This is a genomic window from Hydrotalea sp., assembly GCF_049968455.1.
Classification (GTDB): Bacteria; Bacteroidota; Bacteroidia; order Chitinophagales; family Chitinophagaceae; genus Hydrotalea.
On record NZ_JBMFQT010000003.1, the window covers coordinates 75,482 to 133,152 of the forward strand.

A 57,671-nucleotide genomic window follows, 5' to 3' on the forward strand; every position below is an offset into this window, starting at 1 on the left:
CAAATATTATTAACTTCGTTGAAATTGTAATGCATGAAAATAATATTTTCAGTTCTACTCATAATCGTAATTGAAATGAGCTTTATAGCAGCACCAACTTCTCATATACCGAAGTCTCCCCCAAATAAACCTTCTAATAATATAATCGTTTATACTACCGCAAAAGCAACACCTTATCGAATAACGGCTACAGATAGTTTAACTTTTCATCCAATGGGTCAACCTGTTGAAACACAAGTTTGCGTATTTGTAGATCCCAATAAGAAATTTCAAACAGTTATTGGATTTGGTGGAGCTATCACCGATGCTGCTGCTGAAACATTTTACCAATTACCGGTAGTTACTCAGAAAGAATTATTAAATGCCTATTATAATCCCATAACAGGTATTGGCTATACGATGGCTCGAACCAATATTAATAGCTGTGATTTCAGCAGTAGCAGTTATACTTATGTTGCAGATAATGATAGTAACTTAACTACGTTTTCTATTGCCCACGATCAACAATACAAGATGCCACTGATAAAGGCCGCAGCTAAAACAACCGCTCAACAATTCCATTTATTCGTTTCGCCATGGTCACCTCCTGCCTGGATGAAAGACAATAATAGTATGTTGGAAGGTGGACACCTAAAAAACAATTTTAGAAGTGCATGGGCTAACTATTATGTAAAGTTTATAAAAGCATATGAAGCCAATGGTATTCCTGTTTGGGGATTAACTGTACAAAATGAGCCAATGGCAAAACAAACCTGGGAATCTTGTATTTATACGGCAGAAGCAGAAAGAGATTTTGTAAAGAACTTTTTAGGACCTACTTTACAACGGAATGGCCTTGCTGACAAAAAATTAATTATATGGGATCATAATCGAGACCTGCTTTATCAAAGAGCCAGTACGGTTTTAGAAGATGAAGCTGCAGCCAAATATGTTTGGGGTATAGGCTACCATTGGTATGAAACATGGACCGGCAGCGGCATGGAATTTTTAAATGAACAAAGAGTACATGAAGCATTTCCAAACAAAAATTTAATTTTTACGGAAGGATGTAATGAAAAATTTGATTTTGAAAAGTTGAATGATTGGAGTTTGGGTGAACGATATGGTCACTCTATGATTAATGATTTTAATAATGGCACCGTTGCATGGACAGACTGGAATATTTTACTAAATGAAAAAGGCGGACCTAACCATGTTGGTAATTTTTGTTTTGCCCCAATACATGCAGATACACGCACAGGTAAATTAATTTATACTAACAGTTTTTACTACATAGGTCAATTTTCAAGATTTGTTCATCCAGGTGCTAAAAGAATTATCAGTTCAGCAAATAGAGACCAACTAGAAACAACTGCATTTGAAAATACAGATGGCACTATAGCAGTAATAGTTATGAACCAATCAGATAAACCACTTGGTTATCATTTATGGATACACGGCAATGCTGCATACATAAATAGTTTACCTCATTCTATTGCAAGCATTGTAATTCCCAAAAACAAACTAATCAACTAAAAATATGCACACCATTATTAACAACATTATTCTTACCAGAAAATTCATTCTTTCCATTTGTGAGCCATTAACTGAAGAGCAACTGAATACAACACCTAACGGATTCAACAACAATATAATTTGGAATTTAGGCCATTTAATTGCTGCACAACAAGGTATTTGTTATATCCGATCAGGATTGAATCCAGTTGTGGATGAAAGCATTACAGAATATTTTAAAAGTGGAAGTAAACCCAATAAAATTTTTACTAACGATGAAATTGAAAGCATAAAAAAAACTTTTACATCTTCATTAGAACAATTGAAAAAAGATATTGAAAAAAAACTATTTGTTAATTATGAGCCTTTGCAAACACGTTATGGAGTTAACATTAGCAATATAACTCAAGCCATACAATTTCTACCCTTTCATGAAGGTTTACATGCAGGTACCATTAATGCAATGAAAAGATTAGTGACACTTCACTAATCAGGTTTAACCGATTTGCATTAGTAAAACTTGTATGGATTATTATGCTTTACCCGATATTTAAATAAAAGCAGCGATTCTTTTTGCTTAATTATCTATTAAAAGATAATACTATGGCATGAAACTAACACTGCGTATATGGGTAATAACCATTTTAATGTTAATAACAATTTCGTGCAGAAAACAACTATTGGTATGCACAGGAAATTGTGCTGAAGTAATTATTGCCGGATATGTGCTTGATAAAGGCAAAAATATCGTAATTGCCAATCAGTCAATTACGATACAATTATACCAGAACCAATACTGTATTTTCTGCAGCAAATACAATTTAGGAAGTACCACAACCAACCAACAAGGTTATTTTAAATTACCAATAATTTTAGATACATCATTACTTAAAACCCATCATCTTATTATTTCAACCCCACAACCCAATAATACCGTTCAATATTGCGAACCTAACGGACCAGGCATTGTTCCTCAAACCAATCAATATGCTTCTTATTCATTTTATACATTAGATACAAACCAACTAAATAACTTACAGTTTAATTTTTATTCTAAAACATTACTTACCGTAGAGTTGCATAGAAGGGGTAACTATGCTAATAATACGCCTTACATTGGAATTGAAACGACAATGGACGGCAAAACCGTCTGTGTGGGGGCTTGATTTTAGAGCATCAAATATAGATACTGCCTTAATCTACCATACCGCGATTAATCAGTTTACCAAATTAGTGGTATCTTTTAAAAAAGACACATCAAGTCCCTTTCAATCAATTACAGATTCAGTTTATTGTACAGCAAATGGAGTTAATCGTTTAACAATTACTTATTAATGAGCATAAACTATTACTAAACAACTACATTAATCATTTTACCTTTCACGAAAATGAATTTCTTAATTGGCTTATCTTCTATCCACTTTTGAATTATTTCATTTTGCAATGTAATTTGTTCAACTTCGGCTTGCGAAGCTTCCAAAGAAATAGCAATGGTAGTGCGCAATTTTCCATTTACACTTACCGGGTAAGCTTTTTCACTTTCTACCAAATATTGAGCATTCCATTGGGGGAAATGAGCTTCTACTACTGAAGTAGTATTTCCCAAAACGTGCCACAATTCTTCAGCAACATGTGGTGCATAGGGTGCAAGCATAACTACCAAAGGCTCCAAAATACCTTTATTATGCGTATTTAAATCGCTAAGTTCATTAACACAAACCATGAATGCTGCTACAGCAGTATTAAAAGAAAAGCGCTCTGTATCTTCTTCAATTTTTTTAATGGTTTTGTGTAAAATTTTTAATTGCTGAGGACTAGCCTCATTATCATTCACTAGCAAAGTGCCTTTTGTTTCATCAAAGAACAGGCGCCATAATTTTTTAATGAAACGGTGTACGCCCTCAATACCTTTTGTATCCCAAGGTTTGCTTTGTTCAACCGGGCCTAAAAACATTTCATACATGCGGAAAGTATCGGCACCATATTTAGCTACTAAATCATCGGGGTTAACCGTATTGAATTTAGATTTAGACATTTTTTCTACTTCAACTCCACAGATATATTTACCATCTTCTAAAATAAATTCTGCATTGGCATATTCACCATTGCGCCATTGTTTAAAAGCATTCAAATCAAGCACTACTCCATCAACCATATTTACATCTACGTGTAGGGCGTTAACCTGATATTGCTGCTTTAGCCCTGCAGAAACAAAAGTATTAGTACCTTGAATTCTATATACAAACCTACTACTACCTTGAATCATTCCTTGATTGACCAATTTTTTAAAGGGCTCATCAAACCCAATATAGCCTAAGTCATACAAGGCTTTTGTCCACATACGACTATACAGCAAATGCCCTACGGCATGTTCTGTACCTCCTACATAAACATCTACTTGTCCCCAATAATCACTAATAGCTCTGTCGCAAAATGCGGCATCATTATGCGGATCCATATAACGTAAAAAATACCAACTGCTGCCTGCATAACCGGGCATGGTATTGGTTTCCAAGTTTTGTTCAACCCATTCCGGAATATTCGCCAATGGTCCTTCACCTTCCGGACCAGGGCTATACGTTTTTACATTGGGTAATAAAAGAGGTAATTCAGTTTTAGATAGCGGAACAGCATTTCCGTTAATCCATTTTATTGGGAATGGTTCTCCCCAATAGCGTTGTCTGCTAAATGCTGCATCGCGCATTTTAAAATTCACCTTCCTTTTACCTATACCTAATTTCTCAAGTTCATTTATAACTACCTCTATAGCTATACGCATTGGCATACCGTTTAAAAATCCACTGTTTTCTAAAACAGCATCTTTGGTTGGATTTGCCTCTTGCCCATTAAACGCTGAACCTAATATATTAGTTATAGGAATATTAAAATGTTGAGCAAATTTAAAATCGCGATCATCACCACAAGGAACAGCCATTATTGCACCTGTTCCATAGCCGGCCAATACATATTCAGCTACCCAAATGGGTATACGTTTGTTATTGAATGGATTAATTGCATAAGCACCAGTAAAACAGCCCGATATTTTTTTCTCTGCTTGGCGTTCTCTATCACTTCTACTTTTAACATATGCTAAGTAAGCTTCTATAGCTTGTTTTTGTTCTTTGGTAGTAATAGTATGTACCAATGGTAATTCAGGTGCTATTACCATAAAATCTACCCCAAAAATGGTGTCGGGGCGTGTTGTATACACCCTTAATTTTTCCGTGGAGCCTTCAATAGCAAAATCAATTTCAGCCCCACTACTTTTACCAATCCAATTGGTTTGCATTTCCTTCATAGCCTCACTAAATTCAACAGTCTCTAGTCCTTGTAATAATCTATCGGCATATTCAGTTATACGCAAATACCATTGTCGCAGTTTCTTTTTTTCAACGGGATGCCCCCCTCTTTCACTTACACCATTCACCACTTCATCATTTGCCAAAACTGTTCCCAATGCAGGGCACCAGTTAACTTCACCATAACCACAATAAGCTAAGCGATATTGCATTAGCACGTTTTGCTTTTCACTTTCTGAAAAATTATTCCACTCATTAGCAGTAAAATGTAAGTTATTATTGCCAGGGCATTCATGATGTTGATTACCTTGTTTTGCGAAGGCTGCAATTAGTTCGTTTATCGGAACAGCTTTCTGAAGATTTCTATCAAAAAAACTGTTAAATAATTCAAGAAAAATCCATTGAGTCCATTTATAATAATTGGGATCACATGTCTTAACCTCCCTATTCCAATCGAAAGAAAAACCGATTTTATTTAATTGACTTCGAAAATTTTGAATATTATTTTCTGTAGAAATAGCGGGATGAATACCATGTTCAATAGCATATTGTTCTGCTGGTAAACCAAATGCATCGTAGCCCATAGGATGCAGTACGTTAAAACCTTTTAATCGCTTATATCGAGCAAATATATCACTGGCAATATACCCCAAAGGATGCCCAACATGCAATCCGGCACCACTAGGGTAAGGAAACATATCTAACACATAAAACTTTGGCTTGGATGAATCGTTGGGTACCGCATACACACAGTTTTCATTCCAATATTGCTGCCATTTTTGTTCTAATTCCTTAAAATTGTACTCCATCATACTAACTTGGTATAAAAATCGTTATCGTTGTAAACTGGTATTAAAACTTAAAATTACTGAACAGTTTTTCACAAAGCTTTTTCAAAAAAAAAATTGCGCTATTTTGCAACAAAACTTAATGTAATAGCACAAATGTAAGGCATTGCCGTTCATTTACATTATATTAATATTTAAACTTATAATATGCAGCCAACAAAAAGTTCATCATTAAAAAAAAGTAAACCCAATTATATAAACAGCGTTGTAGGCGTTGCATTAGTATTACTGTTAATGGGTATTATGGGCTGGGTATTTTTAAATTTTGAAAGAGCCGGAAATGCCCTAAAAGAGGATATTAAAGTTCAAATATTTTTACGCACCGCTAACAAAGATTCTATTAGTCAAATGCAGCAGTATATTGTAAGTCAGCCATTTGCTAAAAATGTAGAATATATTGATAAAGAAAAAGCCAAACAAATTTGGAATAAGGACAATAATGAGGATTGGGCAAAAATTTTAGATGCTAACCCCTTGCCGGAAAGTATTGATTTTTATGCCCGTGCTGCCTATGTAAATAAAGATAGCCTTAATAATATTTCTAACCATATTATGACACTATACGGTAATCAAATTACAGAAATTAAATATCCCGGCGAATTGGTAAACAACATTAACGAAAAAGCTACCCGCTTTGGTCTTGCCTTCTTGGTAATTTCATGCATCTTGTGCATCATAGTAATATTTAGTATTGACAACACCATTAAACTGGCAATGTTTAGTAACCGATTTTTAATAAAAACCATGCAAATGGTGGGGGCTACACGTGGTTTCATTGCGCGTCCAATGGATATAAAAGCCATTATTAATGGTTTTATTAGTGCCATTATTGCCATTATTCTTTTGTATGGAATCATTAGCTGGATTGAAAATCAAGTGCCTCAACTAAAGGTTATTCACGATAATACCTTAAACTTTATTTTATTCGGGGGAATGATTTTGGTTGGAGTTGCCATTTCATTATTCAGTACACACAGAAGTGTAATAAAGTATCTTAAAATGAAATTAGACGATTTATACTAGCCCAGAATCCTAAAAAATTAATATTTTAACACGCATTAATGCTTGGGTTTCTTATATTGCGTGCCTAACTGAATGAATATTACTACCATGACAGATAAAAAAAATGCTCCGGTAAAAGAAATGCCACCACTTTTTGGCAAAAAAAACTATCAATTAATGATTATTGGTGCCATTATCATTATTATTGGCATGTTTTTAATGAGTGGCGGAAAAAATGAAGACCCCAATAAATTTGATTATAATTTGGTATATAGCACCACACGTGTAACCATTGCACCAATTACAATTATTTTGGGATTGGTTATTGAAATTTTTGCCATCTTAAAAAGACCCTCGGTATAAAAAAATTCATTATACAGTAAAAGCGATGTTTCGGCATCGCTTTTTTATTATTCATTTTTTTAATTAGTTAACCAGCATTTTAAAAATTATGAACCTAATACAAGCCATTATTGAAGGAGTAATAGAAGGAGTAACGGAATTTTTACCCGTTTCATCAACCGGGCATATGATTATTGCCAGTTCTGCCATGCATATTGAAAAAGATGCTTTTACCAAAATGTTTGAAATTGCCATTCAGTTGGGGGCCATTTTATCAGTAGTAGTTATATATTGGCGAAAATTTTTCGATTTTAGTCGTTGGCAGTTTTACGTTAAGTTAATTGTTGCAGTTATTCCCGCTTTAGTATTAGGTAAATTATTTTCCGACAAGATTGATGTTTTATTGGAAAGCCCGCTTACTGTAGGCATTACCCTTTTAGCAGGTGGAATTATTTTATTGTTCATTGACAAATTTTTCAGCAATAACAATATTAGTAGCGATGAGAAAATAAGTTATCCCAAAGCATTCATTATTGGCATTTGGCAATGTTTAGCCATGATTCCGGGAGTAAGCAGAAGTGCTGCCAGCATTATTGGAGGAATGCAACAAAAATTAAACCGAAAACTGGCAGCCGAATTTTCTTTTTATTTAGCTGTACCCACAATGGCAGCTGCTACAGGTTATAAAATGTTGAAAACATGGAAAGAAAATCCTGAAGTAGTAACCAACTCTCAAAATTTAAAACTTTTAGCTATAGGTAATGTAGTGGCATTTGTGGTAGCCATGTTAGCCATTAAATTTTTTATTACTTACTTACAAAAGCATGGATTTAAGTTATTTGGCTGGTACAGAATAATTGTGGGCGTTATTGTTTTAGCATTAATTTACTCTGGCAACTTATAATTTTGGCTAATTATAATTTTATACCTTGTAGCTTAATCATTTTTTAAAATAAAGCAAAAGGTACATGCAAACAGCACCTAAAAAAGTAATCAATGGTTGGGCCATGTACGATTGGGCAAACAGTGCCTACAATTTGGTAATTACCTCCACCATATTTCCTGCATACTATGATGCTATTACAACCCTTACTGATAAGGCAGGTAATATTATTAGCCATAAAGTTCGTTTTGCAGGTATTAAAATTGAAAGTGCCTCATTATACAATTATGCTTTAGCATTTGCCTATTTTGTCATTGCAATTATTTCACCCATTTTATCATCTATAGCCGACTATAAGGGTAACAAGAAAGCTTTTATGCAATTTTTTTGCTACTTAGGTTCTGTTGCCTGCTGTACTTTATTTTGGTTTACTAAAAACACATTAAGCTTAGGCATCATTGCATGCATATTAGCTGCTATTGGCTATTGCGGAAGCCTGGTTTTTTACAATGCCTACTTACCAGAAATTGCTGCTGAAAATGACAGAGACGATGTAAGTGCCAAAGGTTTTGCCTATGGCTATGTAGGCAGTGTTATTTTGCAAATATTTTGTTTTGTATTTGTATTAAAACCTGAATGGTTTGGCATAACAGATGCCGGATTTGCTCCACGATTATCTTTTTTATTGGTAGGACTTTGGTGGATGGGTTTTGCCCAAATAACTTTCGCAAGTTTACCTAAAAGCGCTGCGAATAAAACACTGCAACAAAAACAAATCATATATCATGGATTTAGCGAATTAAAAAAAGTTTGGCAACAGGCAAAACAAATGCCTGTACTTAAAACTTTTTTATTGGCTTTTTTCTTTTACAGCATGGGCGTTCAAACAGTAATGTTGGCAGCTACCTTATTTGGTAGTCAGGTGTTACAAATGGCTACCAGTAATTTAATTGCTTGTATACTTATCATTCAAATTGTAGCCATTGGTGGCGCTTATATTATGGCTAAACTTTCCGACAAATTTGGCAACTTTAAAATATTATTATTCGTAGTAATTATTTGGATAGCCGTTTGCGTTGCCGCATATTTTATAACAACTGAATTACAATTTTATGTTGTTGCCGGCGTAGTTGGCTTAGTAATGGGTGGAATTCAATCATTGAGTCGTTCTACCTATTCCAAAATAATGCCCGAAACAAAAGATACTGCTTCATTTTTTAGTTTTTATGATGTAACAGAAAAGATTGCCATTGTTATTGGCATGTTTAGTTTTGGCTTTATTCAACAAATAACAGGCAACATGCGTAATTCAATTATTGCGTTAATGGTATTTTTTATCATTGGCATGTTACTATTACTCAATATTATTACAAAAAAAACAACCCCAAATGAAATTAAAGAAGTACCAATGGCAATATAATTACTGCTGTACTTTTGTTGTAGTTTAAAATATTTTTTATGAAATTACATACCATAGAAACCGGAAATTTTAAGTTAGATGGTGGTGCGATGTTTGGCGTAGTACCAAAAACTATTTGGCAAAAATTAAATCCTTCCGATGAAAATAATCTTTGCAACTGGGCTATGCGTTGTTTATTAATTGAAGATGGAAATAAGTTAATTTTGGTTGACAATGGCATTGGTAATAAACAAGATGCAAAATTTTTCTCACATTATTATTTGAATGGAGATGCTAGTTTGGATAAATCGTTACATCAATTAGGATTTCACAAAAATGATATAACAGATGTATTTTTAACACATTTACATTTTGATCATTGTGGAGGAAGTATATCGTTAGAAAACGGCCAATTGGTTCCAACATTTAAAAATGCAACTTATTGGAGCAATGAAGCTCATTGGGAGTGGGCAACAAAACCGAATGCCAGAGAAAAGGCCTCTTTTTTAAAAGATAATATCCTACCCATTCAACAAAGTGGGCAACTACAATTTATTTCAACAGGCAGAATAGATGAACCGGTTACAGCACCATTCTATAACAATATTTCAATTTTATTTGCCGACGGACATACCAATAAAATGATGCTACCGCAAATAAAATATAAAGGCCATACCGTTGTATTCATGGCCGACTTATTACCATCTATTGCCCACATCCCTTTGCCTTATGTAATGGCCTATGATATGTTTCCATTAACTACCCTAAATGAAAAAGAATATTTTTTGAATAAAGCTCTGAAAGAAAATTATATATTATTTTTTGAACATGACATTCAAAACGAATGTTGCAATTTAATCAATACCGAAAAAGGTATCCGGCATAATGAAACATTCCGACTTCGAGATCTGTAATTGTTTCCCTTAATGAAATGCAATCATTGATGACAAAGGGTGGCGTAAATTGCGATATTGCATCATATCAACTTTTACGCTACCCACTACAATGGGGCTTTCAATACGCAATGGTATATGGTTGGCATCGTCTGATACCCAAACATTCATTTTCTCACCACCTGTAAAAATGGTGCCCTTTACTAATAGTGGTCTAAATTTTATAGCTCTAAATTTACCATATTTCGTTTTAATAACCTCTTTGCCTAAATAACGAATATAAAGTGGGTAAACTTGGTTATCTAAAAACATATCGAAAGGAATTTTATCATCCACCTTATAACTATTAAAATCTAAATTTCGAGCATAATAAATAGAACTTAAAACATCTTGTATGCAACTGGGCACTTTATATACTCCCTTTGCAGTTATGGCAGTATTGGTTTGTTGATTAAAAGTTACATTTTCATAAGTTTTATACCCGCCTTCATCTACATTCCTTATAAACTTATAGGGTTGTAAACTAGCCGTATCAATATAAGACTCATAACGATCACGTACTTTAAAAATCCAGTCATAACTTGGGTTTGAGCTTCCCGTACCTACTACATGATAAACATCTTTATTATTTAATTTTTCAAGATAGGTAGTAAAATTGGCCGTTCCTGCATTGACATAAATACCAATTACGGAATAAAAAATGGTGTATGAAATGCTTTCGCCATGTTCAAAAGCAAAGTTTCTAACACCACACAACTCCTCACCGGCCCTAAGTGGGAAAGAGGCAGCAAGGGTAAATAAAATTATTACAAATTTCTTCATGCAGATTCCTCCTCGAAAATATTAAAATATAATTATTAATACTTATACAATTTTTTCAGTAAATAGTTGATACATTATTGTCTTATTTTTTCATTAGGCTGTTTTTTAAATAGCCGAATATTCAAAACGAATAATGCACCCACTATTGCCGGAATAACCCTATTCATTAACCAAATTGCAGTTGTCGCTAACAATATACCAATCATATTATTACTAACCATACCAAATAACTGCAAACTAATTACTCCACGAATGCCAACCTCGGCAATAGCAATTGTTGGAATAATGGCCAATACCAAAAAAAACAAAGCCGTTATAGCTACCAATTGAAATATTTGTGCATGCACTCCACATAATTGCAACATTAACACATACTGCACTAGGAAAATTACAAAACGAAAGCCAGAATATGTTAAAACTGTTGTTAATTTATACCAATGCAAATGCGTGATGTTTTCAAAGTAATATCTATATTTTTTAAAATAAGGTAATTGAACAAAATATTGGGTAAGGTGCGATAAACGATAATAAATTAGTAACAGAATTAGCGTAGAGGCGAATATAATTATATTGAAATAAGTTAACGAAATAGGCAAAATTACAGTAATGATATGAAAAGCATGAGGCAATTGTTTCCACAAATATGCCACTGCAATAACGCCTGCAAAAAAGGTAATGCATAGTTGACTTAAACTGGCAATAATATTTAAAATTAGCGAACGCCCCCTATTCCCTTCTTGTGCATACATCATTCTACCTGCAAACTCACCAATGTTGTTTGGAGAAGCAATTGCTAATGCCTGACCCGTTAGTATGGCTTTATAGGCATGCCAAAAATTAGTTTTTTCAATTGTTTGCAATAAAATTTGCCATTTTTTTGCTTCAATTGCCCAATTAAAAAAAGTTAATAATATAATTACCGGTAAATTCCAATTATTTGTTCCGTTTATTGAATTAACCCATAAATGAAAAACCTCATTCAAATTGTTTTGCGACTGTATTTGATGATAAATAACAATGGCTAACCAAATGAACAATATTGGTCCGAGGAAATAATTAATAAGTATTTTAAATTGCCTGCTCAGAACTATTTAATTTAGCACAAAGTAATAAAGTAATAAGTAAAAAATCATATTCAGTTGCTAATAGGCAAAGTACAAACTTATTTTACGTTTTAGCATTTGAAGGTAATACTCAATTCATTGATTAAAACAATCATGCAAACAAAAACTACTATTTTAGGCGTTGACCCCGGCTCGCAACTAATGGGCTATGCCCTATTAGAAATACAAAATAATAAGCCGGCCCTTATTACTATGGATGTAATAAGCCTTACAAAGTATGATGACATATATGAACGTTTAGAAAAAATTCATACTAAAATCAGTAGTCTTATTAGCAATTACCAACCTAAAATGTTTGCTATTGAAGCTCCTTTTTTTGGAAAGAATGTTCAAAGTATGCTAAAGCTGGGACGTGCACAGGGTGTTGCTATTGCCGCTGCCATGCAATACAAAATTCCAGTTACTGAATATTCACCTAAAAAAGTAAAACAATCAATTACCGGAAATGGAAATGCTAGTAAGGAACAAGTTTGGAGAATGTTGCAACAAATTTTACAAATACAAGAAGTACCAAAATATTTAGATGCATCGGATGCTTTAAGTGTGGCATTATGCCACTACTATCAGACGCATAGTGTATTGGGACAAACGCAACAAAAATTTAAAAACTGGGAGCATTACATTCAATTACAAGAAAAAAAAATAACAAAAAAATAGTGCACTTGTTGCATATTTATTTAAAGGTATTTTAATATATTTTGTTGCACTGTTTCTAATTCATCTTCACTTAGTTTTAGTTTATGCTCTAATAAATGAATATCATGCATGCCATTCATTGGAATTAAATGTATGTGTGCATGAGGTACCTCAAATCCCAATGTTACTATATTTACCCTATTGCAGGGGTATGCTTTTTGAATTGCGTGAGCAATTGGTTGAGCGAAGGGCAGAATTTCTGCCAAATAATCAGTTGGAAGTTCAAATAATTTATCCGTTTCAATTTTAGGAATAACTAAGGTATGTCCCTTTGTGAATGGAAAAATGTCCAAAAAAGCATAAAACCGGTCGCTTTCTGCAATTTTATAAGAGGGTATTTCGCCGTTGATAATTTTAGAAAACAATGTCATACAGTCGAATTTAAAATATTTGATTGAAGTTACAATACCTTGACAAAACTAAAAAAGCCTCGTTTTCTAAATTGTACACGAGGCTTTTAAAAGCATAAAATTATTAAATGGTAATATTCTCAACTTTAAACTTAATCATACCGGCCGGTGCCTGAATTTCAGCAATTTCACCAACTGATTTACCTAGCAAACCTTTACCTATGGGTGAGCTAGCAGAAATTTTCCCTTCTTTTAAATTAGCTTCTTTCTCTCCTACAATTTGGTAGGTAAAGGTTTTTTTAGTAGCCATATTAACAACAGTTACTTTAGTAAGTACTGCCACCCTACTAGTATCAATTGATTCAGGATCAACAATTTTTGAATTGGCAATTATCCCTTCCAGTTGTTTAATACGGGCCTCTAATAACCCTTGCGCTTCTTTAGCTGAATCGTATTCCGCATTTTCTTTTAAATCGCCTTTCTCGCGTGCCTCAGCAATGGCTCGGGCAGCCGCAGGTCTGTCAACTGATTTCATGCGTTGTAGTTCCTCGCGCATTTTTTCAAAAGTTTCTTTTGTTACATATTCACTCATAGCCAACTTTTTTTAATAGACATAAAAAAAATACAACGCCACATAATAAATATGCAGCGTTGCGCAACTACAAAAATAAGCAATTTCATGAAAAAAAACTTTATCTAAAGAAATTTTGCTGTTAATGTGATACAAACTTCAATAGTTGGTCAAATTCTTTAACATTCATTTTTTTAAGCTAAAGCCCAACTAAGTAATAGATTTGTTGTTATTGAACATTATGGAATCAATTATTGAGGTTCAAAGACTTACAAAACAATTTGGACATATTACCGCGGTCGATAATCTTTCATTTGAAGTACCTAAGGGGTCAATATTTGGATTTTTAGGACAAAATGGTGCGGGTAAAAGCACTACTATTCGCATGCTAATGTCATTAATCAGCCCTACTTCTGGGCAAATTCATTTTTTGGGAATGCCTTTATTGGAAAAACGAAAAGTTATTTTAAAACAAATTGGTGCCATTATTGAAAAACCTGATTTATATGGATATTTAAGCGCATATGATAACTTAAAAATGTTTGCACGACTACATGAGTTACAACTAACTAAATCGCAACTAACTCATCAACTTGAGCTGGTTGGTTTGGCGCATCGGGCTAGTAGTAAAGTGAAAACCTTTTCGCAAGGAATGAAACAAAGGCTAGGTTTAGCCATAGCATTAATGCACAACCCTTCATTAATTGTGTTAGATGAGCCCACCAATGGTTTAGACCCGCAAGGCATAGCAGATATTCGTCAATTAATTATGCAATTGAATACCGAGCGCCAAATCACAGTTTTTCTTTCGTCGCATTTACTTTCAGAGATAGAGCAAATTGCTACACACATATTAATTATTGACAAAGGGAAAAAAGTAATTACAGATAGTGCCAAAGCCTTGTTTAATCCTGCCGATACTATTGTTGAAATAAATACAAATGATAACTTGAATGCATTAGCCCACTTACAAAATTCACAATGGCAACATAACTTACAAATAAACCGTGGACCCAATATTTTTTTAAAAATGCATTATAACCAAATTCCCGAACTAAATAAATTTTTATTCGAACGCGGTGTTCAGTTACTACTACTACAACCTCGCCACAGTCTTGAAGATTATTTTTTACAAGTAACATCTACCATTGAATAAACAATATTTTCAACTATAATTTTTATTTATGCTGACTTTACTGCAAGTTGAACTATATAAAATTTTTAAACGTCCGCGCACCTATATTTCATTTATTGCCATTGCAGCATTAATAGGCATTATACAACTAGGTTTAAAATTAGATGGAGATGCCTATGTAAGTTTTGTTATGAATAATGTTGAACAATCATTTGTATTTCAAGGTAAACTATTAAATGGTTATTTAGTTTGTTATATTATATTACAATTACTACTGGTACATGTTCCGTTACTTATTGCATTAGTTGCTGCCGATATGGTAAGTGGTGAAGCCAATATTGGAACCCTTCGTTTATTATTAACCCAACCTGTTAGTCGTAATGAAATAATACTATCTAAATTTTTTGCTACGGCTATATATACTTTTCTTTTATTGGTTTGGATGGCCATTTTAGCATTGTTTGTAAGTATGTGGTTATTTGGTACCGATGATTTAATTATTCAAAAAACCAGGTATTTGGTACAGCTAAGCCGAGATGATGTTTTTTGGCGCTATTTAGGCGCTTTTGGATTCGCTTTACTGGCCATGTTAACTGTTGCTGCTTTGGGTTTCCTGCTGTCAATTTTTGCCGATAATTCAATTGGACCCATTGTTGCAACCATTAGCATTATCATCTTTCTTACTATATTAAGTACTATGAGCATCCCTATCTTTCAAAAAATTCAGCCTTATTTATTTACTACACATATGGTTGCATGGAAGGAATTTTTTGACTTAAAAGTTAACGCCGATAATACTGCAATCAACGGAACCATACAAAACAAACAACAAATCATTGAATCCGCAGGAATTCTTATACTTCATATAGTAATTTTCATAGGTATAGCAATGTTTACATTTAAAAGAAAAGATATTTTAACTTAATGTATTTAAAATAATCGTTATGAGATATTTGAAAACCTTATTGCTTATATTATTAACTATATCTGTTGCTAAAGCTCAGGATGAAACCCCATTGATTGAAAAATTAAAACAAAAACTAAATCAGGTACATGAATATGTTGCATTTGGAAAAATGAAAACCGATGTAGCATTTATTAAAGCTCCTATAGGTAATGTAAAAATGTATTATCAACAACCCAACCATTTTAAGTTGGTACGTAACGGAGGAATTTCCATTTTGCCAAAAGGAGGCATATCTATTAATATGAATGCCATTATTTCCGTTAATAACTATGTGGCTTTATCAGCAGGGAATACAATGGTAGATGGATTTCCAACTAAAATTGTTAAGCTTTTACCCATGAATGAAAATAATGATATTGTTTTAACAACATTGTACATTGATGAAAAAAACTTACTAATTCGAAAAGCCATTACCACCACTAAAGAAAACGGTACTTATCAAATTGCCATGCAATATGGGCAATACAGTAACTGGGGCCTTCCCAATAAAGTTATTTTTACTTTTAATACACAAGATTATAAAATTCCAAAAGGTGTTACACTTGAAATGGATGAAGCTTTAACAGATGAGGATAGAAAAAGAATGCAACAAAAAAATGGAAGAGTGGAAATTGATTATACCTCATATACTATCAATAAAGGATTACCATCCGGCATATTTAATTAATCTAGTAAACGGACACTTGCCAACTTCTTTCAAAAACACAAGCGGCAGCAAGTCGTTCTATGCCTTCTTTTTCTGATAGTTGCTGTGTCGTATTTTCACTGTCAGCAATTCCACACCAAGGTTCAATGCAAACAAAATCTGCATCTTTGGCCGCCCAAACACCTAAATAAGGAAAGTGGTGATATGTGAAAGTTAAGCCATGTTCATTTTGATTATTTCTTAATTGAATAATACTTGATTGCAAATGTTTAAACACAAGTGCATCGCCGTAAAACAGCGATTTTTTCAAGTCAATTTTATTATTATTATTAAAAAAAGGTACGGGCTGTGTTTGTATTAATCCGTCTGCAGTTAAAGGCCATATACCCGCATTTTCATAATGGTTAAATACAAGCGAATATTGCTCATAGTCCGTATTCTCTGTTAATGGCACTGCAAATGCCGGATGTGCACCTAATGAAAAATACATTTCATTTGCACCTGTATTTTTTACTGTGTAAGTAACGCTTAAAGCATTATTCTTTAATGTGTAATGTACAATTAATAGAAATGGAAAAGGATAAACACTCAATGTGTCAGCATTACTTTTTAGCATAAAACGAATTGAAGTTTCATCCAACTTTTCCACAACAAATAACATATCACGGGCAAACCCATGCCTATTTAATTGATAAGCCTTCTGCTGATAATAATAGGTGTTGTTTTTTAAAGTGCCAACAATGGGAAACAAAATGGGGCTTTTCTTGCCCCAAAAAGCAGCATCGCCCTTCCACAAATATTCCAGTTCGGTTGATGTATTGAATATACTTTGCAGTTCAGCACCTTTATCGGAAATCTGAACTTTCAATACATCGTTGTGAATAGTATATACAGCCATACTTTTCTAACATTTATTCTTCAACTTTTTCATCAACAGCATTGGCTAAAATTCTGGCACTCATTTTCTTCATTGGGTTAGCACGGGCATCTTTATATCCCTGACGCGTACGAATAATGTCTACTGCCTCAAAAATAGCAGCTAAAAATGAAGTAGGATCAGCCTTTCCTTTGCCGGCAATATCAAAGGCGGTGCCATGATCGGGGCTGGTGCGAATAGCAGGTAATCCTGCAGTATAATTAATACCTTCACCAATGGCTAACGATTTAAAAGGAATTAAGCCTTGATCGTGGTACATAGCTAAAACAGCATCAAAACTTTTATACTGTCCTCTGGCAAAGAAAGCGTCTGCACTATATGGTCCAAAAACCAGCAGGTTAGCTGCTTTCAATTCTTTTATGGCAGGCTTAATTACTGTTTCTTCTTCATTACCTATTAACCCTTCATCGCCTGCGTGTGGATTAAGCCCTAAAACTGCAATTCTGGGTTTTTCAATTCCAAAATCGGTTTGAAGGCTTTGATGCATGATTTTTATTTTTCTGGTAATATTTTCAATAGTAATATGTTCAGCAATATTTTTTACCGGAATATGTTCGGTTAAAACAGCCACACGCATATTTTCAGCCACCATCATCATTACTACATCATTCACCTGAAACTGATCTTTTAAATATGGCGTATGACCACTATAATTAAATTTTTCAGATTGAATGTTTTTTTTATGAATAGGTGCTGTTACCAAACCTTGAATCTGTCCATCTTTTAATGCTTTTACAGCCATTTCTAATGAACGATAAGCATATTCTCCACCAATATTATTCAACACACCAGGCTGAATAGCTACTTCATCTTCCCAACAACTAAACAGGTTTACCTGCTTGTGGCTAAGCTTGGTTAAATCTTTGGTAGTATTGTAATTGAAATTGTAATCAGGCAAACTCTTTCTGTAAAAATTAATGCTTTTGTTACCTGAAAAAACCACAGGAATGCAAATATCCAGTATTCTATGGTCGGATAATGATTTAATAATTAATTCAATACCTATGCCATTTAAATCGCCGGAAGTAACACCTATAACAGGTTTTTGCAATTCATTACTCATGTTGAAATACATTAAAGGGTAAAGTTAAGGAGATTAGTGCGTGAAAGTGCTATTATAATTCCCTACATTATATTAAGTTGTGCCTGCACAATTGGTTATTTTTGCAACAATGGAATACCAATTAAAAAAATCGCTGGGGCAACATTTTTTGGTGAATGAGGTCATCTGTAAAAAAATTGTTGCAGCATTACAAAAAAACCGCTTTAGTCAATTGCTGGAAGTGGGCCCCGGTGGTGGTGCATTAACTAAGTATTTACTTGATATTCCTAATATTGACTTTAAAGCAGTTGAATTAGATACAGAGAAAATAGCTTATTTAGAAAAAACCTATCGCCAAATTCAACAAAAAATTATTCATGCCAGCATTTTGGAAATGGATATTCCTTTTGAAAATGATTTTACCGTAATCGGAAATTTTCCATATAACATCTCATCGCAAATTCTATTTAAAATTCTGGAATGGAAACAACAAGTACCCGTTGTAATTGGCATGTTTCAAAAAGAAGTAGCACAAAGAGTAGCAGCAAAACCAAACAGTAAAACTTATGGAATTTTAAGTGTATTAATACAAGCATTTTATGATGTTGAATACCTATTTAGTATTGAACCCACAGCTTTTAAACCGCCGCCGAAAGTAATGAGCGGTGTAATTGAACTACAAAGAAAAGCAGTTGTAGAAGATATGTTAAGCGAAAAACATTTTTTTCTGTTGGTAAAAACTGCTTTTAATCAACGAAGAAAAATGTTACGCAATGCCGTAAAAAACTTATTTGAAGCTGATACTTTACAGGATGAAATTTTTAATAAACGTGCCGAACAATTATCAGTTACCGATTTTGTGCAACTTACTTTTAAAATGAAGTATTCATTATAAATATTTACAGATAGCAAAGCTGAAACCATGCATCCACAAGTAATTATTACCGCTAAATGTCATCCTATTTTAAATGAAACACTTGAAAAAAATGGATGGGAAGTAATATATAAACCTGGCATTCAATATAAAGAACTATTAGCTATAATTGGAAAAGCCAATGGTTTAATTGTTACCACCAAGTTGGCAATTGATAAACCAATGCTTGATGCTGCGGAAAATCTAAAATGGATTGGCAGATTGGGCAGTGGTATGGAAATGATTGATGTACCCTATGCAGAAAGTAAACATATTATTTGTGTAAGTAGCCCTGAAGGTAATAGAAATGCCGTAGCTGAACAAGGATTAGGTATGTTATTGAATTTAATGAACAACATTACCAAAAGCTATATGGAAGTCAAAAATGGAATTTGGCAAAGAGATGCTAACAGAGGCGAAGAATTGTATGGAAGAACAGTTGGCATTATAGGATATGGCAATAACGGTAGTGCATTTTCGGAATTATTAGAACCGTTTAAAGTTACCGTATTAGCCTACGATAAATATAAATCAGCCTTTGCAAAAGGCTATATTCATGAAGCAAATATGGAACAAATTCAACGGTATGCCGATGTAATTAGCTTACATGTGCCTTTAACGGATGAAACTTACCATTTAGCAGACACCCATTTTTTTAACAAACTTCAACGCACTCCTTATTTCTTAAATCTTTGCAGGGGTAAAGTAACCAACACAGCAGCACTCATTGAAGCATTAAAAAATAAAAAAATTAAAGGCGCTGCTTTGGATGTTTTAGAGAATGAACAATTAAATAATTATAATGCTCAGGAAAAAGAACAATTAAATTGGCTTTTACAACAGCCTAATGTGTTAATAACGCCACATATAGCGGGTTACAGCCACGAAGCATTATACAAAATGGCAACCGTAGTTTTAACTAAATTAGGATTCAAATATTAAGCACTTACGATTTTCCGGCATTTAAATATTCTTGTAATGCTTTTACATAGGCTTCAAAAGCCTCAATTCCCTTAGGGGTAATTTTACAAGTAGTTAAAGGATAATTATTGCTAAATTTTTTTTCTACTTCAACATAACCGGCTTCTTTTAGCTTTTGTATTTGAACAGACAGGTTACCCGCAGTAGCATTTGTTTTTTCTTTTATAAAAGAAAAATCGGCTTCTTTTACACTAATTAGTAAACTGATTACCGCAAGCCTTAATTGTGAGTGTAATATTGGATCTAGATCTTTAAACATTGCCCATTTGTTGCTTTACATACCTGTTACGCAAAATTAATCCGGGAATTAGCCAACTTACAATAACTGCAATTGCTTGCAATAAAAAATCGAATGTAGTATTTAAAAACAAGGATGCCACAAAACATAACATACATAATATTCCACCTAATATCATAGGTTTAAACTTCCGAATAAAACCGGTAGCTAATGTTGGAAAAGCATAAATGAGTAAAAACAACGAATTACTGCTTAATACAAATGGTACAATTTCTTTTAATTCACCAGTCTGTGTATTTTTAATCAGTAACAACTGCTGCTCATTCAACATAAGCTGTTTAGAAATGTTTCCAATAAGATTCAAATAAAGAATTAATCCAAATAAAACAAGGGCAAATGTACTCCATACTGCATTCATAGACGCCTCACTATAGGTTTCAATTGTCCTTTTACGGCGATTATTCCATACAATAAATAACTGAGGTATAATCGCAATTAATGACAATATCCAAATATCAAAACCGATGTTAAAATGAAAATACAACTGCAGAAAACTCATTAAGCTGCAAAACCCAATTACACTACCCCATAAAATAGCACCACTTCCACTTTCATGAAAATGCGATTTTACCTTACCAATCATTTCGGTAATAATTTGTAAGCTTTCCGCTTCAGTTAATTGGTGTTCGTTTTGCATAGCTAAGGCTAATTTAGTGCTAATATAATAGCTTATTACCGGTACAACAAATTGATAATAAGCTATTATACATAAACGACATCATACAAAATAAAATCCCAAATAAGCTAACTGCATTTCATAACGTCTATTACTGTTTTCCTAAAAATGTAGAACAAGCTTATCGACATTTGGAAATAATTTGTTCTACCATTTCTTTTCCCCAAACCGGATTAAATGCATTTGCTGGTTTAAATTCAACATATAAAGCCGAGGCTTTTTGAGCCAAAGGCAATGCTGTTTTACAACCGCCACCTAATTGCTCTGGTGTATTAATCAGGTTATTAGCTTGAATGGTATATGGCCTTGGATTGGTGCTATCTTGTTGCTTAGCCATTTCCAAATAATGATTGGATTCGGCATTGTATTGCATCCATCTGTTTTGCGGATCAACCAACATTTTTGCCGTTGCAATCATACTTTTTACACAACTTAGTTCACTGTTGTTTTGTATTGCTACAGCTTTGTTGGCTAACTCAGAAGCTTCATCGGCTAAAGCATCAGAATTTCCGGCTTGCATAAAACTCAACTGCGCTTTTATTAATGCGGCATAATAATAGGGTTGCCATTTATCTTTTTCCACATTCGCTATTCGTTCAAATTTCAATTCAACTGCAGCAAGGCTATTGGCATCTTTTACCTGCCCAAATTCTTGCAAAGTTGAAGCCATTGCTGTTTCATACTTTCCATTTTGGGCGTTTACTTTCAATACCATCATCGAAACAAATAAAATAAAGATTTTTTTCATAAAAATAAAATTTAATGATTTAAAAATAATTGAAGAGAATTTATAGATTGTTGTTAATAGCATCTTGCGATCTGTCGACACCCCAACTTAAAAAGCATCCGATAAAAAAGAATTGTTTGATAGGCGGATGAATGGCTACCTTATTCATACCATTGGCTGAATAATTATAACTAAAGGTTTGCGTATTATTCAGCAGATTGGTTACACTTACTACCCAAACCACATAAGTTTTTGCATTAGGTTTACCTAAATTGGGTAAATAATTTAAACTAAATCCAAGATTATGGTAAGCCGGCGTTTTACCTTCATCAGCTAACACATATTTGGGGGGTGTGTTTACAGATTGTATATTGTAATAAGGCCTTCCGGTAGCAAAAGTGTAAGTAAAATTGAAGCCCGTTTTTAAGGATGTTATAAATTTTTTTGTTACTAAATTAAATGTATGCGGCGTAGTATATCCCGGTTGTAATGTTTGCGGGTAATTTAAGTAATTACGCTCAGTGTTAAGATAGCTGTAGCTTATCCAGTAATCAAAATTTTTAAATGTTTTCTTATCGCGCCAAAACAATTCAATACCTTTCGCAAATCCATAACCGTTAGTACTTGTATCAGGAATGGTTTTTACTAATTGTTGGTATTGCTTGTAATAAGCTTCAATACGGAAGGTTTGTAAATTGGTGGTTTTAATATAATTAACTAAATAATGAGTTGCCTTCATATAATTGAGTTGCGGCAATTTTTCGGAATACTCAATAAAATAGTTGTTTTCGGGTGTTTGAAAAAAAATACCGTACGCTGCACTCATTTGAGCATGTTTACCCGTTTTGAGTGCTAAAGCCAAGCGAGGGGCTATATTCCAACTTTGGATAAGCGAAGCATATTCAGCCCTTCCTCCAATTTTTGCAGCAAGGCCATTGGTTACATGCACGTCAGCTTCTGCGAAATAAGCATTGTAATGATTGTTGATAATAGAAGTGTAATTATTGTAACGTAAATTTTGATGATTATACCAATAATCAGTACCCATACGAATAACATTCAATCCGGTTAGTTTTTTTTCAAACACTGCCCTAAACTGTGTATAGCTTTGTTGATTGTTTAGTTGAAAAGATTTCGCATCCAATATCGGCATTCCAATAACAACCGAATTATTGTTTGCATCTTGCAACTGCTGATGAATTTTATCATTATTGATGGCAAAACTGAAGCCTGCATTCAGTTTCCAGCCCTTGCCAAAATTTTCCCGCCAGGTAATATTGTTATACCAATTAATATTTTTTAATTGAAAAGCATCTTTTAAATTTAAACTATCAATATCCACATTGCGAATACCTAATTGATTGGCGCCGAAAGTGGAATAATATTTTATCATACCTCCGCGCTTGGTTTTCACCCTAAAATTAACATCGGCAGTGTGAAATTGCGGTACAATAAAATAATCGGGCTTTTGAGATAGGATGGCGAAATAGGGCGTTAAATTGGTATATCCATAATTAAAGCCGTAGGAAGCTTTTTTATTTTTTGTAAGTTGCTGTGTACCTGCTCCTAAAAACACAGAGGTAATAGAAGCACTTACTTCTGATTTTTCAGGTAAATCAACACTTTCTAATAACAAAACAGACGACAATGCCTGTCCGTAAATAGCCGAATAACCGCCCGTACTAAATACATTTCCTTTAAACAAAGATGGCGCAAAACGACCACGGGCAGCTATACCAGGAGAACTGGCATAGTAAGGATTATTGACCACCATTCCATCAATATATTGTTTGGTTTCATATCCTTCACCGCCGCGTACAAATAAACCTTCTTGTTCACCCACCTGCTGTGCACCGGGCAAGGTTTTAATTGAAGCGGTAACATCTGCATTGGCTCCCCCCGTAGTATACATATCGAGTGTCGATAATACTGTTGCAGCTCTTTTTTTGTCACCTGCAGCAAAACTGCCCGCCGTAACCGATACCGCTTTTAATTCTGAAACCTCCTCTCTTAATTCAAAATGAAGGTTTATGATAGCATTTAATGATGTACCCAATAATACTTTCTCTTGTTTAATTGTATAGCCCATTATTTTGGCCTCTACAACTTTATCGCCTTTTTCAAAAGTAACAAATGCAAATTGGCCTGTGCTATCGGAAATAGTACCATCATAAGTGCCCAATAAGGATATTCCCACACCATGCAAGGGATGGCCTTTTAAATCCGTAACTAAGCCGGTAACCTTTGTTTGTGCCTTTGTTAAAGGAGCCGTGAATAACCCCAAAATAATGAGGGGTATAAAAAAAGTTCTCATATACTCAAACAGTTTAACGACACAAACGTAAAGTAGTTTATTTTATAAATCAAATTATTTTATAAAATAGTACTTAAAGATGACTGTTGAAACAGAGCGGTATTTAGGAAGAATTGACTAAAAAATAAAACCCCGTGCGGTATTGCACAGGGTTTTAAAAATATGAGTGAAAACTATCACTATTTGAACTGAGGGAACAATCCGGTAGCTAAATCAGTCATTTTCTTTAAACTTTCATCGTTTAACTGACCTTTTTTGAATTCAGCTAATACATCAGGCAATTTTGTTTCCATTTCGAATAAGAACTGACTTTCAAATGCCTTTACTTTATTTACCGGAATTTCTCTTAACAAACCTTGCGTACCCAAGTAAATAATAGCCACCTGCTTTTCAACGCTCATGGGTGAATATTGCGGTTGTTTTAGAATTTCTACGTTACGGGCACCTTTATCAATAACCGATTTAGTAGCAGCATCCAAATCACCACCGAATTTAGAGAAAGCCTCCAATTCACGATACAGTGCTTGGTCTAACTTCAAGGTACCGGCAACTTTTTTCATTGATTTAATTTGTGCATTACCACCTACCCTACTTACCGAAATACCCACGTTAATAGCGGGACGAATACCGGCGTTGAATAAGTTACCTTCTAGGAATATTTGTCCGTCGGTAATTGAAATTACATTGGTTGGAATGTATGCGGAAACGTCACCTGCCTGAGTTTCAATAATGGGTAAAGCTGTTAAACTACCTCCACCTTTCACCATGTGTTTAATGGATTCAGGTAGGTCGTTCATATTTTTAGCAACTTCATCATTAGCAATAATTTTAGCTGCACGCTCCAATAAACGGCTATGTAAATAAAATACATCACCGGGATAGGCTTCACGGCCGGGTGGACGACGTAACAACAATGATACTTCACGATAAGCTACCGCTTGCTTTGAAAGGTCATCATAAATAATTAAGGCAGGACGCCCGGTATCACGGAAAAATTCCCCGATAGCTGCACCGGCAAATGGGGCATAGAATTGTAAAGGAGCAGGATCAGAAGCAGAAGCAGATACAATAGTGGTATAAGCCATAGCACCATTGTCTTCCAATGTTTTCATTACTCCGGCTACAGTTGATGCCTTTTGACCAACGGCAACATATATACAATAAACAGGGTTTCCTGCTTCGTAAAATTCTTTTTGATTGATAATAGTATCAATAGCAATGGCGGTTTTACCGGTTTGGCGGTCACCAATAATCAATTCACGTTGACCACGACCAATCGGTATCATCGCATCAATTGCTTTAATACCGGTTTGAAGCGGTTCTTTTACCGGTTCACGGAAAATAACGCCTGGGGCTTTACGTTCTAAAGGCATTTCATACAAATCACCTTTTACAGGACCCTTGCCATCAATTGGTTCGCCTAAGGTATTTAATACACGGCCCACCATACCGTCACCCACTTTAATTGATGCAATTTGACCGGTACGTTTCACCTTCGCACCTTCTCTAATACCTTCGCTTTCACCCATTAATACAACACCTACGTTATCTTCTTCCAAGTTAAGTGCAATGGCTTTCACACCATTATCAAATTCTACCAGTTCACCGGAACGTACATTGTTAAGACCATAAACACGGGCAATTCCATCGCCCACTTGCAAAACAGTACCCACTTCTTCCAACTCGGCCGATACATTGAAGTTGCTCAATTGTTGCCTGAGTATCGCCGAAATTTCGTCTGGTTTAATGTCTACCATATTATTGATTTTATGCTATTGATTAGGATGATTGTAAATAACTATTTTATGTTTTGAATATATAGGTTTTGTTGAAATTGCTTTTTAATATCCTTTAAATCGCGCAATACACTAGCATCAACTAAATTATTCTGGAAACTTAACACAAATCCGCCAATCAAGCTTTCATCAACTTTAGTTTCCAGAAGTATTTTTTCAAACCCACGTGCGGCTTTTACTTTAGTTTGAATTTCTTGTTTTAAACTGTCAGATACCGGTGTTGCAGTTGTTAAAGTAACTATATTAATTCCCTTTAGTGTATTGTATTGCTCAATAAAGGCATTAATTATATCGGGCAATACATTTTCACGACCTTTTTTAGTAATTAATTCTAAATACATAGAAGTTAAGGAAGTAACATTTTTACCGGTTACCGCTTTAATGATAGCTATTTTTTTATCAGTAGCAACTACCGGACTTTCAAGTAATAAAACGAACGGCCTGCTGGCTTTACAAAGAGCCTTTAAATATTGCATGTCGGCCAAAATTTTTTCTAGCTCATTTTTTTCAATGCTAATATCAATTAAGCTTTTAGCATATCTGTTGGCTAAACGAATATTGTTCATTATTGGCTATTATGATTATAATTCAATTAATTTAATGGTACGTTGTTTACCAAAGTTTGAATGTATTTTTCTTGTTCAGTTTTATTACTTAGTTCGCGCTGTAATATTTTTTCGCTTACCTCAACTACCAATGAGCCAATTTTATTCTTTACATCTGTTAATGCAGCATTTTTTTGTTGTAAAATGGCATTTTGTGCATCGGCTACAATACGCTCATATTCCTGCTTCGCTTTTTCTTTTGCATCAGCAATCATTTTGTCGGCTTGTTCTTTAGCTTCTTTTAAAATTACAGATCTTTCTTCACGAGCTTTTGCCATTAAAGCTTCATTTTCATTTTTTAAAGCAGCCATTTCCGCTTTCATTTTTTCAGCAGAAGCAATAGCATCGGCAATACCCGTTTCTCTTTCTTTTAAAGTTGAAAGAATGGGCTTCCAGGCATATTTGCGCAAAATAATTAATACAATAATGAAGGCAATAAATGTCCAAAAAATTAAGCCTATTGCGGGTGTTAACAATTGCATATATTCAGTTTCAATTTTATTTAAAAGATACTTATTTTAAATAAGCATCGAAAAAAAATTTTAAAATAACTGCATTCGCCGCCCTGTGCTTTGAATGCAGTTAAGGTAATTTTCTTTTTTTAAAGAATAATTACTTGATGAAGATGGCCAAAATGGCGGCAATTACGGCAAACAAAGCCACACCTTCTACGAAGGCTGCAGTTAAGATCATGTTTGCACGAATGTCGTTGGCGGCTTCGGGTTGGCGGGCAATACTTTCTACTGCACCTTTACCAATTTGACCAATGCCAATACCTGCACCAATTGCAGCTAAACCTGCACCAATTGCAGCACCCATGTTTGAAATGCTACCATCTAACAAAACACTCATTAAAGACATACTGTGTCGGTTTTTGTGATTAAAAAAAATTTATATAATAACTGCATCATCTTCATGTCCATGTTCACCATGCGCATCTTCTATAGCCTGACCAATGAATACAGCTGTTAAATTGGTGAAAATGAACGCCTGAATAAATGCAACCAATATCTCAATAAAATAAATAAAAATGGTAAAACCCAATGAAATTGGTGCAAACCCCAAACCTGCACCTACACTTAATTTAGTGAAAATAAAAATCATTAAAATTAAACAAGTAATAATCATGTGTCCGGCTACCATATTGGCAAACAAACGTACAATTAAAGCAAAGGGTTTAGTAAATATGCCTAAAATTTCAACCGGAACTAAAATCAGTTTTACACCAAAAGGCACGCCCGGCGGGTTAAATATGTGTGACCAATAGTGCTTATTGGCGCTAAACATAATAACCACAAAACTGATAATACCTAAAGTAAAAGTAAAAGCAATATTACCGGTAACATTAGCAGATCCTGGTATTAAACCCAACAATGTTGAGATTAAGATGAAGAAGAATATGGTTAAGAGTAGAGGCATGTATTTTTCATACTTATCACCCAAATAGCTCTTGCCCACTTCATCACGAATAAAGGTAATAACCGGCTCTAAGGCATTTTGAAAGCCTGATGGAGCTTTACCGGCACCTTCGCGAGTATATTTTTTGGCAACATTTATTAATACTACTACCAAAATAATTAAGCCCAACATCATTTGCACCACATTGCGGGTAAGTGATAAATCGTACACTTTCACTGAATCATCGGGTTCGCCACTTTCATTTACTGCCACTATGGTACCTTCCTCTAATTTATATCCATCATAAATGGCATGTCCATGTTCGAACTTAGATGACATGAATACTGATAAACCGCGCTGGGGAGAATAAACAATTACAGGCAATGGAATTGCTATAGCATGTCCATTCCATTCGGCAAAATGAAAATCATGGTTGTCCATAATATGCTCCATGATTACTACACCGGGGTTAAAACCTTCTCCTTTAGCTTCATGTACAGTATCAGCAACAATATGTTCCTCTACCTGTGTTTTACCTTCAATTGAAATTGAGCATAAAAACAAGCTAAAAACCACAACCAGCAAAGATTTGAGGAAATTCAGGGCCATAAATCTGTTGAAATTTGCGGCAAAGATAGGGGGATGGCACTAAAAAACAGTTGCAACCTGAATTTTTGGTTAAAAAAAGTTATATACCACTGCTTGTTATTATTGGGTGGGCATGTTTTTCAAACTGCATTTCATACAAACGAGCATAAAATCCGCCATTATTCAGCAATTCTTCATGGGTGCCTATTTCTTTTATTACCCCTTTATCTAGCACAATAATTTTATGGGCTTTTCTAATGGTTGAAAGACGGTGTGCAATAATAATAGAAGTTCGCCCGGCAATAAGGGTATCAATTGCTTTTTGAATTAACTGCTCACTTTCACTATCTATTGAAGAAGTTGCTTCATCTAAAATTAGAACAGCGGGGTTATACAATAAAGCTCGAATGAAAGAAAATATTTGCCGTTGGCCTAAGCTTAGCGTATTACCTCGTTCTCTCACATCAAAATCATACCCACCAGGTAAGCGCATAATAAAATCATGCACGTCCATCATCTTAGCTGCATTTATTACTTGTTCGCGAGTAATGGCCGGGTTATGTAAGGTAATATTGTCAATAATTGAGCCCGAAAACAAAAAAACATCTTGTAAAACCACCCCGATATGTTTACGCAAAGCTTGGGTGCTATAATCTTCAATTTTTACATCATCAATTAAAATACTGCCCTTTTGAATATGATAAAGTCGATTCATAAGGCTGGCAATGGAAGTTTTACCACTTCCGGTATGACCAACAATTGCCACCGTTTCGCCTGCATTAATAGAAAAGTCAATGTCTTTCAACACATATTGTTCGTCAATATAAGCAAACCAAACATGTTTAAAATCAATTTTACCTTGTATAGTATCAGGAGCGTGTTTACCGGTATTTTGAGTAACATCGGTATTATCTAATACTTTAAACACTCTTTCGGCAGCCACCATTCCCATTTGTAAAACATTGAATTTATCGGCAATAACCCTTAAGGGCCTAAAAATTTGGTTCATGAATAGAACAAAAGACACAATTTTACCGGAGAAATTAACCGGAGTACCCCCAGAAAAAGCTATTGCCCTGTTTGCTACCCACCAAATAATTAATGCGGAACTTAAAGCCAATACTATTTCTACAATTGGAAAAAATACACTGTAAGCAAAAATGGCTTTAATGTTTGCATTCCTATGTTCACGATTAATGTGTTTAAATTTTTCAAACTCTTTATCCTCAACAGCAAAAGATTGCACCACTTGCATGCCGGTAATATGTTCTTGTACAAAAGCATTTAAAGCCGCCACCGCATTTCTTACCCTAATAAAACTTTTGTTAACAGCTTCTTTAAAATAATAAGTAGCTATAATTAAAATTGGAAATGGGATTAAGGCTATCAGGGTTAAGCGCCAGTCAATCCAAAACATGGTAGCCAGCGTTATTAAAATGGTTAATAAATCGGCTAAAATGGGTATCAATCCATCGCTGAAAATATCATTAATGCTTTCAATGTCATTAATGGTGCGAGTAGTTAGCGTACCAATGGGTGTTTTATCAAACTGCGTAAGATTAAGATGCAAAATTTTATTATAAACCGTTACCCGCAAATCTTTCACCACATGTTGGCCTAACCAAGCCGTCAAAAAGGTAAATAAAAACCGTACAATGGTTTCTATTAATAAAAATATTATCTGAAAAATGGTAACGTTAATAATAAACCCTGTAATGGATTGCAATGCAGTATTGCCTGTAAACCAATGTACCCATTGCGGAATATGAGGGTGTTTTCCCGTAACCTCATCAACCGTTAATTGTATTAAATAGGGCCTAACAGGTGCAAAAAAGGCCATTACTATTGCTAACAATATACTTCCATAAAAAACGCCTCTATAAGGTTTTACAAAATGTAATACCCTGCCTAATAACGAAAAATTAAAAGATGACTTTTTTGAATTCGACTGCATGTTGTTGGCAAAATTAACAATAATCGCCCGCCTATGTTTACCATAGTTGAAAATTAACGCCTTTAAATTGTAATACGGCTTAACGAATGCCCAAAACCTCTGTTATTATTTGTAAATTTGTAAGGTTATGGATAATGAGCAAGCAATAGAAAAATCATTAGTTGATAATACAACTCCTGCCTACAATTTAAATGAGGAGCAGGAAAAAAAAGAAATTTTACGTCGTTATAGGGCTTTATTAAAATGCTTACGCCCAAAATTAAAAAGAGGAGATAAAGAATTGGTTCGTCATGCATTTGAAATGGCTGCCGATGCCCACAAAACCATGCGTCGCAAAAGCGGAGAACCTTATATTTTGCACCCCATTGCCGTAGCGATGATTTGCGTAGAGGAAATTGGTTTAGGGGTCAGAAGCACTATTTGTGCACTTTTACATGATACCGTAGAAGACACAGATATTACCCTTGAAGACATTGAAAGGGAATTTGGAAATGAAATAGCGCGCATTGTAGATGGCTTAACAAAAATTGCCACGGTAATGGATGCCAATACCTCGCAGCAAGCCGAAAATTTCAAAAAAATATTATTAACGCTTACCGATGACCCACGGGTAATTTTGATAAAACTGGCCGATCGCTTACACAACATGCGCACATTAGATAGCATGAAGCGCGAAAAACAACTTAAAATTTCCTCGGAAACCATTTGGGTTTATGCACCATTAGCACACCGAATGGGTTTATACAACATTAAAACCGAAATGGAAGACCTGGCCATGAAATACATGGAACCAGATGCTTACAAAGAAATTGCCCGTAAACTAGCTGAAACCAAACGTGAACGTACCCGATACATTAACGAGTTTATTAAACCTATAAAGGAAAAACTGCACCAACTAGGTTTTAATTTTGAAATTCAGGGTCGTCCTAAAAGCATTCACTCTATTTGGAATAAAATAAAGAAAAAAGGAGTAAGCTTTGAAGAAGTATATGACTTATTTGCTATAAGAATTATATTAAACTCACCTCCTGATAAAGAAAAAGAAGATTGTTGGAAAGTGTATTCAGTAATTACTGATGCCTATACCCCATCACCTGAACGATTAAGAGACTGGCTCAGTAATCCTAAAAGCAATGGTTACGAAGCATTACACACCACCGTTATGGGGCCACATGGTAAATGGGTAGAAGTACAAATACGTACCAAACGTATGAATGAGATTGCTGAAAAAGGCTTAGCAGCTCATTACAAATACAAAGAAGAAAAAAATGATGAAGACCGTTTTGATAAATGGTTTGGCCAGATAAGGGAAGTGCTTGCACAACAAGATACAGATGGGGTTGATTTTTTACAGGATTTTAAAACTTCTTTTCTTGCCGAAGAAATTTATGTTTACACACCCAAAGGAGATGTTAAAATGATGCCCACCGGCAGCTCTGCCTTAGACTTTGCTTTTGCCATTCACTCAGCCGTAGGTTCAAAATGTATTGGTGCCAAAGTAAATCACAAACTAGTACCCATAAGTCATAAATTACGTAGTGGCGACCAGGTTGAAATTATTACCAGCAATAAGCAAAAACCATCGGAAGATTGGCTGAATATGGTGGTAACAGCCAAAGCTAAAGCCAAAATAAAAGATGCATTAAGAGAAGAAAAAAGAAAAATTGCCGATGAAGGCAAATACACTTTACAGCGTAAGCTGGAAAATATGGGTGCAGCTTACAACAATGCCAATATTGATGAATTGGTGCATTTTTACAAATTACCTTCATCCCTGGATTTGTTGTATAAAATTGCCGTTAAACAAATTGATTTACGTGAGCTGAAAGAATTTCATGTATTAGGTGATAAGTTGGAAGCACCCAAACCCAAAATTATTTTACCTGCTGAAATACCTGCTGAAGCACCACCTCAAAAAACATTCAGTAAAAAAGATAGTGAATTAATCATATTCGGTGAAAGCAGCGATAAAATTATGTACTCATTGGCCAAATGCTGTAACCCCATACCCGGCGATGATGTATTTGGTTTTGTTAGTACTGGAAAAGGTTTAATTATACACCGCACCAATTGTCCTAATGCAGCACAATTACTGGCTAATTATGGACACAGAATTGTGAAAACAAAATGGGCAAAAAATAAAGAAATTTCTTTCTTAACCGGTTTAAAAATTGTTGGATTAGATGATGTTGGAGTTATTAACAAAATAACCAATATTATTAGTGGCGATTTACGAATTAATATTGCTGCCTTAACAATTGAATCGGCCGAGGGATTGTTTCAAGGTACCGTAAAAGTATTTGTGCACGATAAAGAAGAATTGGAAGAATTGGTGAGACGTTTAAAACAATTACAAGGCATTCAAAGTATTGATCGTTTTGATACAGAAGATAATCAGTAATATGTGTTAGATTATTTTATAAAAATGGCAACACATTTATGTCAATTTCCATTTTAAGCTGTTGCTTTTAACTAAAGTATAGCACCAACGTTAAAAACGAACAATTGTTAATTGAAATATTTTCATCATTCAACAAGTTTATAAATCATAAAAGCGGATTACAAAAAAATATTTAATTGATGGTATTGTAATAATCATTGCATCCATCGCTTACATTTGCGGCATCCTAAAACTGAAACTATGGTTGATGTAATTCTCGGCTTACAATGGGGCGACGAGGGCAAAGGAAAAATAGTAGATTTCTTTGCACCTAACTACGAAGTAGTAGCCCGTTTCCAAGGCGGTCCCAATGCAGGTCATACCCTATATGTTAACGGTAAAAAAGTGGTTCTGCATCAAATACCATCAGGTATTTTTCACCAAAATTCCATAAACATTATTGGGAATGGTGTAGTGCTTGATCCGGTTATTCTAAAAAAAGAATGCGAAATAGTTGCATCATTTGGTATTGATTATAGAAAGAATTTATTTATATCGCAGCGTACAAATGTTATACTACCTACGCATCGCGCTTTGGATAAAGCCAGTGAATTGCAAAAGGGCGATAGCAAAATTGGTTCAACATTGAAAGGAATTGGTCCGGCATATATGGATAAAACCGGACGTAATGCTATTCGCGTAGGCGATTTATTCCATAAAAATTTTACCAGTCAATACATTAAACTAAGGTTGAAACATCAAAAACTGTTAGATAACTTTAATTTCAATGAAGATATTTCTGCATGGGAAGAAGAATTTTTTGAAGCCGTTGAATTTTTAAAAACTTTAAACATTGTTAACGGCGAATATTTCATTAATGAGCAAATTTCAAAAGGAAAAAAAATATTAGCAGAAGGGGCCCAGGGTAGTATGTTGGATATTGATTTTGGTACCTTCCCATTTGTTACTTCATCTAACACCATTTCAGCAGGCGTATGCACCGGACTTGGTGTTGCTCCCCGACACATTAATGATGTATATGGTGTTACGAAAGCTTATTGTACACGTGTAGGCGGCGGTCCATTCCCAACTGAATTAAATGATGAAAAAGGAGAACTACTGCGTAAAATTGGAAATGAATTTGGCGCAACTACAGGCCGTCCCAGACGTTGCGGGTGGATTGATTTGGTAGCATTACGTTATGCATGTATGATTAATGGCGTTACAAAAGTTGTAATGACGAAGGCCGATGTTTTAGATAATTTTACTGATTTGCAGGCATGTACTTCCTACACAATAAACGGTCAACAAATTGCTGAAGTGCCTTACCAAATGATGCATGCACCTATTGAGCCGGCATATGAACATTTTAAAGGTTGGAACACTAATATTACTCAATTGAAAGAAGCAGCAAGTTTACCAACTAACATGTCTACATACATTGCATTCATAAACCAATTTATAAATGCACCTGTTAAATATGTTTCTAACGGACCAGAACGAGAACAAATTATTACTCTGTAAAAAAATAAAAAAAAAATTTGGTTGATATAAAATTGATTTGAAATTTTACAGCAATTAATCTTATTAGAATATGGCAGCAAGATCTGATAAGGATAAAAAATCCGAACCCAACAAAAAAGTACCTGAAACGGGTAGTAAAAAAGTATCTTCAAAAAAGAAAATTGAAGAAGATGATGATTTTGATGAAGATGATGAAGATGTAAAACCAAAAAAATCTACAGCAGCTTCCTCAAAAAAGAAAAAAAGTGACGAAGATGATGACGATGATTATGAGGATGAAATAGAAGATGATTGGGAAAAACCAGAGGAAGAAGATGACTGGGATCCCGATTTCGACGAATTTGACATCCCCAAATCATCTGGTAAAAAAGTAGGTGGCTCTAAAAAGAAATCATCGAAAGAAGACGATGATGACGACTTTAAAATTGACGAAGATTTTAAAGAGTTTGATTTATTTGATGACAAGGATGATTTTGATGACGATGACGATTTTTAATCGTTCTTCGCCTTTAAACCTGCTGTGAACAGAATAACAAAACATTATCAGGTACAAAAACCTGAATTACTTAAACAACAAATAGTACACTGGCTAAATCAGTTTACTGTTTGTTGTTTTTTTGATAGTAATCACTATCAGCAAAACCTCTCAAATTTTCAACTACTAGCTGCAGCAGGTGTTTTAACAGACACAACAGCATTTACGCAACTAACCCTATTAGATGATTGGTTAGTTGAACATAATGATTGGATTTTTGGGCATTTAAGTTTTTCTCTTAAAAATCAAATATTCTCCTCTCCTAACATCAAATCAAGCCAATTAGCCACAGTACCCTTTCCGGATTTTTATTTTTTTCAGCCGGAAGTTGTTTGCTCGCTTCAAGAAAAAACTTTCACCATACATAGTGCACTAAACCATCCTGATAGTATTTATCATCAGATAACTGAAATAAACTTACATGCCTGTAAACCATCTTTAACAAATATTAGCTTTCAAGCCAATATATCAAAAACAAAATATTATAAAACAGTTGAATTGCTGTTAAATGAAATACAAAAGGGTAATTGTTACGAAATAAATTTTTGTACAGAGTGGATTGCGAAAGAAGCACATATATCACCGGTTGAAACCTATTTGGCACTAAGTGCTCTATCGCCCATGCCTTTCAGTGCTTATTATAAATTAAACAGCATGCATTTAATGTGTGCCAGTCCGGAAAGGTATTTATGTAAACAAACCAACCAGTTATACTCATCACCTATTAAGGGAACCATAGCAAGAAACTTATCAAACCCTGAAAAAGATAAAAAATTGCAACAAACATTGTTACAATCAAAAAAAGAAAGAAGTGAAAACATAATGATTGTTGATTTAGTAAGAAACGATTTAAGCCGAATATGTAAACCCGGTACCGTTAGGGTAACGGAACTATGTGAAATATATAGTTATCCGCAATTGCATCAAATGATTAGTACTATTACCGGTGAATTAAGGCACCACACACCCTTTAGTGAGGTATTAAAAGCTACTTTTCCAATGGGTTCAATGACAGGTGCCCCTAAAGAAAAGGTATTAACACTAACAAAACAATTTGAAAACTTTAATAGAGGATTATATTCAGGAAGTGTGGGTTATTTTACTCCAGAAAAAGACTTTGATTTTAATGTAGTAATTCGAAGTTTACAATACAATGCCGCAAACGCAACACTAAGTTATGCGGTTGGAAGTGGCATAACTGCACAAAGTAAACCGGAACAAGAATATGAAGAATGTTTGCTAAAAGCTACAGCCATGGCCAATCTTTTTATTAAAAATTAGGTTTGGCATTCAACAACATTTGTATGGATTGCTCTAAAATTTGTAGTTTGGCATTTTCAAAAAGTTCTTTTTTAGAAACCGGCAAATACATGGTATAGTTTTTACCTGCTGCTAATTGATTATTGATATTGGGATTAAGCCGATAAAAATAATTAGTTGCTATTTTTAAATAGCTACATATCACCTCTGTATTATAACGACCTTTAATTTCAATGGCACATAAAGTACTGTCATTGGCAATATCAACACGCTGTTGTGTTTGATTAAGATATTGCTGTACTTCTGCAGCTGTTAAAGTTGTAATACCTCCATTCTGCTCAAACAAATAATGCGTAGCAACATATTTTTTAACATGATTACGGGTTTCTTCCGGTAAAAAATATTGCAGTTTCCAAAAATTATTCGAACCTGCTTTTTGTATGGCTTCTTTTACCCTTCCTGCACCTCCATTATAAGCTGCAATTACTAATAACCAATCCCCAAACTCTACATAGAGCTCTTTCAGTAATTTTGAAGCAACAATTGTACTTTTTGTAAAATCTGTTCGTTCATCAATATCTGCATTATTCTTCAAACCAAACCTACTGGCTTCATATGGCATTAATTGCCATGGGCCAACTGCACCGGCCCATGAAACTAAATTAGGCTGTAAATGACTTTCAATAACACTTAAATATTTCAACGCAATGGGTAGTCCGTTATCCCTTAAAATTCTATCGTACAAATTAAAATAAGGTTTAGCCCAAAATTTCATTTGCAACAATTCATTGCCTTGTTTAGCTACATATTGTTGATAGAATGAAGCCATTTGTGTGGGCAAGGGAATAGGAATATTGTTATTCAGTAGGCCATTAGAAGCAAGTTCTATTTGAAAGGCCAGTGTGGGAGCTATGGCAGTATCCACTGCAGGCGTTTTTGCAACACAAATAGAGGATAAGAAAATGCAAAAAGTAATAAACAGTAAGCGGGTAACAGTAAAAATGTGTAATACTGGTTTAAACATATTGACTTGTTTAATACCGATTGTAAAAATATTGACAACTACTTAGCGTTTAACAACTGTTGACTAAATGCCAATAAATCAGCTTCTTTAAATTGAGGAGCCATTAATTGAATTCCAAACGGTAGTCCATTGCTGTGCTTAAATAAGGGCAAGGAAATACCGGGGATACCCACCAAATTAGCATATACGGTATAAATATCGGCCAAATACATTTCAACGGGATTCGTTCTTTTTTCGCTCAAGTTAAATGCTGTGGTAGGAACAGTGGGTGATAAGATGAACTGGTATTGCTCAAAAATGGCATCATTTTGTTCTACCAATAATCTTCTTACTTGCTGTGCTTTTGAGAAAAACGCATCATAGTAACCGGCACTTAAAACAAAACTTCCCAATAAAATACGTCTTTTAACCTCTTTACCAAAGCCTTGTGTACGCGATTTTTTATATAAAGCAGTTAAATCATCATTTTCATTTAAAGCAGCACGAAAACCATATTTAACGCCGTCATAACGAGATAAGTTACTGGAAGCTTCTGCAGTAGTTAATACGTAATAAGTAGGAACAATGTATTGCAGTAAAGGGAATTGAACTGCTTCAACTATATAACCTTTTTGACGAAGTTGCCCCACATATTCCTGAAATGCTTTTTTTATTTCTACATCTAACCCATCGTGTTCAAAAACTTCTTTAAAATAGGCTATTTTAAAGGGTTTATAGGGTGTGTGATGTAATAATTGGCTGTAAGCGGGAACAGATGTACTTGAAACAGTGCTATCAAAATTATCGGCCCCGGCAATTATTTCTAACACAAGGGCAGTATCGGAAACATTGTGGGAAAAAATGCCTATCTGATCGAAAGAGGATGCATAAGCAATTAATCCATGTCTTGAAATACGCCCGTAAGTGGGTTTAAATCCAACTATTCCGCACCAATCTGCAGGTTGTCGTACAGAACCACCTGTATCACTCCCCAGGCTTACCATACACATATTGGCTTGTACAGCCACTGCAGAACCACCGGAAGATCCACCGGGTACCTTACTAACATCCGCTGCGTTACGAACGGGCCCATAAGCTGAATTTTCATTGGTGCTACCCATTGCAAATTCATCGCAATTATTGCGACCAATAATAATTGCACCCGCATCCAGCAATCGTTGAACTGCTGTTGCTGAGAACAAAGAGATAAATGAATTTAAAATACGGGAACTGGCTGTAATTGCATGATTTTCATAACAAATCACATCTTTAATAGCAACAACTACACCGTGCAGCGGTGATAAAGTTTTTCCGGACTTACGTTCAGCATCTAAAGAAGAAGCACGTTGCAGTGCCTCTTCTTCAAAAACTTCAATAAATGCATTCAGCGAAGCATGTTTACCAATATTTTGCAAATAATAACGAACAGCATCCACACAAGTAGTAGTGCCATTCAATAAATCATTGTGGTATTGAGCAATAGTGGAAAATGTAAACAAAACCCTTGCAAAAATGAAAATGGTGAATAATTACTTGGTAGCGGTTTCTGAGTCTTTTTCTTTCATTCCTTCTTGTAACTCTCTTTTAACGTTGTCTTTTGCATCGTTAAACTCACGAATACCTCTACCCAAACCACGCATAAACTCAGGTATTTTCTTACCACCAAATAATACCAGGATTGCAATTAAAATGATAATCAGTTCGGGCATTCCTAAATTTGCCATAAAAATTTAATTTAAGAGGGTAAAGTTAGTACAAAATTTTGTACTAAAAATTTAGTTATGAATTAAGTTTGATTAAGACGGCATAAAAAAGCGGAAGTTTAACAACTTCCGCCTCAATTTTATTGCTAAAATATTAAAAACGTTTTTCTTTAATACGGGCACTTTTACCGCTACGCTCTCTTAAATAGTACAATTTAGCTCTGCGTACTTTACCTTTCTTGTTCAAAACAATTGAATCAATATTAGGTGAATAGAAGGGAAATAATCTTTCAACACCCACACCATCTGAAATTTTACGAACGGTGAAAGTTGCAGTAGCACCAGTACCCTGCAATTTTAACACATCGCCCCTAAAACTTTGGATACGTTCTTTACCTCCTTCAATAATTTTATAGTTTACGGTAATGTTATCTCCGCTTTTAAACTTCGGATATTCTTTTTTGGCAATTAACTGCTCATGTATAAATTGAACTGCTTCGCTCATAACTTTTATTTTTGCGGACGGCAAAGGTAACAGAAAATTTTAAATTCCAACCAGAATTTTTAAATTATTTATCTGGCAACATTAATTGCGCGTTTTTCGCGGATTACCGTTACCTTAATTTGGCCCGGATAAGTCATTTCGGTTTGAATTTTTTGGGCAATTTCAAAACTCAACTTATCGCTTTCAGTATCGGTAACTTTATCGGCCTCCACAATTACACGTAATTCTCTTCCGGCTTGAATGGCATATGCCTTTTCTACCCCGGGATAGGCTTGGGCCAGATTTTCAAGATCTTTAATACGCTGAATATACTGTTGCATCATTTCGCGGCGAGCACCGGGACGAGCACCGCTAATGGCATCACAAGCTTGTATAATAGGAGAAATTACGTACAGCATTTCCATTTCATCGTGGTGAGCTCCAATGGCATTCACCACAGCCGGATTTTCACCATATTTTTCAGCTAGTTTAGCTCCTAATAAAGCGTGGCTTAATTCAGTTTCTTCATCCGGCACTTTTCCTATATCGTGCAATAAACCGGCACGTTTAGCCAATTTAGGGTTTAAGCCCAATTCACTGGCCATAATGGCACACAAATTAGCTGTTTCGCGGCTATGCATTAACAGGTTTTGGCCATAAGAAGAACGGAAACGCATTTTTCCTACAATTCTTACTAATTCCTTATGCAAGCCATGTATACCCAATTCTATTACCGTTCTTTCGCCAATTTCAATAATTTGTTCTTCCAATTGTCGACGGGTTTTTTCTACTACCTCTTCAATGCGCGCCGGATGAATACGCCCATCGGCAATTAAACGCTGTAAACTTAAACGGGCAATTTCCCTGCGTAAAGGATCGTACGATGAAAGTACAATAGCTTCGGGGGTATCATCAACAATCAAATCAACACCGGTAGCGGCTTCAATAGCGCGAATATTTCTTCCTTCGCGACCAATAATCTGACCTTTTATTTCATCAGATTCTAGATTGAATACAGATACTGTATTTTCAATGGTTTGTTCAGCTGCGGTACGTTGAATGGATTGAATAATAATTTTTCGTGCTTCTTTATTCGCTTTCACACGGGCATCTTCAATAATTTCTTGTTGTAATGCCAAAGCCTGGGTTTGTGCTTCTGACTTTAACGATTCAATTAGTTGTGCTTTAGCTTCTTCAGCAGTTAATGCAGCAATTTTTTCTAACCGTCTAATGTGCTCTTCTTGGTGTTTCTCTAATTCTGTACGCTTTTGGTTTACTACCTCAATTTGGCGATTTAGATTGGCCTTAATTACCTCATTTTCCTTCAACTGCTTATCTATAGCTTGTTCTTTTTGATTGATTGTAATTTCTTTTTGCTTAATACGCGCTTCAGCCTCACCTAATTTACGGTTACGCTCTAAAACATCTTTATCGTATTCTGACTTTAATTGAACGTATTTTTCTTTGGCTTCTAATAATTTTTCTTTTTTAATATTTTCAGCCTTTAATTCGGCTTCTTTAATAATGGTTTGTGCCTGAAAATTAGCTTCTTCAATTTTGCTTTGGGTATTTTTTGAAAATATTAGCTTACCCGCAAAAATGCCTGCAATTAAAGCCAGTATACCAATTATGATGTATATAATTGTTTGATCCATTGTGGTTGCTATTTTTAAAATTAAACGCTTTCATTTTACTTCCTCCAACTATCTGTTAAGATAATTATTATGAAGTTAATTTGCGAAGATATATAATTTATGTGAGTGTTGATGCCCCTTTTACACGCTTTCTTTGAAATGCAGTGCTTTATTAAGATTGTGTTTGATTTAAGAACCCATCTATCAATGTTTCTAATTGCTGCAACGATTGGGTAATGGTTTGTTCTTCGGCAACAGGTAATGGTGATTTGGTTTGTTCGGTAGCCAGCCATAATAAAACCATGGCTATATAATCTTGCATGTCTTTACCAGCAAAAACCTGTTTATATTCTTTAATTTTATCATTTATAATTTTGACCGTTTTTCGCAAAACAGCCTCATCTTCTGGTTTTATTTTAATGCGATAATTTCTATCGGCAATAATAACATTAACCGTAATTAACTTTTCCATTTAGGCAGATTTTAATACCCCTAGCCAATGTTCAATTTCTTTTAAATATTTGTTGATGCTTTCTTGAAACTCCGCTTTATCAGATTCATTCCATGTGTTTACACCAATTTGCAATGCTGTTTTTGTTTGTTGCAATGCTTCAATTTTGGCCAATAATTGTTCTTTTTCAGCATTGGCAACTTGTATTTCCTTTTGCAATTGCTCATTTTCACGGGTTAATTTTTGGGTGTACAGCCACAACTCTTGTATTTTTTGTTGTAACCTGTTTATTTGTTCATTAACCTGTTGCATAAAAGTTATTTTCTAATTAAAGCTTGTGCCTCCTGTTCAAAAGCCTGCATTAGTGTTTGCATCATAGCATCTATTTGCTTATCAGTTAATGTTTTTTCTTCATCTAAAAATGTGAAGTTAATAGCAACTGATTTTTTATTATTACCAAGCCTTTCATTTTCAAATACATCAAAAACATGCATATGCTTCAACTTACTTAGCTTAAGTTTTTGCACAATATTTTCAAGCATTTGATAGTTGGTGTTTTTAGGAACTACCAATGCTAAATCGCGTTGAACAGCAGGAAATTTAGGAACTTCTTTATAAGTAATACTCAAATTGGCATTTGATTGTAACAGCATATTAAAATCAAAATCAATAAAACATACTGGTTGCTTAATGTCAAATTTTGCTGTTATTTCATGGGATACCACTTCAACAGTACCCAATTGTTTTTTTCCTAAACAAATTTTTAGGGCTAGTGGATTGCTGGCATCTTGTTTCCATTGCAATTCAGTAATACCACACCACTTTAATATTGCTGCAGCAATGCCTTTTGCTTCATAAAAGTCAGCAGGCTGATTTTTATGTTGCCAGTTATCATCGCTTATTTTACCGGTTAGGTATAATGACAAATGCTCTGTTTCCACATACTTTCCAACCTCATTGCTGAAATAAGTTTTGCCAAACTCAAACAATCGCAACTTATTATTTTTTCTATTTAGGTTGTAAGCAATAATTTCTAATCCAGTTTCCAACATGGAAGGACGCAATACATTTAAATCGGCGCTTAAGCTGTTTAACATGGCAACTGTATGTTGCAAAGTTTTTTCAGAATAATATTGACTATTAGTAATAGAATTAGTTACAATTTCATGATACCCCTGCCCTGCCAAATAATTGGCCAACTTCTGTTGTAATTGATGTTTGTAGCCAAGTGTTTCTGTTGCAGGAGAAATGGTTATAATTGCCGGAATATCAATATTATCCAATCCATCAATACGCAATATTTCTTCAACTACATCAGCAGGCAAAGTAATATCGGGTTTATTAAAAGGCACAGATAACCTTATTTCATCAATACCTTCTTTTAATACTTCAAAACCTAAAGCAGTTAGTATTCTTTTAATCGTATCCGGATGATAATTCTTACCACTTAGTTTTTTTAGATAGTGATATTTAAGTGCAATCTCAGTTTTAGTAAGCGGGTTGGGGTATACATCTACTATATCTGAACTAATAGTACCACCTGCAACTTCCTTAATAAGTAAGGCAGCCCTTTTTAATACCTGTACAGTACTAGAAATATCCACTCCTTTTTCAAAACGGGTAGCAGCTTCAGTCCGTAATTGATGTGCAACCGATGTTTTGCGAATGTAAGTAGCATTAAAACAAGCACTTTCTAAAAAAACATTGGTAGTTGCTTCAGTAACACCACTTTCAGCACCACCAAAAACACCGGCTATACACATGGGCTCACCCGCACCGTTGCAAATCATTAAATCATTCGCCAGTAGCTTTCTTTCTTTTCCATCTAAAGAAATAAAAGGTGTTTGAGCAGGTAAGGTTTTAACAATAACAGTTTGGTTTTTAATTGCATTTACATCAAAAGCATGCAAAGGCTGCCCTGTTTCGTGTAAAATAAAATTAGTAACATCCACTACATTGTTAATGGAACGAATGCCAATTGCTTGTAAGCTGTTTTTCAGCCAACTGGGCGATGGGCCAACTTTTACTTCACTAATAGTTATGCCACTATAACGTAGACAAGCTTCTTCGTTTTCAATTACTACATTTATGGGTAGTTCTTTATTATCAACCTTAAATGAGTTTTGATAAGGCAATTTTACTTTTACCTCTTTTTTTTGATGGTGGCTTAAATAGGCACATACATCTTTTGCAACACCCAAATGGCTCATTGCATCCATTCGGTTAGGAGTTAAGCCAATTTCAAAAATTACATCTTGGTAAGTTTCAAATAGAGTAGCGGCAGGAGTACCTGGTTTTGCATCAGTTGTTAAAACAATGATACCGGCATGGCTGCTACCAACACCAATTTCATCTTCTGCACATATCATTCCTTGGCTTTCCAAACCCCTTATTTTGGCAACCTTCATAGTAACAGGCGCGCCATTAAATGGATAAATAGTTGCACCCACCGGAGCTACTACCACTTTTTGACCAGCAGCCACATTTTGTGCACCACAAACAATTTGTAAGGGTTGGTCAGCACCAACATTTACCGTGGTTATTTTTAATTTATCGGCATTGGGATGTGGTTCACAGGTAAGCACTTCGCCCACAATTATGCCTGCCAAACCTCCGGGTATAGTTTCAAAAGTTGAAACCTTTTCAACCTCTAAACCAATTGCAGTTAAAATAACAGCTAATTTCTCGGGCTCAATGGCTTTAGGTAAGTATTTGCTAAGCCAGTTATAACTAATGGTCATGTATTCAACAAGTTTGCTATAATAACCGCAAATATACTTGTTGCAATGCCGTAACTGAAATTTTTAAATAAACGCTTCAAGCATCACATTATATCAGCTAATTCATTGTTGCAATAGAATATAGAATAACAGAAAATATTATACAATAAATTAAATTATTATCACAGAGATATTTGCAACTACTATTACAAATAAAACTTCAAAAAAGAAATTTTTAGCCTCAATTTCTTTATGCACATTGAATGTGCATTGTAGGTAAGAAAATTTTGCTTTTTGTGCACAAAGCAAGTAATCGTATAGAATAAGTACGAAATTCGTGTGAATAAGTAGGAAATTTAGGTGCATGAAATGTGGATGAAAAAGATTGAAAATTAAAGTGAAAAAAAGATTTGCAAACAATTTTCAACCATTATATTCGCACCCCTACCCGATGAGGTAACAATTCCTTAACAAAAGCAAATTGTAACTCTTCGAACCAAACATAAACTTTTACTATTTCAAACACACTCCTTTTATGGATATTTCTAATATCAACAGAGATAAAAAAAGAAGAAAAACCACTTCCGATTTAAGCACCATGGTGTTTGGCAAAATACCTCCTCAAGCCCGCGAACTGGAGGAAGCGGTATTGGGCGCCATTATGTTGGAAAAAAGCGCTTTCGATAGTTTAATTGATACCAACTTAAAACCGGAATGTTTTTATGTTGAGGCACACCAAATTATATTCACTGCTATGCAGGATATGCAACAAAGGGGAATACCTATTGACATATTAACAGTTGTGGAAGAATTAAAAAGAAAAGATCAACTGGAGTTTGTTGGTGGACCTTATTACATTACTAAACTAACCAATTCTGTTGTAAGCACTGCACACATTGATGCACATGCCAGAATTATTCTTCAAAAATTTATTCAGCGCGAATTAATAAGAATTAGTGGTGAAATTATTGGTGATGCTTATGAAGATAGTACTGATGTGTTTGATTTGTTGGATGACAGTGAAACCAAAATGTTTAACATTACCAACAATTATTTAAAAAAGAATTTTGAAGACATTGGTAATGTGTTGGCGAAAACTATTAATAGAATTGACGAATTAAGAACACGAAAGGAAGATATTTCAGGTGTTCCAAGCGGATTTCATTCTCTAGATAGAATTACTTACGGATGGCAAAATACCGACTTGATTATTTTAGCAGCCCGTCCCTCAGTGGGTAAAACAGCTTTCGCCTTGAACCTTGCTCGTAATGCTGCACTAAACCCTATTAAGCCGGTTGGGGTAGGTTTCTTTAGCTTGGAAATGAGTGCATCACAACTAGTACAACGTATATTAAGTGCCGAAAGTGAAATCCCGATTGAAAAAATTTCTCGCGGAAAATTGGAAGATTATGAATACCAACAATTACATACAAAAGGTATTAAACGCTTAGAAAAAGCTCCTTTATTTATTGATGATACGGCCGCACTGAACATTTTTGAATTTAGAGCCAAGGCACGTAGGCTTGTAAATAAACATAATGTTGGATTAATTATTATTGATTATTTGCAATTAATGAGTGGAACCGGTGATAGAAATGGTAATAGGGAACAGGAAATTAGTACCATTTCCAGAAACCTTAAGGCTTTAGCCAAAGAGTTAGGAATACCCATTATTGCACTATCCCAATTAAGTCGTGCGGTTGAAACAAGAAAAGAAAGTAAAATGCCACAACTTAGCGACTTAAGAGAATCAGGTGCTATTGAACAAGATGCGGATATGGTAATGTTTATTTACCGACCTGAGTACTATGAAATTGGCGCCAATGAAATGGGTGAAAGCACAAAAGGAGAAACACATATTCGAATTGCTAAACATAGAAACGGTGCTTTGGAAACCATTAAACTTAAAGCACACTTAGAAATACAAAAGTTTGAAGAAGTACCCGATTCTGAATTTCAACAAAGCAACTGGAAACAGTTAAGACCGGGAACTGTACCGGGAAATAGTAATGAAGATGGAGGCAAATTATACATTCAAAAAGGTAGTAAAATGAATGGTGGAGATTTTGATGAAGGTTTTGAAGAACCACCATTTTAAAGCTCATTCCTATTTACAAAATATAGAATAAAAAAAGAGGCATTTTATTGAAATATGCCTCTTTTCTTTTTTGTATAAATAACAAATACAATTAATTACTTCCATGGAGCCAGGTAACCTATTGTAAAACCAAATACACTATTGGCAAAACGTGTACTACCGGTGGGGTAAATGTTTGCAAAACCATTACTCAAAGTAACTTTAAATTCAAAATTATTGTGTGCTACCCCAACTAATACATTATACCCAAAATCAAGTGGTTTAACATAAGTAATGCCTGCCGTATAATAAGGATTATTAGAGAATTTAACTTTATTATCAAGAGGAGTTACATTACCTGAAATTTCTTCATCGGAGCCCTTTTCAGTACCTGATAATCCAACAGCGCCATACAAACCTGCCCCAACAATAGCTTTCCAGTTTTTATGGAAAGGGATATTATATTCTATGTTTAAGGGAATCTGTATATAATTCAATTTAGAAACAGTACTGGCACCGGTTGTAGCAAAAATGGTCTTATCTTTTTGTCCACCCTTTTGAAAATAAATTAAACCTGAACTAAGAGAAAAACGCTTATTTAAAGTTTGTTCACCAACTAAACCGACTTGAAAAGTAGATATACGGGAAAGATTAAAATACTGTACATCACTTCCTTTATCAATAAATCCACTGCTATTATAGCCTGCTTGCAATCCTAACTTTAATTGTGCAAATGATGCGGTTGTACATAGGCAAAAGATAACGATCAGTAACTTCCTCATAAATATTTGTTTAATTATAGAGTGCAAAAAAACACTAAAGGCTGCTAAGTTATGCGTAAAAAAATGTTAACAGTTGTCTGTTTTTCTAAATATTTTAAATAATCGGTGAAACACCTAAGTACATGAGAAGAGTAAAAACGAATACCCATAAGCCTTTTCATACTATGTACAATTAAAAAAATCATTGTTTCATATTATTGTTAACATGGCAAATAACTTTTATTTTTATCGAAATTTAATTTTTCATTACCCTTGTAATTATGGATTTACCCTATTTTTTTGAACAAAAATTACCACAGTTAAATCAAGCATTCTGTTTAAGTAGTACCACCCATAAGCACTGTGCACAGGTACTAAGAATGAAGGCTGGAGAAAAAATTTTACTTACAAACGGACAAGGCCTATTAGCAACTGCAATTATAACCGATACGAATAAAAAAAATACTTATGCAAATATAACTAACATACTACACCAGCCACAATACTCCAAAAAAGTAAGCATTGGTTTATCACTATTAAAAAACACCAATCGTTTTGAATGGTTTTTAGAAAAAGTTACAGAACTGGGTATTCATGAAATAATTCCACTTATAACAACCCGAACAGAAAAGCAACATTTTAGAAATGAAAGAATGGAACAAATTGTTATTGCAGCTATGTTACAAAGTAAACAATGCTGGCTGCCCATTTTACACAACCCAACAGCTTTTAAAAATATTGTTGAGCACCAAAAAACTTGTAAACTAATAGCCCATTGTTTAGAAGGCAAAAAAAAAACCATTCAAACTTTTAGTAACGAAGAAGAAATATTGATTTTAATTGGACCGGAAGGCGATTTTACGGCAGAAGAAATTAACCTTGCCATTCAACATCAATTTATTCCCGTTAGTTTAGGCAATACGCGCTTAAGAACAGAAACTGCAGGAATTGTTGCAGCAACATTATCCATTTTGAATTAATAGTAATATGATTACACATATAAATTCAAATAAACCTCATACAAAAAGTTGGATTATAAATCCAAAAAAAATAACAGAATTATTTAATAAAAAACTGAACTTACCATTGCATTTAAAATGGTTTTCCTTTCATGCAATATATATCGCGTTGATTATTTGTTTTACAAGTTTAACCACTTCGTGTAACAATACGAAAATAAAAGAAATTTCTCGTGACACTTCAATAACATCTATCACTTCATTTAATAATTTATTTTTTGATAGTGCACAACTTCAAAGCTTTTTAAATAACCAACCCAATTTTAAAAAATTCGCTTCACAGTATAGCGACTTTTATAAACAACGTAATTATGAGTATGCATGGTTTGATAGCACGGGTATTACAGAACAGGCTGCCAACTTAATGAACCTGCTGAATAATAGCATTGCACATTTGCAAGACAGTAGTTTATTTAACCAACAACTAAATGAAAACTATCAGAAGATAATACAAAGCAAAAATCATATTACCAAGCAAACCATATTACTAACTGAGCTATTGTTGACAGGTGAATTTTTTACCTATGCAGCACAAAATTATTCAGGAAGCGATATAGACGCGGCTTCGTTAGGATGGTTCATTCCAAGAAAGAAGGTAAACTTAACTGCTTTGCTTGATTCAACTATTAAATACAAAAATGCTGGTCCTTACATACCATTGAACAATCAATATAATTTACTGGAAGATTATTTGGAAAAGTATATTAAGTTACAGAAAACTTACCCCACAGATACTATTCCTTACCCAAAGCAATTGTTGAAATTAAAAGCTGAATCCCCCATTATTACTGACATAAAAAACCGCCTTAATTTGTTAGGTGATATGACAGTCAATGATTCAACTGAAATGTTTGACAGTACGTTATATGCAGGTGTAAAACATTTTCAAAAAAGAATGGGTTTACTGGAAGATGGCGTAATTGGCAAAAACCTTATTGAACAACTTAATGTTCCCATTGCAGAACGCATTAAACAAATACTTATTAACCTGGAACGCATTAGATGGATGCCCGCAGAAACTGATAGTAATTATGTTTTAGTAAATATTCCCGAATATAAGCTTCATGTCTTTGCGAATGGAAAAGAATTGTTTAACATGAATGTGATTGTAGGCAAAACCACCAACAATACTGTTATTTTCAATGGGAAACTGAAGTATATTGTTTTTAGTCCATATTGGAATGTACCCCCGAGTATAGTGCAGAAAGAAATTTTACCAGGCATAAAAAAAGATCCGAATTATTTAGCAAAAAACAACATGGAAATTACCGGCACAAGCAACGGATTGCCTGTTGTTCGCCAACGACCCGGACCCAAAAATTCATTAGGTTTAGTAAAATTTTTATTCCCTAATAATTTTGATATTTATTTACACGACACTCCTAATCATGAGCTTTTTGATGCTACCAACCGTACTTTCAGCCATGGATGTATTCGCATTAGTAACCCCAAAAAATTTGCGCAGTATTTATTAAGTGCAGACACTGCAACTATTTACACTAGTAAAGTAATAGATAGTTTAATGCATTTGCCAAAAGAAAAATGGGTAACGCTTAATACCCCAATCAATGTTTACATTGTTTATTTTACGGCATGGGTTGATGCCAATGGCCAATTAAACTTTAGAAAAGACATTTACAGGCATGATGCCAAAATGAAAGAAAAGCTTTTTACCAAAGAAGAAAAACCCAATTTTTAAACAAAGCAAAGCGGTTTAAATTCATTATTTGAAAGCAAAAAGTAGGTAGTTAATAATAAATTAATGGTTTTTGAATATAAAAAACCGTAATTTCAAAAAACCTATTTTTTATGCACTGGAGAAAATTTAATGGCGAAAACATTCAATTGCCCATTAAAAAAGCAGTTGAAGAAGCCATAAAAAAAGAAAGGGCCCATGGAACTAAATTAAAAGTTTGCATTGGTACGGATAGCCAGGTAAAAGGAGCCGACACTGAATTTGCTACAGTAATTGTTTTTTTACGCGAACACAATGGCGGCTTCATGTACATTCATAACGAAAAGACCAAGCAAAAATTTCACATTAAAGAACGTATGCTACTAGAGGTTGCAAAAAGCATAGAAGTAGCCTATGAATTATGCGATTTATTTATTGCTTGGGATGTTGAAATGGAAGTACATGCTGATATTAACACTAACCCCGGCTTTAAAAGTAATGATGCATTAAAAGAAGCAATGGGCTACATATTGGGTATGGGGTTTGCCTTTAAAGCGAAACCCGAGGCATTTGCCAGCAGTTGTTGTGCAGATAAAGTAGTGAATTAAATAAAAGGAATCCTATTAAAACCTTTTCGGCAGCTTAAACAAAGTTGCAATGGCTTTTTTGCCCCTACTTCATAAATTTAGCTCACCCAATCATATCATTCTCCGCTACTCGTAAATTATTTTGTTCAAAAAAATCTAACAACTCTTCCCTACCAGTTTTTTGTTCCGAACTTGTAATAAACACTTGAGGTAAAAATTGCCAGGTAGCTTTTAATGCATCGAGAAATAACTGTACATGTTTTTGAACAACTGCAGGCTTCTCTTTATCTGCTTTTGTAAACACTAAACTAAAAGGCACTTCCCATTTATCTAAATCGTTTACAAATGCTAAATCATTTTTTTGAGGAGTATGGCGACTATCAATTAAAACCATCACCTGCACTAAGTTAGAACGTTTGCGCAAATAATTTTCAATCATTTGCTCCCATCTTCTTCTATCGGTTTGTGAACGTTTAGCGTACCCATATCCAGGCAAATCAACCAAATACCATTGTTGTTTTTGCTTTTTAGCGTTGCTACTTTCTATTAAGAAATGATTGATAAGTTGTGTTTTCCCTGGTGTTGATGAAGTTTTAGCTAAATTTTTTTGCCCTGTAAGCATATTAATAAGCGACGACTTACCTACGTTACTTCTACCAATAAAAGCATACTCCGGTTTATTGGCAGTTGGACATTTATCAAACGATGGAGATGATAATAAAAACTTAGCAGTATGTATAACCATGCTGCAAAATACAATAAAAAAAGGCCAACAATGCAAATCATTGGCCTTACCTATTGTAAATGTCTTAAAATTTATTTCTTACGCTTGGGCATTATTAAGCTATCTGCCGGATAGCGCGCTTTAATAGAATCGCGAACAGCATCAAACCAATTATACAAAGTATCCTTCTCTGCATCAGTTAATATGGCATCACGATGGATTAATGTATAAGATTCTAAAGGCATTTCACCTTCTTTAATTTGTTCTTTACAATCATCCATTCGCTTGTACTGTTTAGCAACCCGCATGGAAGTAAAATCACTAAAATTCAAATGTCTTTTCCCTGAACGAACATGATCATCTAAAAACCATGCAACAGGCTGTATTTTGTTGTACCAAGGGTAACGGGTGTTGTTAGAATGACAATCGTAGCAGGCTTTTGCAAGAATGCTTTCAACATTGGCCGAAACCGGGTAATGTAATTTAATGTCAGTAGCCAAAGTTGTTGTTGACTGGTTTTTAGCTGGCCGAATAAATTGAATAATGATAAAAATAGCTATTATAACCAGCAAAAAACGTAGAATGATTTTTTTTACGCTCATATATTAATTGTTGCTTTAAACAAGTTTATAAAACAATGCTGCACATTTTTCAGTGCAGCATTATAAAAAACAATATAAAAGTAATGTTCTTTACGAATCAATCAAAATATTCCCAGTCATTTCTTTAGGTATGGGTAATTGCATCATTTTTAAAATGGTAGGAGCAATATCGCCCAACTTTCCCGGATGCACAACACCATGCCAATGATTGTCGATAATAAATAAAGGAACTAGGTTTAATGAATGTTGTGTATTGGGAGTTCCATCTTCATTAATCATGTTGTCTGCATTACCATGATCAGCGGTAAGAAATATAACATAATCTTGCTTCAAAGCAGCTTCTACCACTCGTTTAACACAAGCATCAACAGTTTCAACAGCTTTTATTACTGCTGAAAATACGCCGGTATGTCCAACCATATCTGCATTAGCAAAATTTAAACAAATAAAATCGGCATATCCTCTTTCAATTTCCGGAATAAGTTTATCAGTTATTTCAACTGCACTCATTTCAGGTTTTAAATCGTAAGTGGCCACTTTAGGTGAAGGCACCATAATCCGCGATTCTCCTTCAAAAGGCACTTCTCTTCCACCACTAAAGAAGAATGTAACGTGCGGATATTTTTCTGTTTCGGCAATTCTAATTTGCTTTTTCCCTGCAGCAGCCAAAACCTCACCCAACGTGTTGTTTAAATTATCATTTTCAAAAATAACATGCACGTTGCGAAATGTTTTATCATACTCCGTCATGGTAGTATAATCAATTTGCAAAGTATGCATGTTAAAATCAGGATGATTGTTTTGCGTTAATACATCGGTTATTTCACGACACCTATCTGTTCTAAAATTGAAACAAATTGCCACATCACCATCTTTAATGGTGGCAACAGGTGCATTATTCTCCATAATTACCGTAGGTTTTATAAACTCATCGGTAACATCGGCTGCATAGGAATGTTGAATTGCTTGCTCGGCAGAGGAAGCAGTATTTCCCTTTCCATTCACCAAAGCGTCATAAGCCAATTGCACTCTTTCCCAACGTTTATCACGGTCCATTGCATAATACCTTCCACTAACCGATGCAATTTTACCTACACTAGTTGTTAAAAAATGTTGTAAATCTTTTATAAAACCAAGCCCACTTTTAGGGTCACAATCTCTGCCATCTGTAAAAGCATGAATATAAACTTCATTTAATCCATTTTCTTTACAAACAGAACAAATAGCTTTTAGGTGATTGATGTGGCTGTGTACGCCTCCATCACTTACCAAGCCCAATAAATGCAAAGGTTTTTGGTTAGTTTTTGCTTTTTGAATTGCAGCTAATAACACTTCATTTTTTGCAAATGAACCATCGCGAATGGCCACATTAATCCGTTGCAATTCTTGATATACAATTCTACCGGCCCCTAAGTTTAAATGCCCCACTTCACTGTTACCCATTTGGCCATCGGGCAAACCTACTGCCTCACCACAAGTTACTAAGGTTGTATTGGGATATTTATTGAAAAGGGAGGATACAAATGGCACATTGGCCTGCTGAATGGCATCAACCTGTTTATTCTTACCAAGTCCCCATCCATCCATGATAATTAGTATTGCTTTCTTGCTCATACATCAAAGGTAGTTAATTTGTTATTTCAGGCATGTAACCCTAACTTTAACTTTCGTTAAACATTTTATTTGGCATGTTTTTAGTGCATTTTAATTTTAAATTTTATTGTATGAAACATCTTTTATTAATACTTGGCCTCGGAATTGGATTAATGTCATTTACATACCAAAGTGATGTTCCTGAAATTATTAATGCCCTAAAAAGTGCGAATGCAGAAGCAGTATCAGGTTATTTTGACAGTTATTTAGATTTAACCTTACCCGGCAAAGAGGAAGTAAAAAACATTGGTAAAAATCAGGCAGGTATTGCCTTAAAACAATTTTTTAGCGATGCCGGTGTGCACAGTTTTGATTTAACCTCTCAACGTGAAGCCGGAACTACTATGTATATGGCAGGAAAATTAAATGGAAGAAGCCGTTCTTACAATGTAACCTTATTGTTACGCAATAAAGAGGGACGACACCAAATTATTTCCATTCGAATTAATTAGTGAATAACCAACAACATTATTACAGAGCCCTCAAAAATTTTTGAGGGCTTTTTTATGAAACCACTTAATTTGCCTGCATGATACATTTTGAAGAACAATTGAATCATTTAATCAACGAAGCCTTACATGAAGATATTGGCAGCGGTGATTACTCAACCCTTGCTTGCATTCCCGAACAGGCAATGGGTACAGCCGTTTTAAAAATTAAAGATGAAGGAATTTTAGCCGGTGTTGCTATAGCGCAGCACATTTTTAAACTGGTTGAGCCTAGTGTTTCTTTTAAAATTTATAAAAATGATGGTGAGGCAATGTTGCCCGGCGATATTGCTTTTGAAGTAAATGCACATATTCATACCATTTTAAAATGTGAAAGATTGGTATTGAATTGTATGCAACGAATGAGTGGCATTGCTACATTAACCCATAGTTTTGTTGAAAGAATTAAACCTTATCATACGCAATTATTAGATACTAGAAAAACTACTCCAAATTTTCGTTTATTAGAGAAAGAGGCAGTTAGAATTGGCGGCGGAACAAACCATCGATTTGGCTTGTTTGATATGATTATGCTAAAAGATAATCACATTGATTATGCCGGCGGTATTGAAAAAGCTATAGCATTAGCTTGGGAATATGTTCAAAAAAATGAACTGAATTTAAAAATTGAAGTTGAAGCCCGTACTTTGAATGATGTAACAAAAATTTGCAAGGTTGCTAAAGGAAAAGTATTTAGAATATTACTCGACAATTTTACACCTGCAGAAATTTCGGAAGCATTAAATATTATTCAACGCCAATTTGAAACAGAAGCGAGTGGGGGCATTAATTTAAATAATATATTTAGTTATGCCGAAACAGGTGTAGATTATGTTAGTGTTGGCGGCCTTATTCACCAGGCAAAAAGTGTAGATTTAAGTTTAAAAGCAAAATTACTATGAGTAAAAAAAACAAACCTGACGCAAGGGGATTTGTGTATAGTACCAACCCTGACTTTAGTTTTGAACATGAACAGGAAATGCAGGAAACCTTACCCCCTGCCAAGCAAAAACTGACTATACATTTAGATACCAAACATAGAGGCGGTAAAACCGTATCAATAGTAAAAGGGTTTGTAGGTACTGAAGAAGATGTAGATACTTTAGGCAAAAAATTAAAACAATTTTGTGGTACAGGTGGCAGTGCTAAAGATGGAGAAATAATTATACAGGGCGACCAACGTGATAAAATTTTACAATGGTTACAAAAAAATGAGTATCAATTAGCAAAAAAATCCGGCGCATGATATTGAATGCAACTTCTGCGGCTTATTATTTTTATGGCTTTCTTTTTGCCATTGCCTTCTTTGTTTTGTTTTACGGCATTGTAGTATTGTACAAAGCAGTTGCCCAAAAACAGGAAGAAGGAATAAGAAAGGCAAAACTATTAATGTTGTTAGCTGTTATTAGCATGATTTGTATAACCATTGTTTCATACTTTCTAACAGGCAACATACCGGTATATTAGTTTCTTCAATAAGGCTATAAATCTAAATCAAGCTTCAATTGCTCACGAAACGTTTTTAATAAAGGATATTTTTCAGCCATTTTTTCAAATCGTTGTACACTCGTTAATACTTGTTGCATGGGCAATAATTCATCATTGTCGTTGTGTTCTACTACTATCGTAAAACGAATGCCTCTGTTATTAAAAGCCTGTTGAATATAATCGGCTAAATGCATTTTTTCCTGCTCAATAAATTTTTGTTGCGTTATGGCCTGAACAGTTACAGTAAAGTTTAATTCGTCCACTACGGCCAATTTAGCCATACGCAAAGTACCCGCCGTTGATGGCTTACTACCTTCTTGTTCTAATTTTTCGCAATATTGATTCCAGTAATGGGTAAGCTTTTCTATGTTTAATGCTTCTGCATCAGTTACCTCCAATACATTAAACTTTTCGTTCACTTTCGCTTTTAAAACGTCTAATAAACTTTTTTTTGCATTGCCTGAGGTTGTATCAGTTTTAGTAATTGTTTTAGTAGCGACTGTTATTGGTTTTACCGGTTCATGAACTACCGGTGCAATTGATGATAATACTACTTCTTTGTTTAAAGCCGGTGATGGCTGCTTTTTTACCGCATCATCTATCACCAATTTAGCTTGTGGCTGAGTTGATTGCGTAGCTACAATATATTGAGGTATGGGCTTTTGTTGAATAGCAATGGGCCTATCCGTTAACTTTTTTTTTACCAAATTACCCTGTTCGGCTGAAAGTTGAATGGCCTGTTTTAAAAAACTTAATTTAATTAAACACATTTCAACATGCAAGCGCTTGTTACGCGCCATTTTGAAATGCATTTCAGTTTCATTCAAAATATTTAATGCACTAATTAAATAAGAAGCGTCTGTTTTTTGTGCTGTACTGATGTATAATGGTTGCTTTCCCTCTAACACATCTAACAACACGGCAGCTCGCTCATCTTTACAAACCAATAAATTTCTAATGAATGTGGCAAAACCATTCAATACCAAATCACCTTCAAACCCTTTCTGATTTATTTCTTCATACAGCAACATGGCACCAGCCATATCCTGATTGTACAATGTTTCTAACAACTTAAAATAGTAATCATCATCTAATATATTCAAATGCTCAACTGTATTTTGATAGGTAAGCTCGCCATTGGTAAAGCTTACAATTTTATCTAAAATACTGAGTGCATCACGCATACAACCTTCACTTTTTTGAGCAATAAGTTGAAGCGCAGTTTTTTCGGCCTTTACCTGTTCTTTTTCAACTATTTCTTCTAAGTGTTCAACGGTATCTTGGATAGTAATTCGCTTAAAATCGAATATTTGACAACGGGAAAGTATAGTCGGTAAAATTTTATGTTTTTCGGTGGTAGCCAAAATGAAAATGGCATAGGATGGCGGTTCTTCCAAGGTTTTTAAAAAAGCATTGAAGGCACTGGTAGTGAGCATATGTACCTCATCTACTATATACACTTTATACTTTCCTGCCTGCGGGGCAAAACGAACTTGTTCAACTAAATTTCTAATATCTTCAACTGAGTTGTTACTAGCAGCATCTAATTCATGTATATTTAATGAACTTCCAGTATCAAATGAAACACAACTGGTGCAAACATTACATGCTTCACCTTCGGACGTTGGATTAGCACAGTTAATGGTTTTGGCCATAATACGAGCACAGGTAGTTTTTCCAACTCCTCTGGGGCCACAGAACAAAAATGAATGAGCTATTTGATTATTTTTAATAGCATTCTTCAATGTTGTGGTAATATGTTTCTGCCCAACCACCATGTTAAAATTTTGGGGGCGATACTTCCGTGCCGAAACAATAAAATTTTCCATACGAATTGCAAGATAACAAAAGGCGAAGCAATAGTATTCATACCACAAAAAATTATATATACCCAAATCTATCCCATTCACCGAAAAAATGAATTTTAATGGGGTTACACTTTAAACCAAATTATTTTTTTACCATCTGAACAAACAAATATGAACCATGATGCAGATGAAAAAGATAGTGGGAATTTTTTGCTTGAGTATTTTAAGCCTGGGCATATTTGCCTTTACTTACAAAACACAATTGCATAAATCAAAGCCATTTCCTTATAAGCAAATGGGTTTTTCGAAAGAAGAGGCAGCCGCTTATTTATTAAACCGTTTTACGTTTGGGCCAACTCCGGGACAAGTACAGGCAGTGGCTAATGAAGGAATTG

57 protein-coding genes (1 of these 57 cut by a window edge) are annotated in these 57,671 nt (G+C 34.5%); 27 read left to right on the top strand and 30 right to left on the bottom strand.

Features of this window, described 5'->3' with window-relative positions; all coding sequences use genetic code 11:
- Positions 1-33 precede the first annotated feature (33 nt).
- The 3 genes from ACP5P5_RS02970 to ACP5P5_RS02980 all read left to right on the top strand — a co-directional run bounded on the left by ACP5P5_RS02970 (position 34) and on the right by ACP5P5_RS02980 (position 2,660).
- Positions 34-1,515: a glycoside hydrolase family 30 protein gene (locus ACP5P5_RS02970; protein ID WP_428284626.1), complete on the top strand. Its 1,482-nt coding sequence runs from the start codon at positions 34-36 to the stop codon at positions 1,513-1,515.
- A gap of 4 nt (positions 1,516-1,519) precedes the next feature.
- Positions 1,520-1,984, top strand: a complete 465-nt coding sequence (locus ACP5P5_RS02975; RefSeq protein WP_428284627.1) for a DinB family protein — start codon at positions 1,520-1,522, stop codon at positions 1,982-1,984.
- A gap of 118 nt (positions 1,985-2,102) precedes the next feature.
- Positions 2,103-2,660, top strand: a complete 558-nt coding sequence (locus tag ACP5P5_RS02980) for a hypothetical protein (RefSeq protein ID WP_428284628.1) — start codon at positions 2,103-2,105, stop codon at positions 2,658-2,660.
- 185 nt (positions 2,661-2,845) lie between these two features.
- On the opposite strand, the gene leuS is transcribed toward ACP5P5_RS02980, so the two are convergent.
- Entirely contained in the window at positions 2,846-5,605 is a 2,760-nt protein-coding gene (gene leuS / locus ACP5P5_RS02985) for a leucine--tRNA ligase (RefSeq protein ID WP_428284629.1), read from the bottom strand.
- A 183-nt stretch (positions 5,606-5,788) separates the two neighbouring features.
- Here leuS and ACP5P5_RS02990 point away from each other — a divergent pair, with 183 nt between their 5' ends.
- From ACP5P5_RS02990 to ACP5P5_RS03010, 5 genes are all read left to right on the top strand, one after another.
- Complete coding sequence (locus tag ACP5P5_RS02990; RefSeq protein ID WP_428284630.1) at positions 5,789-6,664, top strand: cell division protein FtsX; 876 nt, start codon at positions 5,789-5,791, stop codon at positions 6,662-6,664.
- An 87-nt stretch (positions 6,665-6,751) separates the two neighbouring features.
- Complete coding sequence (locus tag ACP5P5_RS02995) at positions 6,752-7,006, top strand: DUF3098 domain-containing protein (protein WP_428284631.1); 255 nt, start codon at positions 6,752-6,754, stop codon at positions 7,004-7,006.
- An 88-nt stretch (positions 7,007-7,094) separates the two neighbouring features.
- Positions 7,095-7,889: an undecaprenyl-diphosphate phosphatase gene (locus ACP5P5_RS03000; protein WP_428284632.1), complete on the top strand. Its 795-nt coding sequence runs from the start codon at positions 7,095-7,097 to the stop codon at positions 7,887-7,889.
- Positions 7,890-7,953: 64 nt separating this feature from the next.
- Positions 7,954-9,288 carry an MFS transporter gene (locus ACP5P5_RS03005; RefSeq protein ID WP_428284633.1) on the top strand — a complete coding sequence of 445 codons (1,335 nt, stop codon included), beginning with the start codon at positions 7,954-7,956 and terminating at the stop codon, positions 9,286-9,288.
- A gap of 38 nt (positions 9,289-9,326) precedes the next feature.
- Complete coding sequence (locus ACP5P5_RS03010; RefSeq protein WP_428284634.1) at positions 9,327-10,181, top strand: MBL fold metallo-hydrolase; 855 nt, start codon at positions 9,327-9,329, stop codon at positions 10,179-10,181.
- Positions 10,182-10,190: 9 nt separating this feature from the next.
- Here ACP5P5_RS03010 and ACP5P5_RS03015 read toward each other — a convergent pair whose 3' ends face one another.
- Positions 10,191-10,982 carry a DUF3108 domain-containing protein gene (locus ACP5P5_RS03015; protein ID WP_428284635.1) on the bottom strand — a complete coding sequence of 264 codons (792 nt, stop codon included), beginning with the start codon at positions 10,980-10,982 and terminating at the stop codon, positions 10,191-10,193.
- Positions 10,983-11,056: 74 nt separating this feature from the next.
- Positions 11,057-12,019 (bottom strand): hypothetical protein, encoded by a 963-nt coding sequence (locus ACP5P5_RS03020; RefSeq protein WP_428284636.1) that lies wholly within the window; start codon positions 12,017-12,019, stop codon positions 11,057-11,059.
- Between the two features lie 180 nt (positions 12,020-12,199).
- Here ACP5P5_RS03020 and ruvC point away from each other — a divergent pair, with 180 nt between their 5' ends.
- A complete protein-coding gene (gene ruvC / locus ACP5P5_RS03025) occupies positions 12,200-12,763 on the top strand; it encodes a crossover junction endodeoxyribonuclease RuvC (RefSeq protein WP_428284637.1) in 564 nt (187 codons plus the stop codon).
- A 20-nt stretch (positions 12,764-12,783) separates the two neighbouring features.
- Here the strand turns inward: ruvC and ACP5P5_RS03030 are convergent, their stop codons facing one another.
- On the bottom strand, positions 12,784-13,173 hold the full coding sequence (locus ACP5P5_RS03030) for an HIT family protein (protein ID WP_428284638.1): 390 nt from the start codon (positions 13,171-13,173) through the stop codon (positions 12,784-12,786).
- Between the two features lie 103 nt (positions 13,174-13,276).
- On the bottom strand, positions 13,277-13,744 hold the full coding sequence (gene greA, locus ACP5P5_RS03035; RefSeq protein WP_428284639.1) for a transcription elongation factor GreA: 468 nt from the start codon (positions 13,742-13,744) through the stop codon (positions 13,277-13,279).
- Between the two features lie 220 nt (positions 13,745-13,964).
- On the opposite strand from greA, the gene ACP5P5_RS03040 reads away from it, so the two are divergent.
- From ACP5P5_RS03040 to ACP5P5_RS03050, 3 genes are read left to right on the top strand one after another with little or no spacing between them, the layout of a single operon-like run.
- Positions 13,965-14,879 carry an ABC transporter ATP-binding protein gene (locus ACP5P5_RS03040; protein ID WP_428284640.1) on the top strand — a complete coding sequence of 305 codons (915 nt, stop codon included), beginning with the start codon at positions 13,965-13,967 and terminating at the stop codon, positions 14,877-14,879.
- A gap of 28 nt (positions 14,880-14,907) precedes the next feature.
- Positions 14,908-15,783, top strand: coding sequence for an ABC transporter permease (locus ACP5P5_RS03045; protein ID WP_428284641.1), 876 nt, complete (start codon positions 14,908-14,910; stop codon positions 15,781-15,783).
- Positions 15,784-15,802: 19 nt separating this feature from the next.
- Positions 15,803-16,492: a hypothetical protein gene (locus ACP5P5_RS03050; RefSeq protein ID WP_428284642.1), complete on the top strand. Its 690-nt coding sequence runs from the start codon at positions 15,803-15,805 to the stop codon at positions 16,490-16,492.
- A gap of 1 nt (position 16,493) precedes the next feature.
- Here ACP5P5_RS03050 and ACP5P5_RS03055 read toward each other — a convergent pair whose 3' ends face one another.
- Both ACP5P5_RS03055 and pdxA read right to left on the bottom strand, forming a co-directional pair.
- Positions 16,494-17,369, bottom strand: a complete 876-nt coding sequence (locus ACP5P5_RS03055; protein ID WP_428284643.1) for an aldose 1-epimerase family protein — start codon at positions 17,367-17,369, stop codon at positions 16,494-16,496.
- A gap of 13 nt (positions 17,370-17,382) precedes the next feature.
- On the bottom strand, positions 17,383-18,471 hold the full coding sequence (gene pdxA, locus ACP5P5_RS03060) for a 4-hydroxythreonine-4-phosphate dehydrogenase PdxA (protein ID WP_428284644.1): 1,089 nt from the start codon (positions 18,469-18,471) through the stop codon (positions 17,383-17,385).
- A 79-nt stretch (positions 18,472-18,550) separates the two neighbouring features.
- Here pdxA and rsmA point away from each other — a divergent pair, with 79 nt between their 5' ends.
- Positions 18,551-19,345, top strand: a complete 795-nt coding sequence (rsmA, locus tag ACP5P5_RS03065; RefSeq protein WP_428284645.1) for a 16S rRNA (adenine(1518)-N(6)/adenine(1519)-N(6))-dimethyltransferase RsmA — start codon at positions 18,551-18,553, stop codon at positions 19,343-19,345.
- A 27-nt stretch (positions 19,346-19,372) separates the two neighbouring features.
- Entirely contained in the window at positions 19,373-20,305 is a 933-nt protein-coding gene (locus ACP5P5_RS03070) for an NAD(P)-dependent oxidoreductase (RefSeq protein ID WP_428284646.1), read from the top strand.
- A 4-nt stretch (positions 20,306-20,309) separates the two neighbouring features.
- Here the strand turns inward: ACP5P5_RS03070 and ACP5P5_RS03075 are convergent, their stop codons facing one another.
- From ACP5P5_RS03075 to ACP5P5_RS03120, 10 genes are all read right to left on the bottom strand, one after another.
- A complete protein-coding gene (locus ACP5P5_RS03075; protein ID WP_428284647.1) occupies positions 20,310-20,603 on the bottom strand; it encodes a winged helix-turn-helix domain-containing protein in 294 nt (97 codons plus the stop codon).
- Positions 20,596-21,279 carry a hypothetical protein gene (locus tag ACP5P5_RS03080; protein WP_428284648.1) on the bottom strand — a complete coding sequence of 228 codons (684 nt, stop codon included), beginning with the start codon at positions 21,277-21,279 and terminating at the stop codon, positions 20,596-20,598. Before ACP5P5_RS03080 ends, ACP5P5_RS03075 begins: the two co-directional genes overlap by 8 nt.
- A gap of 160 nt (positions 21,280-21,439) precedes the next feature.
- Positions 21,440-22,066: a hypothetical protein gene (locus ACP5P5_RS03085; protein ID WP_428284649.1), complete on the bottom strand. Its 627-nt coding sequence runs from the start codon at positions 22,064-22,066 to the stop codon at positions 21,440-21,442.
- Positions 22,067-22,106: 40 nt separating this feature from the next.
- A complete protein-coding gene (locus tag ACP5P5_RS03090; RefSeq protein WP_428284650.1) occupies positions 22,107-24,359 on the bottom strand; it encodes a TonB-dependent receptor in 2,253 nt (750 codons plus the stop codon).
- Between the two features lie 179 nt (positions 24,360-24,538).
- Entirely contained in the window at positions 24,539-26,116 is a 1,578-nt protein-coding gene (atpA, locus tag ACP5P5_RS03095; protein ID WP_428284651.1) for a F0F1 ATP synthase subunit alpha, read from the bottom strand.
- 41 nt (positions 26,117-26,157) lie between these two features.
- On the bottom strand, positions 26,158-26,721 hold the full coding sequence (atpH, locus tag ACP5P5_RS03100; RefSeq protein ID WP_428284652.1) for an ATP synthase F1 subunit delta: 564 nt from the start codon (positions 26,719-26,721) through the stop codon (positions 26,158-26,160).
- Positions 26,722-26,747: 26 nt separating this feature from the next.
- Positions 26,748-27,242 carry a F0F1 ATP synthase subunit B gene (gene atpF / locus ACP5P5_RS03105; protein WP_428284653.1) on the bottom strand — a complete coding sequence of 165 codons (495 nt, stop codon included), beginning with the start codon at positions 27,240-27,242 and terminating at the stop codon, positions 26,748-26,750.
- A gap of 130 nt (positions 27,243-27,372) precedes the next feature.
- Positions 27,373-27,621: an ATP synthase F0 subunit C gene (gene atpE / locus ACP5P5_RS03110; RefSeq protein ID WP_111296355.1), complete on the bottom strand. Its 249-nt coding sequence runs from the start codon at positions 27,619-27,621 to the stop codon at positions 27,373-27,375.
- A gap of 30 nt (positions 27,622-27,651) precedes the next feature.
- A complete protein-coding gene (gene atpB, locus ACP5P5_RS03115; protein WP_428284654.1) occupies positions 27,652-28,767 on the bottom strand; it encodes a F0F1 ATP synthase subunit A in 1,116 nt (371 codons plus the stop codon).
- Between the two features lie 79 nt (positions 28,768-28,846).
- Positions 28,847-30,700, bottom strand: a complete 1,854-nt coding sequence (locus tag ACP5P5_RS03120) for an ABC transporter ATP-binding protein (RefSeq protein ID WP_428284655.1) — start codon at positions 30,698-30,700, stop codon at positions 28,847-28,849.
- A 127-nt stretch (positions 30,701-30,827) separates the two neighbouring features.
- Between ACP5P5_RS03120 and ACP5P5_RS03125 the strand changes: the two genes are divergently transcribed.
- The 4 genes from ACP5P5_RS03125 (at position 30,828) to ACP5P5_RS03140 (ending at position 36,420) form a co-directional block, all read left to right on the top strand.
- Positions 30,828-33,101, top strand: coding sequence for a RelA/SpoT family protein (locus ACP5P5_RS03125; protein WP_428284656.1), 2,274 nt, complete (start codon positions 30,828-30,830; stop codon positions 33,099-33,101).
- A gap of 240 nt (positions 33,102-33,341) precedes the next feature.
- On the top strand, positions 33,342-34,604 hold the full coding sequence (locus ACP5P5_RS03130; RefSeq protein WP_428284657.1) for an adenylosuccinate synthase: 1,263 nt from the start codon (positions 33,342-33,344) through the stop codon (positions 34,602-34,604).
- Between the two features lie 70 nt (positions 34,605-34,674).
- Entirely contained in the window at positions 34,675-35,100 is a 426-nt protein-coding gene (locus ACP5P5_RS03135; protein WP_428284658.1) for a hypothetical protein, read from the top strand.
- A 24-nt stretch (positions 35,101-35,124) separates the two neighbouring features.
- On the top strand, positions 35,125-36,420 hold the full coding sequence (locus tag ACP5P5_RS03140; protein ID WP_428284659.1) for a chorismate-binding protein: 1,296 nt from the start codon (positions 35,125-35,127) through the stop codon (positions 36,418-36,420).
- On the opposite strand, the gene ACP5P5_RS03145 is transcribed toward ACP5P5_RS03140, so the two are convergent.
- The 8 genes from ACP5P5_RS03145 to pheT form a co-directional block, all read right to left on the bottom strand.
- Positions 36,410-37,423, bottom strand: coding sequence for a lytic transglycosylase domain-containing protein (locus ACP5P5_RS03145; protein WP_428284660.1), 1,014 nt, complete (start codon positions 37,421-37,423; stop codon positions 36,410-36,412). The genes ACP5P5_RS03140 and ACP5P5_RS03145 overlap by 11 nt on opposite strands.
- A gap of 38 nt (positions 37,424-37,461) precedes the next feature.
- On the bottom strand, positions 37,462-38,901 hold the full coding sequence (gene gatA, locus ACP5P5_RS03150; protein WP_428284661.1) for an Asp-tRNA(Asn)/Glu-tRNA(Gln) amidotransferase subunit GatA: 1,440 nt from the start codon (positions 38,899-38,901) through the stop codon (positions 37,462-37,464).
- Positions 38,902-38,931: 30 nt separating this feature from the next.
- Positions 38,932-39,126: a Sec-independent protein translocase subunit TatA/TatB gene (locus ACP5P5_RS03155; protein WP_245898043.1), complete on the bottom strand. Its 195-nt coding sequence runs from the start codon at positions 39,124-39,126 to the stop codon at positions 38,932-38,934.
- Positions 39,127-39,259: 133 nt separating this feature from the next.
- Positions 39,260-39,610 (bottom strand): 50S ribosomal protein L19, encoded by a 351-nt coding sequence (gene rplS / locus ACP5P5_RS03160; RefSeq protein WP_428284662.1) that lies wholly within the window; start codon positions 39,608-39,610, stop codon positions 39,260-39,262.
- A 68-nt stretch (positions 39,611-39,678) separates the two neighbouring features.
- Positions 39,679-41,244 carry a ribonuclease Y gene (gene rny / locus ACP5P5_RS03165; RefSeq protein ID WP_428284663.1) on the bottom strand — a complete coding sequence of 522 codons (1,566 nt, stop codon included), beginning with the start codon at positions 41,242-41,244 and terminating at the stop codon, positions 39,679-39,681.
- 151 nt (positions 41,245-41,395) lie between these two features.
- Entirely contained in the window at positions 41,396-41,695 is a 300-nt protein-coding gene (locus ACP5P5_RS03170; protein ID WP_428284664.1) for a cell division protein ZapA, read from the bottom strand.
- A complete protein-coding gene (locus ACP5P5_RS03175; RefSeq protein WP_428284665.1) occupies positions 41,696-41,986 on the bottom strand; it encodes a hypothetical protein in 291 nt (96 codons plus the stop codon). It lies immediately after the preceding gene.
- A gap of 5 nt (positions 41,987-41,991) precedes the next feature.
- Positions 41,992-44,415: a phenylalanine--tRNA ligase subunit beta gene (gene pheT, locus ACP5P5_RS03180; RefSeq protein ID WP_428284666.1), complete on the bottom strand. Its 2,424-nt coding sequence runs from the start codon at positions 44,413-44,415 to the stop codon at positions 41,992-41,994.
- Between the two features lie 514 nt (positions 44,416-44,929).
- Between pheT and dnaB the strand changes: the two genes are divergently transcribed.
- Positions 44,930-46,492, top strand: coding sequence for a replicative DNA helicase (gene dnaB, locus ACP5P5_RS03185; RefSeq protein WP_428284667.1), 1,563 nt, complete (start codon positions 44,930-44,932; stop codon positions 46,490-46,492).
- Positions 46,493-46,587: 95 nt separating this feature from the next.
- Here dnaB and ACP5P5_RS03190 read toward each other — a convergent pair whose 3' ends face one another.
- Entirely contained in the window at positions 46,588-47,253 is a 666-nt protein-coding gene (locus ACP5P5_RS03190) for a porin family protein (protein WP_428284668.1), read from the bottom strand.
- 260 nt (positions 47,254-47,513) lie between these two features.
- On the opposite strand from ACP5P5_RS03190, the gene ACP5P5_RS03195 reads away from it, so the two are divergent.
- The 3 genes from ACP5P5_RS03195 (at position 47,514) to ACP5P5_RS03205 (ending at position 50,534) form a co-directional block, all read left to right on the top strand.
- Positions 47,514-48,212 (top strand): RsmE family RNA methyltransferase, encoded by a 699-nt coding sequence (locus tag ACP5P5_RS03195; RefSeq protein WP_428284669.1) that lies wholly within the window; start codon positions 47,514-47,516, stop codon positions 48,210-48,212.
- A 7-nt stretch (positions 48,213-48,219) separates the two neighbouring features.
- Positions 48,220-49,950 (top strand): L,D-transpeptidase family protein, encoded by a 1,731-nt coding sequence (locus tag ACP5P5_RS03200; RefSeq protein WP_428284670.1) that lies wholly within the window; start codon positions 48,220-48,222, stop codon positions 49,948-49,950.
- Between the two features lie 110 nt (positions 49,951-50,060).
- Positions 50,061-50,534: a ribonuclease H-like YkuK family protein gene (locus ACP5P5_RS03205; protein ID WP_111296321.1), complete on the top strand. Its 474-nt coding sequence runs from the start codon at positions 50,061-50,063 to the stop codon at positions 50,532-50,534.
- Positions 50,535-50,616: 82 nt separating this feature from the next.
- On the opposite strand, the gene yihA is transcribed toward ACP5P5_RS03205, so the two are convergent.
- From yihA to gpmI, 3 genes are all read right to left on the bottom strand, one after another.
- The gene (gene yihA / locus ACP5P5_RS03210) at positions 50,617-51,258 is read right to left on the bottom strand and encodes a ribosome biogenesis GTP-binding protein YihA/YsxC (protein ID WP_428284671.1); all 642 of its coding nucleotides are present in this window, start codon (positions 51,256-51,258) and stop codon (positions 50,617-50,619) included.
- A gap of 71 nt (positions 51,259-51,329) precedes the next feature.
- Positions 51,330-51,839, bottom strand: a complete 510-nt coding sequence (locus ACP5P5_RS03215; RefSeq protein ID WP_428284672.1) for a heme-binding domain-containing protein — start codon at positions 51,837-51,839, stop codon at positions 51,330-51,332.
- Between the two features lie 90 nt (positions 51,840-51,929).
- Entirely contained in the window at positions 51,930-53,453 is a 1,524-nt protein-coding gene (gene gpmI, locus ACP5P5_RS03220) for a 2,3-bisphosphoglycerate-independent phosphoglycerate mutase (RefSeq protein WP_428284673.1), read from the bottom strand.
- 110 nt (positions 53,454-53,563) lie between these two features.
- On the opposite strand from gpmI, the gene ACP5P5_RS03225 reads away from it, so the two are divergent.
- From ACP5P5_RS03225 to ACP5P5_RS03240, 4 genes are all read left to right on the top strand, one after another.
- Positions 53,564-53,944, top strand: coding sequence for a DUF4783 domain-containing protein (locus ACP5P5_RS03225; RefSeq protein WP_428284674.1), 381 nt, complete (start codon positions 53,564-53,566; stop codon positions 53,942-53,944).
- Positions 53,945-54,021: 77 nt separating this feature from the next.
- Entirely contained in the window at positions 54,022-54,882 is an 861-nt protein-coding gene (gene nadC, locus ACP5P5_RS03230) for a carboxylating nicotinate-nucleotide diphosphorylase (protein WP_428284675.1), read from the top strand.
- Positions 54,879-55,226 (top strand): translation initiation factor, encoded by a 348-nt coding sequence (locus tag ACP5P5_RS03235; protein ID WP_428284676.1) that lies wholly within the window; start codon positions 54,879-54,881, stop codon positions 55,224-55,226. The genes nadC and ACP5P5_RS03235 overlap by 4 nt, the downstream gene beginning before the upstream one ends.
- A complete protein-coding gene (locus ACP5P5_RS03240) occupies positions 55,223-55,447 on the top strand; it encodes a hypothetical protein (protein WP_428284677.1) in 225 nt (74 codons plus the stop codon). The genes ACP5P5_RS03235 and ACP5P5_RS03240 overlap by 4 nt, the downstream gene beginning before the upstream one ends.
- 14 nt (positions 55,448-55,461) lie before the next feature.
- On the opposite strand, the gene dnaX is transcribed toward ACP5P5_RS03240, so the two are convergent.
- A complete protein-coding gene (dnaX, locus tag ACP5P5_RS03245) occupies positions 55,462-57,246 on the bottom strand; it encodes a DNA polymerase III subunit gamma/tau (RefSeq protein WP_428284678.1) in 1,785 nt (594 codons plus the stop codon).
- A 208-nt stretch (positions 57,247-57,454) separates the two neighbouring features.
- On the opposite strand from dnaX, the gene ACP5P5_RS03250 reads away from it, so the two are divergent.
- Positions 57,455-57,671, top strand: the beginning of a protein-coding gene (locus ACP5P5_RS03250) for a DUF1800 domain-containing protein (RefSeq protein WP_428284679.1). 1,640 nt of this gene lie beyond the right edge of the window; the window shows 217 of its 1,857 coding nt (coding positions 1-217); its start codon is at positions 57,455-57,457; its stop codon lies off the right edge, out of view.

Coding starts and splice junctions, on each gene's coding strand:
- ACP5P5_RS03090 (WP_428284650.1), bottom strand. CDS start 24,359: ATGAGAACTTTTTTTATACCCCTCATTATTTTGGGGTTATTCACGGCT.
- ACP5P5_RS03125 (WP_428284656.1), top strand. CDS start 30,828: ATGGATAATGAGCAAGCAATAGAAAAATCATTAGTTGATAATACAACT.
- rny (WP_428284663.1), bottom strand. CDS start 41,244: ATGGATCAAACAATTATATACATCATAATTGGTATACTGGCTTTAATT.
- ACP5P5_RS02970 (WP_428284626.1), top strand. CDS start 34: ATGAAAATAATATTTTCAGTTCTACTCATAATCGTAATTGAAATGAGC.
- atpA (WP_428284651.1), bottom strand. CDS start 26,116: ATGGTAGACATTAAACCAGACGAAATTTCGGCGATACTCAGGCAACAA.
- ACP5P5_RS03170 (WP_428284664.1), bottom strand. CDS start 41,695: ATGGAAAAGTTAATTACGGTTAATGTTATTATTGCCGATAGAAATTAT.
- rplS (WP_428284662.1), bottom strand. CDS start 39,610: ATGAGCGAAGCAGTTCAATTTATACATGAGCAGTTAATTGCCAAAAAA.
- ACP5P5_RS03195 (WP_428284669.1), top strand. CDS start 47,514: ATGGATTTACCCTATTTTTTTGAACAAAAATTACCACAGTTAAATCAA.
- nadC (WP_428284675.1), top strand. CDS start 54,022: ATGATACATTTTGAAGAACAATTGAATCATTTAATCAACGAAGCCTTA.
- ACP5P5_RS02975 (WP_428284627.1), top strand. CDS start 1,520: ATGCACACCATTATTAACAACATTATTCTTACCAGAAAATTCATTCTT.
- dnaX (WP_428284678.1), bottom strand. CDS start 57,246: ATGGTGGTTGGGCAGAAACATATTACCACAACATTGAAGAATGCTATT.
- atpH (WP_428284652.1), bottom strand. CDS start 26,721: ATGAACAATATTCGTTTAGCCAACAGATATGCTAAAAGCTTAATTGAT.
- ACP5P5_RS02980 (WP_428284628.1), top strand. CDS start 2,103: ATGAAACTAACACTGCGTATATGGGTAATAACCATTTTAATGTTAATA.
- ACP5P5_RS03045 (WP_428284641.1), top strand. CDS start 14,908: ATGCTGACTTTACTGCAAGTTGAACTATATAAAATTTTTAAACGTCCG.
- atpE (WP_111296355.1), bottom strand. CDS start 27,621: ATGTCTTTAATGAGTGTTTTGTTAGATGGTAGCATTTCAAACATGGGT.
- yihA (WP_428284671.1), bottom strand. CDS start 51,258: ATGGTTATACATACTGCTAAGTTTTTATTATCATCTCCATCGTTTGAT.
- ACP5P5_RS03030 (WP_428284638.1), bottom strand. CDS start 13,173: ATGACATTGTTTTCTAAAATTATCAACGGCGAAATACCCTCTTATAAA.
- pdxA (WP_428284644.1), bottom strand. CDS start 18,471: ATGAGTAATGAATTGCAAAAACCTGTTATAGGTGTTACTTCCGGCGAT.
- ACP5P5_RS03155 (WP_245898043.1), bottom strand. CDS start 39,126: ATGGCAAATTTAGGAATGCCCGAACTGATTATCATTTTAATTGCAATC.
- ACP5P5_RS02995 (WP_428284631.1), top strand. CDS start 6,752: ATGACAGATAAAAAAAATGCTCCGGTAAAAGAAATGCCACCACTTTTT.
- ruvC (WP_428284637.1), top strand. CDS start 12,200: ATGCAAACAAAAACTACTATTTTAGGCGTTGACCCCGGCTCGCAACTA.
- ACP5P5_RS03085 (WP_428284649.1), bottom strand. CDS start 22,066: ATGAAAAAAATCTTTATTTTATTTGTTTCGATGATGGTATTGAAAGTA.
- ACP5P5_RS03215 (WP_428284672.1), bottom strand. CDS start 51,839: ATGAGCGTAAAAAAAATCATTCTACGTTTTTTGCTGGTTATAATAGCT.
- ACP5P5_RS03135 (WP_428284658.1), top strand. CDS start 34,675: ATGGCAGCAAGATCTGATAAGGATAAAAAATCCGAACCCAACAAAAAA.
- ACP5P5_RS03225 (WP_428284674.1), top strand. CDS start 53,564: ATGAAACATCTTTTATTAATACTTGGCCTCGGAATTGGATTAATGTCA.
- atpB (WP_428284654.1), bottom strand. CDS start 28,767: ATGGCCCTGAATTTCCTCAAATCTTTGCTGGTTGTGGTTTTTAGCTTG.
- ACP5P5_RS03055 (WP_428284643.1), bottom strand. CDS start 17,369: ATGGCTGTATATACTATTCACAACGATGTATTGAAAGTTCAGATTTCC.
- atpF (WP_428284653.1), bottom strand. CDS start 27,242: ATGCAATTGTTAACACCCGCAATAGGCTTAATTTTTTGGACATTTATT.
- pheT (WP_428284666.1), bottom strand. CDS start 44,415: ATGACCATTAGTTATAACTGGCTTAGCAAATACTTACCTAAAGCCATT.
- ACP5P5_RS03120 (WP_428284655.1), bottom strand. CDS start 30,700: ATGCAGTCGAATTCAAAAAAGTCATCTTTTAATTTTTCGTTATTAGGC.
- ACP5P5_RS03075 (WP_428284647.1), bottom strand. CDS start 20,603: ATGTTTAAAGATCTAGATCCAATATTACACTCACAATTAAGGCTTGCG.
- ACP5P5_RS03050 (WP_428284642.1), top strand. CDS start 15,803: ATGAGATATTTGAAAACCTTATTGCTTATATTATTAACTATATCTGTT.
- ACP5P5_RS03145 (WP_428284660.1), bottom strand. CDS start 37,423: ATGTTTAAACCAGTATTACACATTTTTACTGTTACCCGCTTACTGTTT.
- greA (WP_428284639.1), bottom strand. CDS start 13,744: ATGAGTGAATATGTAACAAAAGAAACTTTTGAAAAAATGCGCGAGGAA.
- gpmI (WP_428284673.1), bottom strand. CDS start 53,453: ATGAGCAAGAAAGCAATACTAATTATCATGGATGGATGGGGACTTGGT.
- ACP5P5_RS03015 (WP_428284635.1), bottom strand. CDS start 10,982: ATGAAGAAATTTGTAATAATTTTATTTACCCTTGCTGCCTCTTTCCCA.
- ACP5P5_RS03235 (WP_428284676.1), top strand. CDS start 54,879: ATGAGTAAAAAAAACAAACCTGACGCAAGGGGATTTGTGTATAGTACC.
- ACP5P5_RS03130 (WP_428284657.1), top strand. CDS start 33,342: ATGGTTGATGTAATTCTCGGCTTACAATGGGGCGACGAGGGCAAAGGA.
- ACP5P5_RS03005 (WP_428284633.1), top strand. CDS start 7,954: ATGCAAACAGCACCTAAAAAAGTAATCAATGGTTGGGCCATGTACGAT.
- ACP5P5_RS03000 (WP_428284632.1), top strand. CDS start 7,095: ATGAACCTAATACAAGCCATTATTGAAGGAGTAATAGAAGGAGTAACG.
- ACP5P5_RS03010 (WP_428284634.1), top strand. CDS start 9,327: ATGAAATTACATACCATAGAAACCGGAAATTTTAAGTTAGATGGTGGT.
- leuS (WP_428284629.1), bottom strand. CDS start 5,605: ATGATGGAGTACAATTTTAAGGAATTAGAACAAAAATGGCAGCAATAT.
- ACP5P5_RS03070 (WP_428284646.1), top strand. CDS start 19,373: ATGCATCCACAAGTAATTATTACCGCTAAATGTCATCCTATTTTAAAT.
- ACP5P5_RS03240 (WP_428284677.1), top strand. CDS start 55,223: ATGATATTGAATGCAACTTCTGCGGCTTATTATTTTTATGGCTTTCTT.
- ACP5P5_RS03080 (WP_428284648.1), bottom strand. CDS start 21,279: ATGCAAAACGAACACCAATTAACTGAAGCGGAAAGCTTACAAATTATT.
- ACP5P5_RS03175 (WP_428284665.1), bottom strand. CDS start 41,986: ATGCAACAGGTTAATGAACAAATAAACAGGTTACAACAAAAAATACAA.
- ACP5P5_RS03040 (WP_428284640.1), top strand. CDS start 13,965: ATGGAATCAATTATTGAGGTTCAAAGACTTACAAAACAATTTGGACAT.
- ACP5P5_RS03205 (WP_111296321.1), top strand. CDS start 50,061: ATGCACTGGAGAAAATTTAATGGCGAAAACATTCAATTGCCCATTAAA.
- ACP5P5_RS02990 (WP_428284630.1), top strand. CDS start 5,789: ATGCAGCCAACAAAAAGTTCATCATTAAAAAAAAGTAAACCCAATTAT.
- ACP5P5_RS03190 (WP_428284668.1), bottom strand. CDS start 47,253: ATGAGGAAGTTACTGATCGTTATCTTTTGCCTATGTACAACCGCATCA.
- dnaB (WP_428284667.1), top strand. CDS start 44,930: ATGGATATTTCTAATATCAACAGAGATAAAAAAAGAAGAAAAACCACT.
- ACP5P5_RS03200 (WP_428284670.1), top strand. CDS start 48,220: ATGATTACACATATAAATTCAAATAAACCTCATACAAAAAGTTGGATT.